The organism is Mycobacterium sp. E3198 (genome assembly GCF_001667015.1).
Lineage (GTDB): Bacteria > Actinomycetota > Actinomycetes > Mycobacteriales > Mycobacteriaceae > Mycobacterium.
The window spans coordinates 1-57400 of record NZ_LZIS01000157.1; the positions used below are offsets into that span (position 1 = coordinate 1).

At 70.7% G+C, this 57400-nt stretch carries 56 protein-coding genes and 2 pseudogenes (1 of these 58 cut by a window edge); 26 read left to right on the forward strand and 32 right to left on the reverse strand.

All coding sequences use genetic code 11. From position 1 onward, the window contains the following. From A5673_RS30645 to rimP, 4 genes are all read right to left on the reverse strand, one after another. On the reverse strand, positions 1–588 hold a 588-nt coding region (locus tag A5673_RS30645), incomplete at its 3' end, for a translation initiation factor IF-2 N-terminal domain-containing protein (RefSeq protein WP_369806494.1). Positions 589–662: 74 nt separating this feature from the next. Next, positions 663–1013 (reverse strand): YlxR family protein, encoded by a 351-nt coding sequence (locus A5673_RS28530; RefSeq protein WP_197518408.1) that lies wholly within the window; start codon positions 1011–1013, stop codon positions 663–665. Positions 1014–1064: 51 nt separating this feature from the next. Next, positions 1065–2108 carry a transcription termination factor NusA gene (gene nusA / locus A5673_RS17275; RefSeq protein WP_068234847.1) on the reverse strand — a complete coding sequence of 348 codons (1044 nt, stop codon included), beginning with the start codon at positions 2106–2108 and terminating at the stop codon, positions 1065–1067. Beyond that, entirely contained in the window at positions 2105–2644 is a 540-nt protein-coding gene (rimP, locus tag A5673_RS17280; protein WP_068234849.1) for a ribosome maturation factor RimP, read from the reverse strand. Before rimP ends, nusA begins: the two co-directional genes overlap by 4 nt. 194 nt (positions 2645–2838) lie before the next feature. On the opposite strand from rimP, the gene A5673_RS17285 reads away from it, so the two are divergent. Both A5673_RS17285 and A5673_RS17290 read left to right on the forward strand, forming a co-directional pair. Next, complete coding sequence (locus A5673_RS17285; protein ID WP_068234851.1) at positions 2839–3375, forward strand: hypothetical protein; 537 nt, start codon at positions 2839–2841, stop codon at positions 3373–3375. 13 nt (positions 3376–3388) lie between these two features. Further along, positions 3389–3835, forward strand: coding sequence for a ferritin-like domain-containing protein (locus tag A5673_RS17290; protein ID WP_068234853.1), 447 nt, complete (start codon positions 3389–3391; stop codon positions 3833–3835). A gap of 4 nt (positions 3836–3839) precedes the next feature. Here the strand turns inward: A5673_RS17290 and A5673_RS17295 are convergent, their stop codons facing one another. The 8 genes from A5673_RS17295 to mqo all read right to left on the reverse strand — a co-directional run bounded on the left by A5673_RS17295 (position 3840) and on the right by mqo (position 14521). Then, complete coding sequence (locus A5673_RS17295; protein ID WP_068234855.1) at positions 3840–5597, reverse strand: proline--tRNA ligase; 1758 nt, start codon at positions 5595–5597, stop codon at positions 3840–3842. Positions 5598–5660: 63 nt separating this feature from the next. Next, on the reverse strand, positions 5661–7253 hold the full coding sequence (locus A5673_RS17300; RefSeq protein WP_068234857.1) for an MFS transporter: 1593 nt from the start codon (positions 7251–7253) through the stop codon (positions 5661–5663). Between the two features lie 33 nt (positions 7254–7286). Continuing rightward, positions 7287–8483, reverse strand: a complete 1197-nt coding sequence (gene cobA / locus A5673_RS17305) for a uroporphyrinogen-III C-methyltransferase (protein ID WP_068234859.1) — start codon at positions 8481–8483, stop codon at positions 7287–7289. An 88-nt stretch (positions 8484–8571) separates the two neighbouring features. Next, entirely contained in the window at positions 8572–9966 is a 1395-nt protein-coding gene (locus A5673_RS17310) for a cobyrinate a,c-diamide synthase (protein ID WP_068234860.1), read from the reverse strand. Between the two features lie 82 nt (positions 9967–10048). Next, positions 10049–10663 carry a cob(I)yrinic acid a,c-diamide adenosyltransferase gene (gene cobO, locus A5673_RS17315; RefSeq protein ID WP_068234862.1) on the reverse strand — a complete coding sequence of 205 codons (615 nt, stop codon included), beginning with the start codon at positions 10661–10663 and terminating at the stop codon, positions 10049–10051. A gap of 11 nt (positions 10664–10674) precedes the next feature. Beyond that, positions 10675–12570 carry a magnesium chelatase subunit D family protein gene (locus A5673_RS17320; RefSeq protein ID WP_068234865.1) on the reverse strand — a complete coding sequence of 632 codons (1896 nt, stop codon included), beginning with the start codon at positions 12568–12570 and terminating at the stop codon, positions 10675–10677. Continuing rightward, positions 12567–13037, reverse strand: a complete 471-nt coding sequence (locus A5673_RS17325) for a GNAT family N-acetyltransferase (RefSeq protein WP_068234867.1) — start codon at positions 13035–13037, stop codon at positions 12567–12569. The genes A5673_RS17320 and A5673_RS17325 overlap by 4 nt, the downstream gene beginning before the upstream one ends. Beyond that, positions 13034–14521, reverse strand: a complete 1488-nt coding sequence (gene mqo / locus A5673_RS17330) for a malate dehydrogenase (quinone) (RefSeq protein ID WP_082958796.1) — start codon at positions 14519–14521, stop codon at positions 13034–13036. Before mqo ends, A5673_RS17325 begins: the two co-directional genes overlap by 4 nt. Before the next feature lie 81 nt (positions 14522–14602). Between mqo and A5673_RS17335 the strand changes: the two genes are divergently transcribed. Both A5673_RS17335 and mtr read left to right on the forward strand, forming a co-directional pair. After that, positions 14603–15610: an alpha/beta hydrolase gene (locus tag A5673_RS17335; RefSeq protein WP_068234869.1), complete on the forward strand. Its 1008-nt coding sequence runs from the start codon at positions 14603–14605 to the stop codon at positions 15608–15610. Positions 15611–15612: 2 nt separating this feature from the next. Continuing rightward, positions 15613–16992, forward strand: a complete 1380-nt coding sequence (gene mtr / locus A5673_RS17340; RefSeq protein ID WP_068234871.1) for a mycothione reductase — start codon at positions 15613–15615, stop codon at positions 16990–16992. Between the two features lie 172 nt (positions 16993–17164). Here the strand turns inward: mtr and A5673_RS17345 are convergent, their stop codons facing one another. Continuing rightward, on the reverse strand, positions 17165–17575 hold the full coding sequence (locus A5673_RS17345; protein WP_369806495.1) for a Fur family transcriptional regulator: 411 nt from the start codon (positions 17573–17575) through the stop codon (positions 17165–17167). Positions 17576–17743: 168 nt separating this feature from the next. Here A5673_RS17345 and A5673_RS17350 point away from each other — a divergent pair, with 168 nt between their 5' ends. From A5673_RS17350 to A5673_RS17450, 21 genes and pseudogenes are all read left to right on the forward strand, one after another. Next, on the forward strand, positions 17744–18853 hold the full coding sequence (locus A5673_RS17350; RefSeq protein WP_068235008.1) for a HoxN/HupN/NixA family nickel/cobalt transporter: 1110 nt from the start codon (positions 17744–17746) through the stop codon (positions 18851–18853). A 43-nt stretch (positions 18854–18896) separates the two neighbouring features. Next, a complete protein-coding gene (locus tag A5673_RS17355; protein WP_068234873.1) occupies positions 18897–19232 on the forward strand; it encodes a hydrogenase maturation nickel metallochaperone HypA in 336 nt (111 codons plus the stop codon). Between the two features lie 28 nt (positions 19233–19260). Then, positions 19261–20031 carry a hydrogenase nickel incorporation protein HypB gene (hypB, locus tag A5673_RS17360; RefSeq protein WP_068235010.1) on the forward strand — a complete coding sequence of 257 codons (771 nt, stop codon included), beginning with the start codon at positions 19261–19263 and terminating at the stop codon, positions 20029–20031. 286 nt (positions 20032–20317) lie between these two features. After that, complete coding sequence (locus A5673_RS17365; RefSeq protein WP_068234875.1) at positions 20318–21373, forward strand: hydrogenase expression protein HypE; 1056 nt, start codon at positions 20318–20320, stop codon at positions 21371–21373. 50 nt (positions 21374–21423) lie between these two features. Continuing rightward, positions 21424–23223: a nickel-dependent hydrogenase large subunit gene (locus tag A5673_RS17370; protein WP_068234878.1), complete on the forward strand. Its 1800-nt coding sequence runs from the start codon at positions 21424–21426 to the stop codon at positions 23221–23223. 3 nt (positions 23224–23226) lie between these two features. Next, positions 23227–24108: a NifU family protein gene (locus A5673_RS17375; protein WP_068234880.1), complete on the forward strand. Its 882-nt coding sequence runs from the start codon at positions 23227–23229 to the stop codon at positions 24106–24108. Beyond that, positions 24105–24743 (forward strand): DUF5947 family protein, encoded by a 639-nt coding sequence (locus A5673_RS17380; protein WP_068234882.1) that lies wholly within the window; start codon positions 24105–24107, stop codon positions 24741–24743. The genes A5673_RS17375 and A5673_RS17380 overlap by 4 nt, the downstream gene beginning before the upstream one ends. After that, the gene (locus tag A5673_RS17385; RefSeq protein WP_068234884.1) at positions 24740–25402 is read left to right on the forward strand and encodes a DUF6084 family protein; all 663 of its coding nucleotides are present in this window, start codon (positions 24740–24742) and stop codon (positions 25400–25402) included. Before A5673_RS17380 ends, A5673_RS17385 begins: the two co-directional genes overlap by 4 nt. Then, positions 25399–26740, forward strand: a pseudogene (locus A5673_RS17390) (hypothetical protein); the annotation flags it as partial. The gene A5673_RS17385 and the pseudogene A5673_RS17390, both read left to right, overlap by 4 nt. 125 nt (positions 26741–26865) lie before the next feature. Then, positions 26866–27351 (forward strand): hydrogenase maturation protease, encoded by a 486-nt coding sequence (locus tag A5673_RS17395; RefSeq protein ID WP_068234889.1) that lies wholly within the window; start codon positions 26866–26868, stop codon positions 27349–27351. Further along, positions 27351–27617: a HypC/HybG/HupF family hydrogenase formation chaperone gene (locus A5673_RS17400; RefSeq protein ID WP_068234891.1), complete on the forward strand. Its 267-nt coding sequence runs from the start codon at positions 27351–27353 to the stop codon at positions 27615–27617. The genes A5673_RS17395 and A5673_RS17400 overlap by 1 nt, the downstream gene beginning before the upstream one ends. 1 nt (position 27618) lies before the next feature. Further along, on the forward strand, positions 27619–29970 hold the full coding sequence (gene hypF, locus A5673_RS17405; protein ID WP_068234893.1) for a carbamoyltransferase HypF: 2352 nt from the start codon (positions 27619–27621) through the stop codon (positions 29968–29970). Beyond that, the gene (locus A5673_RS17410) at positions 29967–30737 is read left to right on the forward strand and encodes a HypC/HybG/HupF family hydrogenase formation chaperone (protein ID WP_068234896.1); all 771 of its coding nucleotides are present in this window, start codon (positions 29967–29969) and stop codon (positions 30735–30737) included. Before hypF ends, A5673_RS17410 begins: the two co-directional genes overlap by 4 nt. Next, positions 30737–31405, forward strand: coding sequence for an SIS domain-containing protein (locus A5673_RS17415; RefSeq protein ID WP_068234899.1), 669 nt, complete (start codon positions 30737–30739; stop codon positions 31403–31405). The genes A5673_RS17410 and A5673_RS17415 overlap by 1 nt, the downstream gene beginning before the upstream one ends. After that, positions 31402–32514 (forward strand): hydrogenase expression/formation protein HypE, encoded by a 1113-nt coding sequence (gene hypE, locus A5673_RS17420; protein ID WP_082958797.1) that lies wholly within the window; start codon positions 31402–31404, stop codon positions 32512–32514. Before A5673_RS17415 ends, hypE begins: the two co-directional genes overlap by 4 nt. Before the next feature lie 12 nt (positions 32515–32526). Next, positions 32527–32799, forward strand: coding sequence for a HypC/HybG/HupF family hydrogenase formation chaperone (locus tag A5673_RS17425; RefSeq protein ID WP_068234901.1), 273 nt, complete (start codon positions 32527–32529; stop codon positions 32797–32799). A 12-nt stretch (positions 32800–32811) separates the two neighbouring features. Further along, positions 32812–33945, forward strand: coding sequence for a hydrogenase formation protein HypD (gene hypD / locus A5673_RS17430; RefSeq protein ID WP_068234903.1), 1134 nt, complete (start codon positions 32812–32814; stop codon positions 33943–33945). A gap of 35 nt (positions 33946–33980) precedes the next feature. Then, the gene (locus A5673_RS17435; protein WP_068234905.1) at positions 33981–34691 is read left to right on the forward strand and encodes a DUF6390 family protein; all 711 of its coding nucleotides are present in this window, start codon (positions 33981–33983) and stop codon (positions 34689–34691) included. A gap of 10 nt (positions 34692–34701) precedes the next feature. Next, on the forward strand, positions 34702–35814 hold the full coding sequence (locus tag A5673_RS17440; RefSeq protein ID WP_068234908.1) for an alkaline phosphatase family protein: 1113 nt from the start codon (positions 34702–34704) through the stop codon (positions 35812–35814). A gap of 583 nt (positions 35815–36397) precedes the next feature. After that, positions 36398–36823 (forward strand): hypothetical protein, encoded by a 426-nt coding sequence (locus A5673_RS17445; protein ID WP_068234910.1) that lies wholly within the window; start codon positions 36398–36400, stop codon positions 36821–36823. Between the two features lie 72 nt (positions 36824–36895). Continuing rightward, complete coding sequence (locus tag A5673_RS17450; protein ID WP_068234912.1) at positions 36896–37753, forward strand: PPE family protein; 858 nt, start codon at positions 36896–36898, stop codon at positions 37751–37753. Here A5673_RS17450 and A5673_RS17455 read toward each other — a convergent pair. From A5673_RS17455 to dxr, 13 genes are all read right to left on the reverse strand, one after another. After that, positions 37740–38516 carry a 3-oxoacyl-ACP reductase gene (locus A5673_RS17455; RefSeq protein WP_197518409.1) on the reverse strand — a complete coding sequence of 259 codons (777 nt, stop codon included), beginning with the start codon at positions 38514–38516 and terminating at the stop codon, positions 37740–37742. The genes A5673_RS17450 and A5673_RS17455 overlap by 14 nt on opposite strands. Then, positions 38513–39880, reverse strand: coding sequence for an aldehyde dehydrogenase (locus tag A5673_RS17460; RefSeq protein WP_068234918.1), 1368 nt, complete (start codon positions 39878–39880; stop codon positions 38513–38515). The genes A5673_RS17455 and A5673_RS17460 overlap by 4 nt, the downstream gene beginning before the upstream one ends. Next, positions 39877–40617, reverse strand: a complete 741-nt coding sequence (locus A5673_RS17465; protein ID WP_082958798.1) for a gamma-glutamyl-gamma-aminobutyrate hydrolase family protein — start codon at positions 40615–40617, stop codon at positions 39877–39879. Before A5673_RS17465 ends, A5673_RS17460 begins: the two co-directional genes overlap by 4 nt. Further along, positions 40598–41950, reverse strand: coding sequence for a glutamine synthetase family protein (locus A5673_RS17470; RefSeq protein ID WP_068234925.1), 1353 nt, complete (start codon positions 41948–41950; stop codon positions 40598–40600). Before A5673_RS17470 ends, A5673_RS17465 begins: the two co-directional genes overlap by 20 nt. Positions 41951–41961: 11 nt before the next feature. Beyond that, entirely contained in the window at positions 41962–42513 is a 552-nt protein-coding gene (locus A5673_RS17475) for an alpha/beta hydrolase (protein ID WP_068234928.1), read from the reverse strand. A gap of 58 nt (positions 42514–42571) precedes the next feature. Further along, positions 42572–44071, reverse strand: a complete 1500-nt coding sequence (locus A5673_RS17480) for a cobyric acid synthase (RefSeq protein WP_068234930.1) — start codon at positions 44069–44071, stop codon at positions 42572–42574. Between the two features lie 70 nt (positions 44072–44141). After that, positions 44142–44999 carry a type I methionyl aminopeptidase gene (map, locus tag A5673_RS17485; RefSeq protein WP_068234933.1) on the reverse strand — a complete coding sequence of 286 codons (858 nt, stop codon included), beginning with the start codon at positions 44997–44999 and terminating at the stop codon, positions 44142–44144. A 111-nt stretch (positions 45000–45110) separates the two neighbouring features. Then, positions 45111–45674, reverse strand: coding sequence for a DUF1707 domain-containing protein (locus tag A5673_RS17490; protein ID WP_068234936.1), 564 nt, complete (start codon positions 45672–45674; stop codon positions 45111–45113). Between the two features lie 58 nt (positions 45675–45732). Then, on the reverse strand, positions 45733–47556 hold the full coding sequence (locus tag A5673_RS17495; RefSeq protein WP_068234939.1) for a penicillin-binding transpeptidase domain-containing protein: 1824 nt from the start codon (positions 47554–47556) through the stop codon (positions 45733–45735). A gap of 84 nt (positions 47557–47640) precedes the next feature. Continuing rightward, positions 47641–48495: a GNAT family N-acetyltransferase gene (locus tag A5673_RS17500; RefSeq protein WP_068234942.1), complete on the reverse strand. Its 855-nt coding sequence runs from the start codon at positions 48493–48495 to the stop codon at positions 47641–47643. A gap of 53 nt (positions 48496–48548) precedes the next feature. Continuing rightward, on the reverse strand, positions 48549–49715 hold the full coding sequence (gene ispG, locus A5673_RS17505) for a flavodoxin-dependent (E)-4-hydroxy-3-methylbut-2-enyl-diphosphate synthase (protein ID WP_068234945.1): 1167 nt from the start codon (positions 49713–49715) through the stop codon (positions 48549–48551). A 16-nt stretch (positions 49716–49731) separates the two neighbouring features. Then, positions 49732–50946: an RIP metalloprotease gene (locus A5673_RS17510; RefSeq protein ID WP_068234948.1), complete on the reverse strand. Its 1215-nt coding sequence runs from the start codon at positions 50944–50946 to the stop codon at positions 49732–49734. Positions 50947–50965: 19 nt separating this feature from the next. Then, positions 50966–52165, reverse strand: a complete 1200-nt coding sequence (gene dxr, locus A5673_RS17515) for a 1-deoxy-D-xylulose-5-phosphate reductoisomerase (protein ID WP_068234951.1) — start codon at positions 52163–52165, stop codon at positions 50966–50968. A 79-nt stretch (positions 52166–52244) separates the two neighbouring features. Here dxr and A5673_RS30085 point away from each other — a divergent pair, with 79 nt between their 5' ends. Next, positions 52245–52499: a DUF2631 domain-containing protein gene (locus A5673_RS30085; RefSeq protein WP_082958801.1), complete on the forward strand. Its 255-nt coding sequence runs from the start codon at positions 52245–52247 to the stop codon at positions 52497–52499. Here the strand turns inward: A5673_RS30085 and A5673_RS17520 are convergent. The 6 genes and pseudogenes from A5673_RS17520 to pyrH form a co-directional block, all read right to left on the reverse strand. After that, positions 52500–53351 (reverse strand): annotated as a pseudogene (locus A5673_RS17520) (cytochrome c biogenesis CcdA family protein); the annotation flags it as partial. It abuts the gene before it with no gap. Between the two features lie 4 nt (positions 53352–53355). Next, positions 53356–53862, reverse strand: a complete 507-nt coding sequence (locus tag A5673_RS17525; protein WP_156748327.1) for a protein disulfide oxidoreductase — start codon at positions 53860–53862, stop codon at positions 53356–53358. 149 nt (positions 53863–54011) lie between these two features. Next, positions 54012–55106, reverse strand: a complete 1095-nt coding sequence (rlmN, locus tag A5673_RS17530) for a 23S rRNA (adenine(2503)-C(2))-methyltransferase RlmN (RefSeq protein ID WP_068234957.1) — start codon at positions 55104–55106, stop codon at positions 54012–54014. A gap of 104 nt (positions 55107–55210) precedes the next feature. Next, complete coding sequence (locus tag A5673_RS17535; RefSeq protein WP_068234959.1) at positions 55211–56134, reverse strand: phosphatidate cytidylyltransferase; 924 nt, start codon at positions 56132–56134, stop codon at positions 55211–55213. 21 nt (positions 56135–56155) lie between these two features. Further along, positions 56156–56713 (reverse strand): ribosome recycling factor, encoded by a 558-nt coding sequence (frr, locus tag A5673_RS17540; protein WP_068234960.1) that lies wholly within the window; start codon positions 56711–56713, stop codon positions 56156–56158. A 15-nt stretch (positions 56714–56728) separates the two neighbouring features. Continuing rightward, positions 56729–57400, reverse strand: the 3' portion of a protein-coding gene (gene pyrH, locus A5673_RS17545; protein ID WP_068234962.1) for a UMP kinase. Its footprint extends 78 nt past the window's final position; 672 of the gene's 750 nt are visible here — the last part of the coding sequence; its start codon lies beyond the right edge, outside the window; it ends in the stop codon at positions 56729–56731.

Below are 57400 nucleotides of genomic sequence, written 5' to 3' on the forward strand. Positions count from 1 at the left end.
CTGCTGGGCAGCGAGATGAACTACGTCGTCCAGGTCGTCAGCCCCGAGGACGAGGACCGCGAGCTGCTGGAATCCGACGCCCGGCCAGGCCCCGCAACCGGGCATGCCGGGTCCGCGTCCCGGCCCGATGCCGAAGCCGGGGGTCCGCACCCCGCGCGTCGGCAACAACCCGTTCTCGTCGGCGCAGCCCGTCGACCGGCCCATCCCGCGTCCGCCGGCGCCCCGCCCCGGGGCGCCACGGCCCGGTGGGCCGCGCCCGGGCGCTTCGCCCGGCACGACGGCCGCCACCCCGCCGGCGGCGGGCTTGGCGGGCGCGGGCGCGGAGGGTGCCGCTTCGCCGTTCCCGGCGGGCTTGCTGATCGCCTTGTCGAGGGCTTTGTCCAGCGACTTGTCCGGACCCTTGGCGGCCTTGGCGGGCGCCGGCTTGCCGCCCCCGAAGGACTCGCGCAGCCGGCGAGCGACCGGCGCCTCTACCGTCGACGATGCGGATTTGACGAATTCGCCCTGTTCATTCAGCCGGGCGAGGACTTCCTTGCTGGTGACACCGAGTTCCTTAGCCAACTCGTGTACGCGGGCCTTACCTGCCACTACATCTCCTGTCTATGAGGCGACAGCAGTGGGCCGCGCCTCGGGTTTAGCTATGACGCATTGTCATCGGGACTTCACGGTGTGCTCATGTTCTTTGCTGCCTCTTCTGTTGCCGGGCGAGTCGTGCACTCAACGTGCTCGACCACCGCGGATGTGTCCAGTGGACCGGTGATGCGCAACGCTTTGGTGAAAGCCCGCCGCCGAATCGCCTGTTGCACGCACTGTGGCACGGGATGCAGCCATGCACCCCGCCCCGGCAGGCTACTCCTGTCGTCAACGATCGCGGCGTATTCGCCGTTCCCCGTCGACACAGCCACCACTCGAAGCAGTTCGGCGGCCAGCTCTCGCTTTCGGCACCCCACACACGTCCGCACCGGACCATCAGTGCTTCTGTGCGCCAAGACCGAAGGCTCGCGCTGGATCACGAGCTAGTCTAGCGTCCCTTGGCCGGAGGTCAGAACCGCCCGAAGCCGCGCCTAGCGGTCGTGCGCCACCGGGTGGGCGGCGCCGTGTTCGGCCTGGCTCTCGGCGTGCCCCGGGGAATCCCCGCGGATGTCGATGCGCCACCCGGTGAGCCGCGCGGCAAGCCGGGCGTTCTGGCCCTCCTTGCCGATGGCCAGCGACAGCTGAAAGTCGGGTACCACCACGCGGGCCGCCCGGCCGGTCTGGTCGATGACCGACACGGAGACCACCTTGGCCGGCGACAGCGCGTTGGCGACGAAGCGGGCCGGGTCCTCGTCGTAGTCGATGATGTCGATCTTCTCCCCGGACAGCTCGCTCATCACGTTGCGGACCCGCTGTCCCATCGGGCCGATGCAGGCGCCCTTGGCGTTCAGCCCGGGAACGTTCGAGCGCACCGCGATCTTGGAGCGGTGGCCGGCCTCGCGGGCCACCGCCACGATCTCCACCGATCCGTCGGCGATCTCGGGGACTTCCAGCGAGAACAGCTTGCGCACCAGGTTGGGGTGGGTGCGCGACAGCGTGATCAGCGGCTCGCGGGCCCCGCGCGTCACGCCGACGACGTAGCAGCGGATCCGGTTGCCGTGCTCGTAGCTTTCGCCGGGGACCTGCTCGGCGGCCGGGATGACGCCCTCGGACGCCTTGGTCTCGGTGCCCATCCGCACCACGACCAGCCCGCGGGCGTTGGCGCGGCTGTCGCGCTGGATGACGCCCGCGACGATCTCGCCCTCCCGGGTGGAGAACTCGCCGTAGGTCCGCTCGTTCTCGGCGTCCCGGAATCGCTGCAGCATGACCTGGCGCGCGGTCGTGGCGGCGATGCGCCCGAAACCCTCGGGGGTGTCATCCCACTCGCTGATGACGTTGCCGTCCTCGTCGGTCTCGCAGGCGATCACGCGCACGACGCCGGTCTTGCGGTCGATCTCGATGCGCGCGTCCATCTGGTGGCCCTGGGTGTGCCGGTACGCGGTCAGCAGCGCGGACTTGATGGTCTCGAGCAGCTCGTTGACCGAGATGCCCCGGTCCACCTCGATCGCGTGCAGCGCGCCCATGTCGATGTTCATGCTCCGGCCTCCGTTCCATCGGGCCGACCCCTGACCGCCCCAGCCAGCTCCAGCTCCGCGGGAGCCGGGGGCGAAAACTCAACTTGCACAACAGCTTTGACGATCTCGGCGAACGGGATGTCGCGCACGGTCCAGTCCCTGCCCGCGCGGAGGACCAGGGCGACCGCGTCGTCGCGGGTCTCGCCGAGGCGGCCGGTCAGCCGCGATCCGTCCGACAACGCGAGCTCGACCTTGCGGCCGCGGGCGCGGCGGAAGTGCTTCGGGCTGGTCAGGGGGCGATCCACACCGGGCGAACTCACCTCGAGCACATAGCGCTCCGCGGTGTTGTCCAGGCCGTCCAGCAAAGCGGAGGCCGAACGCGACAGGGTGGCTACCGTGTCGAGGTCCAGGGGGTCGTCGCCGTCGGCGATCACGGTGATCCGGGGCGGCCGCGCCCGGGTGTCGATGACCACGTCTTCGATTTCGTAACCGGCGCGCGCGAACTCACCGTCGAGTAGCTCGATCACCTGCGTCTGCGAAGGTAGCCCGGTGGTCACGGCGAGCTCCTCATCTTGAGTTGTCCGGTCATTCCTCGGATGTCACCACCCGGGTGGCTTCGGGCGGCTTCCGGTCTTCAGTCAGCTATCCACGATACGCCAGGAATCGCCGATGACGCCGTGATCGCCGCAGGGCCGACGTCCCCGGACCTGCCCTGCGGCATGACCGGGCCCGCCGATGGCAGGATGTTGTCGTGCCTAGCGCAGTACCCGTCACCAACAGGCGGGGCGTGCTCGCCGGTGCCGCGGCCCTTGCTGCGTTCGGGGTGGTCGCAGCCGCCTGCGGCGAGTCCCCGCCCAAGCCGCCCGCCGTCGAGAACCTGCTGGGGCCGCTGGACCAGGCCCGCAAGGACAGCGCGCTCGCCGGTGCCGCCGCCGCGGCCGTCGGCGTCGCGCCTCAGATCGCGGCCGCGCTGACCGTGGTCGCCTCCCAACGCGCCGCGCATGCCCGCGCCCTGTCCACGGAGATCGCGCGGGCCGCCGGCAAGCTCACGTCCTCCTCGAGCGAGACGACCCCGCCGAGCACCGGCTCCAGTCAGGCCGAGCCGGGCCCGCCACCGCCCCCGCCGCCGGTGTCCGACGTGATCGACTCGCTGCGCGCGTCGGCCGAGAGCGCCGGGCGCCTGGTGACCACCGAGTCGGGCTACCGGTCGGGGCTGCTGGCGTCGATCGCCGCGTCGTGCACGGCCTCCTACCAGGTGGCGCTGGTGCCCGGGGGCCCGTCGATATGACGGTCGCCTCGATATGACGTCCGGGAAAGACGCCGACAACGCCGCGCTATGCGACGCGCTGGCCGTCGAACACTCGACGATCTACGGCTACGGCATCGTGTCCGCGCTGACGCCCCCCAGCGTCAACGGCATGGTGGTGGAGGCCCTGCTCCAGCACCGGCAGCGCCGCGACGACACCATCGCGATGCTGGCGGCGCGCAAGGTCAACGCGCCGGTCGCCGCCCCCGGCTATCAGTTGCCGATGGTGGTGGGCAGCGCGGCGGACGCGGCGCGGCTGGCGGCGCGGATGGAGAACGACGGCGCGACGGCGTGGCGCGCCGTCATCGAGCACGCCGAGACCGCCGATGACCGGGCGTTCGCCTCGACGGCCCTGACCCAGAGCGCGGTGATGGCCGCACGGTGGAACCGGGTGCTGGGCGCCTGGCCCATCACGACGGGCTTCCCGGGCGGCAACGAGTAGCGCTCTAGCCGTTGACCGCCGCCGCGAGGTCCGTGGCCAGCGACGCCCCGGCGGAGAGCTCGCGGGTCTGCCCGCCGAAGCGGTCGCGCAGTTCGACCACGCCGTCGGCCCAGCCGCGCCCCACGACGACGATCCACGGGACGCCCAGCAGCTCGGCGTCCTTGAACTTCACCCCGGGCGAGGCCTGCCGGTCGTCGAGCAGCACCTCGACGCCCAACCGGTCCAGGTCGGCGGCCAGCGCGGTCGCCCCGGCGCGGGCCTCGGCGTCCTTGTTGGCGATCACCAGGTGCACTTCGAACGGCGCGACGGCCGAGGGCCAGCGCAGGCCGAGCTCGTCATGGTGCTGCTCGGCGATGACGGCCACCATCCGCGACACCCCGAGCCCGTAGGAGCCCATGGTCAGCCGCACCGGCTTGCCGTCCTCGCCGAGGACGTCGACGGTGAAGGCGTCGGTGTACTTTCGGCCGAGTGAGAAGATGTGGCCGATCTCGATGCCGCGGGCCGACACCAGCGGGCCGGCGCCGTCCGGGGAGGGGTCGCCGTCGCGCACCTCGGCGGCCTCGATGGTGCCGTCGGCCGTGAAATCCCGGCCGGCAACCAGCCCGACGACGTGCCGGCCGGGCTCGTCGGCCCCGGTGATCCAGCTGGTGCCGTCGACCACCCGAGGGTCGACGAGGTAGCGGACACCGTTCTCGCGCAAGGCTTTCGGACCGATATAACCCTTCACCAGGAACGGATGCCTGGCGAAGTCGGCGTCATCGAGCAGCGCGTAGTCGGCCGGCTCCAGCGCCGCACCCAGCCTCTTGTCGTCGACCTCGCGGTCGCCGGGCACCCCGATGGCCAGCAGCTCCCACTCCCCGCCGGGCCGGCGGACCTTGAGCAGGACGTTCTTCAGCGTGTCGGCCGCGGTGACGGTGCGGCCAAGACCAGCCCCGTCGGCCGTGTTCGCCCATTCCACCAGGGTGGCGATCGTCGGGGTGTCGCCGGTGTCGTGGACCACCGCCTCGGGCTGCCCGTCGATGGGCAGCGCCTCCGGGCGCGCGGTGATGACCGCCTCGACGTTGGCCGCGTACCCGGACTCCAGGCAGCGCACGAAGGTGTCCTCGCCCACCTCGCTTTCGGCCAGGAATTCCTCGGACGCGCTGCCGCCCATCGCGCCCGACACCGCGGACACGATGACGTAGCGCACTCGCAGCCGGGAGAAGATGCGCTGATAGGCCTCCCGGTGCGCGTGATAGGCGGCCTTGAGCCCGGCGTCGTCGATGTCGAACGAGTAGGAGTCCTTCATCAGGAACTCCCGGACGCGCAGGATGCCGGCCCGCGGCCGCGCCTCGTCGCGGTACTTGTTCTGGATTTGGAACAGCAGCAGCGGAAAGTCCTTGTACGAGCTGTATTCGCCCTTGACGGTCAGCGCGAAGAGCTCCTCGTGGGTGGGGCCCAGCAGGTAGTCGCTGCCGCGGCGGTCCTGCAGCCGAAACACCCCGTCGCCGTACTCGGTCCACCGGTTGGTGGCTTCGTAGGGGGCGCGCGGCAGCAGGGCCGGGAACAGGATCTCCTGCCCACCGATCGCGGTCATCTCGTCGCGCACGATCCGCTCGATCTTGCGCAGCACCCGCAAGCCCAGGGGCAGCCAGCTGTACAGCCCGGGTGCGATGGGCCGGACGTACCCGGCCCGAATGAGCAGTTTGTGGCTGGGCACTTCGGCGTCGGCGGGGTCGTCGCGCAGGGTGCGCAGGAACAGCTCGGACATCCGGGTGATCACAGCGGGCCAGCCTAATGGCGGGCGGTCGCCGGCCGAAAATCGCTGGGTATTACCGGCCGGGAGCTACAGCTCGCCGGCGTCGATCGCGTCTTTGACCTCTTGCGCGTGGGCCACCTGCTCGGGGGTGTAGCCGATCAGCAGCGCCGCGGCACCGACGATGACGGCCACGCCGGCCACCCACAGCAGGCCGTAGGTGTAGCCGTGGTCCAGCGCGCGCAGTTGCGCGTCGTTCATGAACTTCACCGGGCCGGTGGTGCCGCCCAGGTACAGCGTGCGCGACGTGATCACGGCCTGGATGACGGCCAGCACCAGCGGCCCGCCCAGGCTCTGCAGCATCAGCGCGATGGCCGACACCGGGCCGATCTGGTCGAAACCGACACCTGCGATCGCCGACAGGGTCAATGGCACCACGCAGATGCCGATCCCGATCCCGCCGACGACGATCGGCGCCACCAGGTTCGGGAAGTAGGGCACGCCGCGGTGCATCAAAAACGAGCCGTAGATCATCGCCCAGAACAGCAGCAGCCCGCCGCCGATGGTCAGCACCCGCGGCGAGAACCGCGACACCAGCTGGGACGACACGCCCAGGCCGATCCCCATCGCGATGACGAACGGGATGAAGCCGACCCCGGCGCGCAGCGCGCTGTAGCCGAGGATGTCCTGCACGTACAGGCCGATGCACACGGTCAGGCTGAACATCAGCCCGCCGGCCAAAAAGATCGCGGCGAACGTCACCAGCCGGTTGCGGTCGCGGAACAGGCCGAACGGGACCACGGGGTTCTCGGCGGTGCGCTCGACGATGACGAAGGCCAGCGCGGCGGCCATCGCCACCGCGGCCGAGCCGATGGTGGTGAGCGAGATCCAGCCCTTTTCCGGGCCCATCGAGAAGGCGAACACCGCGGCGGTGCAGGCCAGCGTGGCCAGCAGGGCGCCGGTGGCGTCGAGCTTCATCCGCTCCCTGTTGGTTTCCCGCAGGGCGGTGCGGGCCAGGTAGATCATCACCAGCCCGATCGGCACGTTGACCAAAAACGCCAGCCGCCAAGAGAATTCGGTCAGCGCCCCGCCGACCACCAGGCCCATCACCGAGCCGACGGCGGTCATCGCGGCGAACACCGCCGTCGCGGCGTTGCGCGCCGGCCCCTTCGGGAAGGTGGTCGCCACCAACGCCAGGCCGGTGGGCGACGCGATGGCCGACCCGATGCCCTGCAGCAGCCGGGCGATGACCATGGTCGCCTCGTCCCAGGCGACCGCGCACAGCACGGAGGAGATGGTGAACAGCGCGACGCCGACGATGAACGTGCGCTTGCGCCCGATGGTGTCGCCGAGGCGCCCGCCGAGCAGCATCAGCCCGCCAAAGGTCAGCACGTACGCGGTGATGACCCAGCTCCGGCCGGCGTCGGACAGGCTCAAGTCGTTCTGGATCCTAGGAAGCGCGACGATCGCGACCGTGCTGTCCATGGTCGCCAGCAACTGCATGCCACCGATCGCGATCACGGCCGCGATGAAGCGCCAGGACGGCAGCCACGCGGGGTAATACCTGCTGATCCGTGAGGAGGCGGCCTCCGCCGGCGGCGTTGCGCGCACCGGGGCCGGACGATCGGGGCGTACGGATGCCAAGTTCTGGACCGCGCGCTCTGAGTCGTTGAGAGCCGTCATAATGGGTTACCTTACAGTAATCTTAAGATCCTTTTAAACGCCGAACGCCGCGACGGCCCCGATCACGATGATCGCGGGAGGTCGAATCCCCTCCGCGCGAACCTTCTCCGGCGTGTCGGCGAGGGTGGCCCGCAACGTGTGCTGAGCTGCCGTTGTTCCGTGCTGGACGACCAGGACCGGCGTATTCGCAGGTCGGCCGCCATCCAACAGCACGTCGACGAAAAGCTCGATGCGTTCGACCGCCATCAGCAAAACGATGGTCCCCCTCATCGCGGCCAGCGCATCCCAATTTACTAACGATTCGGGGTGGCCCGGCGCCACATGCCCGCTGACCACCACGAATTCGTGATTTATCGCCCGATGCGTGACCGGGACGCCCGCCAGAGCGGGCACGCCTATGGCACTTGTCACACCCGGCACCACCGTCACCGGGATGCCGGCCTCGGCGCACGCCAGCACCTCCTCATAGCCGCGCGCAAACACGAAGGGGTCGCCGCCCTTGAGGCGCACCACGAAGCTCCCGGACCGGGCCCGCTCGATCATGATGTCGTTGATCGCGTCCTGGGCCATGGCCCGCCCGTACGGAATCTTGGCCGCGTCGATGACCTCCACGTGCGGGGGCAGCTCGGCGAGCAGCTCGGGCGGCGCGAGCCGGTCGGCGACCACGACGTCGGCCTGGGCGAGCAGGCGGCGGCCGCGCACGGTGATCAGCTCGGGGTCACCGGGGCCGCCGCCGACCAGCGCCACCCCGCCGCGCACCACGTCGGAGCTCTCGGCCGTGATGACACCTTGCTGCAACGCCTCGCGGATGGCCGAGCGGATCGCCGCGGACCGCCGGTGCTCGCCCCCGGCCAGCACCCCCACCGACAGGCCGGCGTAGCTGAAAGTCGCCGGGGTCACCGCGGTTCCCTCGACGGCGATGTCGGCCCGGACGCAAAAGGTCTGGCGGCGTTCGGCCTCGGCGACGACGGCCGCGTTCACTTGCGCGTCGTCGGTGGCGGCGATGGCATACCAGGCCCCGTCCAGGTCGCCGTCGCGGTATTCGCGCACGGACAGGGTGATTCCCTCCATCGCCTCGACGGCCGGGGTGGCGGACCGGGAGATGACGTGCACGTCCGCGCCGCTGGCGATCAGCAGCGGCAATCGGCGCTGAGCGACGGTCCCCCCGCCGACCACGACGACCTTCTTGCCGGCCAGCCGCAATCCGGCCAGGTAGGCGTTCTCGGTCACCGGGCAAGCCTAGTGGCGATCGCCAGCGCGGCGGAGCCGGCGCTGGGGGCACCCCCGCGAAGCTGGGGGACGGGTCGACACCGTTGTCCTAGTTGTTGGCCCGTGAGCGCCCTCGCGCCGTCGCGGCGTGGGCGACGAAGCGCGCCACCGCCCCCGGCGTCGCGGCCGGGTGGGTGTGCAGGTACGACGCGTGGACGCCGGCGTGCACGGCGCCGTCCCGAACGGGATTCACGTCACCGCCCCGATACACCCACGCCGGCGGGTAGGTCTCGGCGAAAGCGACCGCGGTGCGGTGGAATTCGTGCCCGACCACGCGCTGGCCAGTCGCGTAGAGCGGCGAATCGGCCACCGCGACGGCGTCGCGATAGGCCAGCGTGAGGTGCGGGGTGAACCACGCCGCGCCGGCGAGCACCCCGCACATCGGGTGGCCGTCGAGTTCGGAGGCCAGGTAGATCAGCCCGGCGCATTCGGCGTGCACGGGCGCGCCGGCGGCGGCCAGTTCGCTGATCTGTGTCCGCACAACGTGATTGGCGGAGAGCTCCGCCGTGAACTGTTCGGGGAAGCCGCCGGGCAGCAGCACGGCGTCGGTGCCGTCGGGCAGCGCGTCGGCGAGCGGGTCGAACTCGGCCACGTCGGCGCCGGCGGCTCGCAGCAGTTCCGCGTGCTCGGCGTAGCCGAAGCTGAAGGCCTTGCCGCCGGCCATGGCGACGGTGACGCGCGCGCCCGACGCCCCGCCCACCGCCGCGGCGGGGTCCCACGGCCGGTCGGCGGTCCCGCACCGGGCGGCCGCCACCACGGCGGGCAGGTCGACGTGGCGCGCGACGAGCGCGGTCATCGCCTCGACCGCGTCCCGGGCGCGCCGCCCGTGCTCCACGGCCGTGATGAGCCCGAGATACCTTGTCGGCAGCTCCAATTCGGCGGTGCGGGGGATGGCGCCCAGCACCGGGACGCCGGCCTGTTCGCAGGCCTGCCGCAGCACCCGCTCGTGCCGGGCCGACCCGACCCGGTTCAGAACGACGCCGCACACCCGGGTCGCGGCGTCGAACGTCGAAAAGCCGTGCAGCAGCGCGGCAATGCTGTGGCTCTGGCCGCGCGCGTCGACCACCAGGATCACCGGGGCGCCCAGCAGGCCGGCGACGTGCGCGGTGGAACCGGTCGCGGGGGCGGTCGATCCGATCCGCCCGTCGAACAGCCCCATCACGCCCTCGATCACGGCGATGTCCGCGCCGCCGGTGCCGTGGGCATAGAGCGGGCCGATGAGCCCCTCCCCCACCAACACCGGGTCGAGGTTTCGGCCGGGCCGCCCGGCGGCCAGGCCGTGGTAGCCGGGGTCGATGAAGTCGGGGCCGACCTTGAACGGCGCGACGCGGTGGCCCGCCGCGCGCAGCGCGCCGATCAATCCCGTTGCGACGGTGGTCTTTCCGCTGCCCGACGCGGGTGCGGCGATGACGACCGCGGGAACGCCGGTCACGGCCCCACCCATCCCCGCGAGCGTGCGTGTCTGCACGGCGACACGCCGCGTAGCGTGTCATTCTGCGCACCCTCGCGGGGGGAGGCGGGGACGCTCACCACTCGATGCCCTTCTGTCCCTTGCGTCCGGCGTCCATCGGGTGCTTGATCTTGGTCATCTCGGTGACCAGGTCGGCGGCCCCGACCAGCCGCGGCGGGGCGTCGCGCCCGGTGATCACCACGTGCTGCTGGCCGGGCCGGGCCAGCAGCGCGTCCACCACCTCGTCGACGTCGACCCAGCCCCACTTCAGCGGGTAGGTGAACTCGTCCAGCACGTAGAAGTCGTGGCGCTGCGCGGCCAGCCGGCGCGCGATCTCGGCCCAGCCGTCGGCCGCCGCCGCGGCGTGATCGACGTCGCTGCCGGCCTTGCGGCTCCACGACCAGCCCGCACCCATCTTGTGCCACTCGACCTCTCCGCCGATCCCGTCCCGGTCGTGCAGATCGCCGAGCCGGGCGAACACCGCCTCCTCGCCCACCTTCCACTTCGCGCTCTTGACGAACTGGAAGACGGCCACCCGCAGGCCGGCGTTCCACGCCCGCAACGCCATTCCGAACGCCGCCGTCGACTTGCCCTTGCCCGGGCCCGTGTGCACCGCCAGCACGGGCGTGTTGCGCCGCGCGCGGGTGGTCAGGCCGTCATCGGGCACTTCGAGCGGTTGTCCTTGCGGCATCGATGCTTACCTCAGGCCACGCTGCGCACAGCTTGCGTCAAGTGGTCGGCGCGCAACTGCTCCAGCCGCACCGCCGGGGCGCCGAGCTCGTCGGCGAGCCGGCGCGCCAAACCCAGCCGCACATACGACGTCTCGCAGTCGACGACCACCGCGGCGGCCCCCTCGGCGAGCAGGCGCGCGGCCGCGATCCGGGTGCGCCCCAACGGGTCCGGCCCGGCGGTGGCCCGGCCGTCGGTGAGGACCACGACCAGGGGTCGGCGCGCGCGGTCGCGGGCCCTTTCCCGGACGATCAGCTCGCGCGCGGCCAGCAGGCCCTCCGCCAGCGGGGTCTTGCCGCCGGTGTCGAAGCGGGCCAATCGCCGCCCGGCGATGTGCGCCGACGACGTCGGCGGGAGCAGCAGCCGCGCGCCGTGGCCGCGGAACGTGATGACCGCGACCTTGTCGCGGCGCTGATAGGCGTCGCGCAGCAGCGACAGGGTGGCGCCGTTCACCGCGGCCATGCGGTCCCGCGCGGCCATCGAGCCCGACGCGTCGACGACGAAGATCACCAGATTGCCTTCGCGCCCTTCGCGGATGGCCCGGCGCACGTCCCCCGGCTCCGGCCGCAACGGCCCGGCCCCGGCGCGCTCGGCGGCCGACAGCAGCGTAGCGAACAGGTGCAGCCCGTGCGCGCCGACGCTCGTGTCGCCCGCGTCGGCGGCCGCCACCACGCTGCCGGAGGCGTTGCGGGCCCGCGACCGCCGGCCCGGCGCGCCCTCACCGATCCCGGGCACGGTCAGCGCCCGGGTGCGGAACGTGGCGGACGGCGGCGCGCTGGGCTTCGTCGACGATCGCAAGCGCGGCGAAGCCGGGCGCAGCGGGTCGTCGCCATCCGAGTGCGGCGGCTGTGGCCTCGACGCCGGCTGTGAATTGGTTTGCTGCTCAACCCCATCCGCGGCCTGTCCGCCGCCGGGCGGGTCGGGGTCGGGGTCGGGTGGCGGGTCGTCGCCGGCACCGGCCCGGGCCAGGGCCTCGTCCAGCTGCTCACGGTCGATGCCGGGGTCGTCGAACGGGTCGCGGCGGCGGCGGTGCGGCAACGCCAATTCGGCCGCCACCCTGATGTCCTGCTCCTCGACGAGCGTGGCGCCGCGCCACGCGGCGTGCGCGACGGCGGTGCGGGCCACCACCAAATCGGCCCGCATGCCGTCGACGTCGAACGCCGCGCACAGCGCCGCGATGCGGCGCAATTCGTTGTCGGGCAACGACACGTCGTCGACGAGGCCGCGGGCCGCGCCGATCCGGCGGGCCAGTTCGGCGTCGGCGTCGGCGTACCGCAGCGCGAACGCGTCGGGGTCGGCCTCGTAGGCCATGCGCTGCCGGACGACCTGCATCCGGACGTCGACGTCGCGCGACGCGTGCACGTCGACGGTCAGGCCGAACCGGTCCAGCAGCTGCGGGCGCAGCTCGCCCTCTTCGGGATTCATCGTGCCGATCAACACGAACCGCGACTCGTGCGAATGCGAGATGCCGTCGCGCTCGATGTGGACGCGGCCCATCGCCGCCGCGTCGAGCAGCACGTCGACCAGGTGATCGTGCAGCAGGTTGACCTCGTCGACGTAGAGGACCCCGCCGTGCGCGCGCGCCAGCAGCCCCGGGGAGAACGCATGCTCGCCGTCGCGCAGCACCCGCTGCAGGTCCAGCGAGCCGATCACCCGGTCTTCGGTTGCGCCCAAGGGCATTTCGACCAGCGCGCCCTCCCCGGTGGCGGCCGACAGCAGCGCGGCCAGCCCGCGCACGGCCGTCGACTTGGCGGTGCCCTTCTCGCCCCGGATCAGCGCCCCGCCGATCTCGGGGCGCACGGCGCACAGCAGCAGGGCGAGCCGCAGCTGGTCCTGCCCGACGATCGCGCTGAACGGATACGGCCTCACGGCTGCTGCGCCAATCCGGAGCCCGGCCGCAGCATCGGCACATGGGGCACGCCGTCGTCGACGAAATCGTCGCCGTCGCGGACGAATCCGTGTTGGGCGTACATGTCCGCCAGGTACGTCTGCGCGTCGATGCGGCACGGGTAGTCGCCCACCTCGGCCAGCGCGGCGCGCAGCAGCCGGGTGGTGTGGCCCTGGCCGCGGGCGCTGCGCTTGGTGCACAGCCGGCCGATGCGGAAGGCCTTCTCGCCCCCGGCGTGCTCCTCCATCAGCCGCAGCGTACAGATCACCTCGCCGTCGGGCGTCTCCAGCCAGAAGTGCCGGGTTTCGGCGAGCAGGTCGCGACCGTCGAGCTCCGGGTAGGGGCAGGCCTGCTCGACGACGAACACCTCCACCCGCAGCTTGAGCAGCTCGTAAAGGGTTGGGACGTCCAGGTCTTTGGACCAGGCGCGGCGCAGCGATTCGCTCATGAGGCCTCCAGCGCCAGCGCCTTGGTGCCCCACGACCACACCTCGTCGAACAGCGCGGGCTCCCGGGACAGCTGCACCCCCAACGACGGCACCATCTCCTTGAGCGCGGGCAGCCACGAGTCGTAGCGGTCGGCGAAGCACCGCTGCAACACGTCGAGCATGGCCGGCACGGCGGTCGACGCCCCCGGGGAGCCGCCCAGCAGCCCGGCGATGCTGCCGTCGGCGGCGCTGAGCAGGGTGGTGTTGAAGTCGAGCGCCCCGCCTTTGCGCTTGTCGCGGCGGATCACCTGGACGCGTTGGCCGGCCACCGTCAGCTCCCAGTCGGAATCGACTGCGCTGGGCACGAATTCGCGCAGCATCCGCACGCGGTCGGGCTCGGAGAGGCGCAGTTGGCCGATCAGGTAGTTGAGCAGTGTCAGCTGGGTGATCCCGACACCGAGCATCGATACCAGGTTGTCCGGCCGGATCGAGCGGGGCAGGTCGGTGAAGTGCCCGTGCTTCAAGAACTTTGGCGACCAGCCGGCGTACGGCCCGAACACCAGCCACGACTTGCCGTTGACGAACCGAAGATCCAGGTGCAGCGCGCCGAGTGGCGGGGCGCCCGGCGCCGGCGCCCCGTACACCTTGGCGCGGTGCGCGGCGGTGAGAGCCGGGTGGTCGGCGCGCAGGAACCGGCCGCCGATCGGGAAGCCGGCGAAGCCCCTGACCTCGCCGATGCCCGACCGCTGCAACAGCGGCAACGCGTCCCCACCGGCGCCGACGAAGACGAACTTGGCGTGCAGGCGGCGCTTTTCGCGGGTGCGGCGGTTGCGGACCAGCAGCTCCCAGCGGCCGTCGGATTGGCGCGTCAGGCCGCGGACCTCGTGCCCGAACAGCGCGGTGGTGCCGCCGCGCACGCAGAAGGCGATGAGTTGGCGCGCCAGCGCACCGAAGTCGACGTCGGTGCCGTCGGCGGCCCAGTTGAGGGCGATCGGCTCGGAGAAGTCGCGCCCCGCGGCCATCAACGGCAGCCGGCGCGCGAACTCACCGGCGTCGTCGATCAGCTCCGTGCGCGCGAAGAGGGGGTTGTCGGCCAGCGCGCGCCGGCGCCGGCGCAGGTAGTCGACGCCCCGCGCGCCGCGCACGAAGCTGGCGTGCGGGATCGGGTTGACGAACCCGCGATCGGTCAGGATGCCGTTCTCGGCCGCGTAGGCCCAGAATTGGCGGGTCACCTGGAACTGCTCGTTGATGCGGACCGCCTTGGTGATGTCGATCGAGCCGTCGGGGTGCTGCGGGGTGTAATTCAGCTCGCACAGCGCCGAGTGGCCGGTGCCGGCGTTGTTCCAGGGGCTGCTGCTTTCGGCGGCGACGGCGTCCAGCCGCTCGACAAGGGTGATCGACCAGTCCGGCTCCAGCCGCCGCAGCAACGCACCCAGCGTCGCGCTCATGATGCCGGCGCCCACCAGCACGACATCGGTCGGTGCGGTTCTGGCCTGCCCTGACACCGTCCCAGGTTATCCCGACGCGATCCGGGCACTCGCGACGTGCGGCCCACCCGTCGCCAGCAAAACCTCTAAGCTGGCCTCGTGACTGGCTGGGTGCCCGACGTGCTGCCCGGCTACTGGCAGCGCACCATCCCGCTCGGCGCGGATCCCGCCGGCGAGGGCGACATCGTGGCCACCCTGATCCGGCGCGGTGAACCGACCGGCGCCGACCACCACGCGGTGCTGGCGGTGCACGGCTATACCGACTACTTCTTCAACACGGCGCTGGCCGATCACTTCGCGGACCGTGGCTTTGCCTTCTATGCGCTGGACCTCCAGAAGTGCGGCCGGTCCCGCCGCGACGGCCAGACCCCGCACTTCATCACCGACCTCGCCCACTACGACGCCGAACTCGAACACGCCCTGTCGGCCATCCGCGAGCAGGCCCCCGCCGGCCGGCCCGCCGAGGTCCTGGTGTACGGCCACTCCTCGGGCGGGCTGATCGTGTCGCTGTGGCTGGACCGCCTGCGCCGCCGGGATCCCGACGCCCATGCCGTCATCCGCGGCCTGGTGCTCAACAGCCCGTTTTTGGATCTGCACGGCCCGGCGCTGCTGCGGCTGTCGCTGACGTCGGCGCTGATCGCCGGCCTGTCCCGGGTGCGCTCCAAGGGGGTGGTCCGGGCCCCCACCGAGGGCGGCTACGGCACCACGCTGCACCGCGACTACCACGGCGAGTTCGACTACGACCTGCAGTGGAAGCCGGTCGGCGGCTTCCCCATCACGTTCGGCTGGCTGCACGCCATCCGCCGCGGCCACGCGCGGCTGCATCGGGGGCTCGAGGTCGGCGTGCCGAACCTGATCCTGCGGTCGGATCACAGCGTGGCCGAATCCGACGACGCCGACGCCATGCACCGCGGCGACGCGGTGCTCGACGTCACCCAGATCGCGCGGTGGGCCGGCTGCATCGGCAACCGCACCACCGTCGTCCCGGTGGCCGACGCCAAACACGACGTGTTCTTGTCGTTGCCGGAGCCGCGCGAGGTTGCTTATCGCCGGCTGGACCTGTGGCTGAACGACTACCTCGGCATCGCGGAGGGGGTAAGCGGCTGAGCATGGAAACCTACGACATCGCCATCATCGGAACCGGTTCCGGCAACACCATTCTCGACGAACGCTACGCGGGCAAGCGGGTGGCCATCTGCGAGCACGGCACGTTCGGCGGCACCTGCCTCAACGTCGGGTGCATCCCGACGAAGATGTTCGTCTATGCCGCCGACGTCGCCGCCGGCGTCCGGGGCGCCGCCCGCTATGGCGTCGACGCGCACATCGACGGGGTGCGCTGGGACGAGATCGTCTCGCGCGTCTTCGGACGCATCGACCCGATCTCGATGAGCGGCGAGGAATACCGCCGCTCGCTGCCCAATGTCGACCTGTACGAACGGCACACCCGGTTCCGACCGGTCCAATCCGACGGGCGATACCTGTTGCGCACCGATGCGGGCGAAGAATTCACCGCCGATCAGGTGGTGGTCGCGGCGGGCTCGCGGCCGATCATCCCCTCGACCATCCTCGCGTCGGACGTGCATTACCACACCAGCGACACCATCATGCGCATCCCCGAGCTGCCCGAGCACCTGGTGATCATCGGAAGCGGCTTTGTGGCAACGGAATTCGCGCACGTCTTCTCCGCGCTCGGGGCGCGGGTCACGATGGTCGTCCGGGGCTCCACGCTGCTGCGGCACTTCGACGACACCATCTGCAAACGGTTCACCCGCATCGCCTCGCGCAAATGGGAGCTGCGCACCCACCGGATGGTCGCGCGCGCCGCCAACCGCGGCTCCGGCGTCGCCCTCGAGCTCGACGACGGTTCCACCCTGAACGCCGACGTGCTGCTGGTGGCGACCGGCCGGTTGCCCAACGGCGACCTGCTGGACGCCGAACAGGCCGGCATCGAGGTCGAGAACGGCCGGGTGGTGGTCGACCAGTACCAACGCACCTCGGCGCGTGGCGTTTTCGCGCTCGGCGACGTCTCGTCGCCGTATCAGCTCAAGCACGTCGCCAACCACGAGGCCCGCGTCGTGCAGCACAACCTGCTGGGCGACTGGGACGACACCGACTCGATGGCCGAGACCGACCACCGGTTCGTGCCGTCGGCGGTGTTCACCGATCCCCAGCTGGCGACCGTCGGCCTCACCGAAAACCAGGCCATCGCGCGCGGATTCGACATCTCGGTCGCGGTGCAGGACTATGCCGACGTCGCCTACGGCTGGGCGATGGAGGACACCACCGGCGTCGTCAAACTCATCGCCGAGCGCAACAGCGGGTGCCTGTTGGGGGCGCACATCATGGGCCACCAGGCGTCGTCGATCATCCAGCCGCTGATCCAGGCGATGAGTTTCGGGCTGACCGCCGCGGAGATGGCGCGCGGCCAGTACTGGATTCATCCGGCGCTGCCCGAGGTGGTCGAGAACGCCCTACTGGGCCTGCGCTAGCGGCGTTTAGCCGACAGGCCGCGGGTGAACTGACGGCCTTGGGTGTGAACTGGCGGCTATCAGTGTGCGGGTAGGGCGGGATTCGGGCCGGTTTCCCGCCCGGGATTCACAACGAAAGCCCTCGATTCACACTCTGCGTAGTGGCGCCTTTGTCAGCCGTTGTCGGCCGTTGTCAGCCGCTTTGGCACTGCGGGCACAGGCCGCGCAGCGTCAGGCCGGCCGCCTCCGACAGCGCGAACGAACTGCCCGCCATCGCGTGCTCGAGCGCCGAGCTGAGCTGGCGGGCGGGCACCTCGATCATCGAGCCGCATTGCGTGCACACCGCGTGGTGGTGCGGCGCGGTGGCCAGCCCGTACGTGGCGACGCCGCCGTCGAGGGTCAGCGCGTGCAACACCCCCTGGTCGACCAGCGTGGTCACCGTGCGGTAGATGGTCGCGACGTCGGGCGGCTGGCTGCCCGGCGGCAGGCATTCGCGCACCCGCTGGTGGATCTCCGCCACCGGCAGGTGCCCGTTGACCGGCTCGAGGACCGCCAGCACCTGGATCCGCGACGCCATCCGCCGCAGCCCGCGGGCCCGAAGCATGTCACCGATCCGTTCGGCGACGGCCGGGTCCAGCACCGGCGCGTGGGAACTCACCCGTTCAGTGTCGCGCCCGATACCCGCGATCGCCAGTTTTCGGCCCAACTCGGGCCGGGGCGGTTCCTGCAATCGACTTGCATATGGCGCGCGGCGGCCCCTAATGTCGTGCCAGTGGCCAGTACGGAGTTGGACTGGCGGCCATCACGACTGACCCGGCTTCGGGGCGCGCTCGCGCCGGCCGAGTGGTGGCGGCTGGGATCGATGGTGGCGGTGATCGCCGCCCTGCACCTCGTCGGCTGGATCACCCTGGTGCTGATCGTCGGTCCGGAGCGATTCAGCCTCGGCGGCAAGGCGTTTGGCGTCGGCGTCGGGCTGACGGCGTACACCCTGGGCATGCGGCACGCCTTCGACGCCGACCACATCGCCGCCATCGACAACACCACCCGCAAGCTGATGAGCGACGGGCAGCGCCCGCTGGCCGTCGGTTTCTTCTTCTCGCTGGGCCACTCCACCGTCGTCTTCGCGCTGGCGCTGCTGCTCGCGACCGGGGTGAGGGCCGTCGCCGGGCCGGTCGAGGACGACTCCTCGGCGCTGCATCACTACACCGGCCTCATCGGCACCAGCGTCTCCGGGGTGTTCCTGTATCTCATCGCCATCCTCAACGTCATCGTTTTGGTGGGCATCCTGCGCGTGTTCTGGCGGCTGCGTCGCGGCGAATACGACGAAACCGAACTCGAACGGCAATTGCAGAACCGCGGCCTGGTCAACCGATTCCTCGGTCGGTTCACCACGTCGATCACCAAGTCCTGGCACCTGTATCCGGTCGGGCTGCTGTTCGGGCTGGGGTTCGACACCGCCACCGAGATCGCGCTGCTGGTCCTGGCGGGCACCAGCGCCGCGGCCGGCCTGCCGTGGTACGCCATCCTGTGTCTGCCGGTGCTGTTCACCGCCGGCATGTGCCTGCTGGACACCATCGACGGGTCGTTCGTGAACTTCGCCTACGGCTGGGCCTTCGCCAGCCCGGTGCGCAAGATCTACTACAACATCACCATCACCGGGCTCTCGGTGGCCGTCGCCCTGCTGATCGGGACCGTCGAACTCCTCGGCCTGTTCGCCGACCAACTGGGCTGGCGCGGTCCGTTCTGGCGCTGGCTGGGGGGCCTCGACCTCAACACCGTCGGGTTCGTCATCGTCGGCATGTTCGCCGCGACCTGGGCGGTCGCCCTGCTCGTCTGGCGCTACGCCCGCATCGAGGAAAAGTGGAGTTCGGCCCCGAGCTGACGGGCGAATCGGTGGAGACGCCATCAAGGTGTAGAACAGTGCCATGCACGAGCTGTCCTTGTGCGAGGCGATCGCCGGCCTGGTCAAAACGCACGCCGACGGGCGGCACGTCGACGTCGTGCGGGTGCGGATCGGGGCGCTGCGCCAGGTGGTGCCGGAATCGCTGTCGTTCTGCTGGACGCTGGTCCGCGACTCCGAAGACATGCCGGACGCCGAGCTGGAGCTCGAGTGCGTCGCCGCCGAGGTGCGCTGCCGTTCGTGCGGCCGCCAATCCGAGATCACGTCGGCCTGGTCGATCTGGTGCCCGCGGTGCGAAAGCCCCGACGTCGAGGTGCTGCGCGGCAACGAATTCCTGGTGACGTCGTTGGACGTCTCGTGACAAGCGCTCCGTGGGAATGGACTTGATCATGGGTAGATTTCATCGCCACGACGACGGCACCGTGCACACCCACGAGCACGATCACCCCGACCACGAGCACGGCGACCACAGCTCCTACCGGACGGGCAGGCAGCGCATCGACGTGCTCGAGGCGATCTTCGCCGAAAACGACGTTCTCGCCGACGCCAACCGGGCGGCCTTCGAGAGCAACGGGATCCGCACACTCAATCTGATGAGTTCACCGGGATCGGGGAAGACCACCATCCTGGCGGCAACGCTCGACGAGCTCGCCGGCGAATTCGCGATCGGCGTGATCGAGGGGGACATCGCCACGGACCTGGATGCGGCCAAGCTCAGCGGTCGAGGCGCGCAGGTGTCACTGCTGAACACCAGCAACGGGTTTGGCGGCGAATGCCACCTCGACGCGCCGATGGTCAATCGCGCGCTGCCGGGCCTCGACCTGCCCGATCTCGACCTGGTGATCATCGAAAACGTCGGCAACCTGGTCTGCCCGGCGGAGTTCGACGTCGGCGAGCACGCCAAGGCCATGGTCTACTCGGTGACCGAGGGCGAGGACAAGCCGCTGAAGTACCCGGTGATGTTCCGCTCGGTGGATGTGGTGCTGCTCAACAAGATTGATCTGGTTCCCCACCTCGACGTCGACGTCGACTCCTACATCGCGCACGTGCGCGAGGTCAATGCCACCGCGGAGATACTCCCGGTCAGCGCGCGCACCGGGGCCGGCATGGGAGCCTGGTTCGGCTGGCTGCGGCGATTCGCCACCGGCTCCGACGAGTGACCGGGCTCCTGCGAGTCACTCGCATGACGGTTCGAGGTTTTCCGGCCCTTCGTTAGGCTCGCTCACGGGTTCGCTGAGAACGCCGCCGACCGCCGTACTCCGTTGTCGGCCAACGGCAATCGCCGCCGGACCCACCCTATGGGACATATGTGCATTTGCCGGCAAACTGACGACCGTTGACAACCGTGTGCGGCGGGAGTAGACCCAAAATCAGCGCTGCGCAAGTGGGCCGACGGTCGACTCCGGCGGCGTAGGAGCATCCAGCCCGGCTCCGGAAAGCTGCGTCATGCCAACTGAAGCGGCAGTCAAAGCAGAAGAAACATTGATCCATGTTCTATGGATCAATGCGGGGCTCAGTTGCGACGGTGATTCGGTGGCGTTGACTGCCGCCACCCAGCCCAGCGTCGAGGAGATAGCCCTCGGCGCGCTTCCGGGCTTGCCGAAGGTCGCCGTGCACTGGCCGCTGATCGATTTCGAATGTGGACCCAACGGGGGGGCGGATGACTTCCTCGAGTGGTTCTTCAGAGCCGATCGCGGCGAGCTCGAGCCCTTCGTGCTCGTCGTCGAGGGATCCATTCCCAACGAGAAGATCAAGGACGAAGGCTACTGGTGCGGGTTCGGCAACAACCCGGCCACCGGCCAGCCGATGACCACCAGCGAGTGGCTCGACCGGCTGGCGCCCAAGGCCACCGCCGTCGTCGCGGTCGGGACCTGCGCCACCTACGGCGGCATCCACGCGATGGCCGGCAATCCGACCGGGGCGATGGGGGTTCCCGACTACCTCGGTTGGGAGTGGAAGAGCAAGGCGGGCATCCCGATCGTCTGCGTGCCGGGGTGCCCGATCCACCCGGACAACCTGTCGGAGACGCTGACCTACCTGCTCTACATGGCGACCGGTCAGGCACCGATGATCCCGCTCGACGACGCGCTGCGCCCCAAGTGGTTGTTCGGCAACACCGTGCACGAAGGGTGTGACCGCGCGGGCTACTACGAGCAGGGCGATTTCGCCACCGAGTACGGGTCGCCCAAATGCATTGTCAAACTTGGCTGCTGGGGACCGGTCGTGAAATGCAACGTGCCCAAGCGCGGGTGGATCAACGGTGTCGGTGGCTGCCCGAACGTCGGCGGCATCTGCATCGGATGCACCATGCCGGGCTTCCCGGACAAGTTCATGCCGTTCATGGACGAGCCGCCGGGCGGCAAGGTTTCCACCACCGCCTCGGGCCTCTACGGGTCGGTGATCCGCAACCTGAGGGGCGTCACGGCGCGCACGGTGGACAAGGAGCCGCGCTGGCGCCACAACGGCGACAAACTCACCTCCGGAGCCCGCCGCACCTGGTAGTTCGCTGCCAGGTCGGCGCGCTTCTCCTCACTTCAGACGGAGACACTGCGATGACAACTATCGTCCCCGAGCCGACCACCGCGAAGCGCGAGCCCGGCCAACTCGTCGACATGGCGTGGGACCCGATCACCCGGATCGTGGGCAGCCTCGGCATCTACACCAAGATCGACTTCGAGAACAAGGAGGTCGTCGAGTGCCACAGCACCTCGTCGATCTTCCGCGGCTACTCGATCTTCATGAAGGGCAAGGATCCTCGCGACGCGCACTTCATCACCAGCCGCATCTGCGGCATCTGCGGCGACAACCACGCCACCTGCTCGTGCTACGCGCAGAACATGGCGTACGGCGTCAAGCCGCCGCACCTCGGTGAGTGGATCGTCAACCTCGGCGAGGCCGCGGAATACATGTTCGACCACAACATCTTCCAGGAGAACCTGGTCGGCGTGGACTTCTGCGAAAAGATGGTCTCGGAGACCAACCCCAGCGTGCTCGCGCTGGCGGAGAAAACGCCGGCGCCGCAGGCCGGCGCGCACGGCTATCGGACGATCGCGGACATCATGCGCTCGCTCAACCCCTTCAGCGGCGAGTTCTACCGCGAGGCGCTGGCGGTCAGCCGCTGGACGCGAGAGATGTTCTGCCTCATGGAGGGCCGCCACGTGCACCCGTCGACGCTGTACCCCGGCGGGGTCGGCACCGTCGCCACCATCCAGCTGATGACCGACTACATGACGCGGCTGATGCGCTACGTCGAGTTCATGAAGAAGGTCGTGCCGATGCACGACGACCTGTTCGACTTCTTCTACACCGCACTGCCCGGCTACGAGAAGGTCGGGCTGCGCCGGACCCTGCTCGGCTGCTGGGGCTCCTTCCAGGACCCCGAGGTGTGCAACTTCGCCTACAAGGACATGGAGCGCTGGGGTAACGCGATGTTCGTCACCCCGGGCGTGGTGGTCGACGGCAAGCTGGTCACCCACTCGCTGGTGGACATCAACCTCGGCATCCGGATCCTGTTGGGCAGTTCGTATTACGACGACTGGACCGATCAGGAGATGTTCGTCAAGACCGATCCGCTGGGCAACGCGGTGGACCGGCGGCACCCGTGGAACCAGCACACCAACCCCCACCCGCAGAAGCGGGATTTGGAGGGCGGCAAGTACAGCTGGGTGATGTCGCCGCGCTGGTTCGACGGCCAGGACCACCTGGCGCTGGACACCGGCGGCGGCCCGCTGGCGCGGCTGTGGGCCACCGCGCTTGCCGGGCTGGTCGACATCGGCTACGTCAAGGCCACCGGCAACAGCGTCAAGATCAACCTCCCGAAGACCGCGCTCAAACCCCCGGTGGAGTTGGAGTGGAAGGTGCCCCAGTACGGCAGCAACACGATCGAACGCGACCGGGCGCGCACCTACTTCCAGGCCTACGCGGCGGCGTGCGCGCTGCACTTCGCCGAGAAGGCGCTCGAGGAGATCCGCGCCGGGCGCACCAAGACGTGGGAGCGCTTCGAGGTGCCCGACGAGGCCATCGGTTGCGGCTTCACCGAGGCGGTGCGCGGCGTGCTCAGCCACCACCTGGTGATCCGGGACGGCAAGATCGCCAACTACCACCCCTACCCGCCCACCCCGTGGAACGCGAACCCGCGCGACAGCTACGGCACGCCGGGCCCCTACGAGGACGCGGTGCAGGGCCAGCCGATCTTCGAGGAGAACGGCCGGGACAACTTCAAGGGCATCGACGTCATGCGCACGGTCCGCAGTTTCGACCCGTGCCTGCCGTGCGGCGTGCACATGTACCTGGGGAAGGGCAAGACCCTGGACAGACTGCACACGCCGACCCAGTCACCCGTCGGGGAGTAAGGCATGGCCGATCGCCCGAACAGCCCCGAGAACGACACGCAATGGCGCACGGCGGGCGATCGAATCCAGACACTGCTGGATTCCTGCGCCGCGAGTGGGACCGCCGCGTATGAGCGCGCCCACCAGCTGGTCCGCGAGGTGGTCGGGCTCTACGGGGCCGGGCTGGAACGGATCCTGCGGGCGGGTGACGCCGGTCTGGCCGAGCGGCTGGCCGCCGACGACCTGGTGGCCAGCCTGCTCCTGGTCCACGGGCTGCACCCGCACGACATGCACCGGCGGGTCTCCGACGCGCTGGACCGGGTGCGGCCCTACCTCGGCTCGCACGGCGGCGACGTCGACCTGCTGGAGATCGACGGCGACACCGCAAGATTGGCGTTCACCGGCAGCTGCAAGAGCTGCCCGTCGTCGGCGGTGACGCTCGAGCTGGCGGTCGAGGACGCCGTCCGGGCGGCCGCGCCGGAGATCTCGTCGATCGAGGTGGTCACCGCCCGCGCCGAGCAGGCCGCCGGCGTGATCCCGGCCGAGTCGCTGATGGCGCACGTGAAATCGAACGGGCACGCCGCGGGCTGGCATCCCGTCCCCGAGGTGGGCGACCTCGCCCCCGGCGACGTGGCGGGGTTCCTGGTTTCGGGCACCCCGCTGCTGGTGTGCCGGGTCGGCGACCTGCCGCTGGCCTACCGCGACCGCTGTCCGGTGTGCGACGACACGTTGGCGGGGGCGCAACTGCGCGAGGCGCTGCTGGGCTGCCCGCGCTGCGGCACGCAATTCGACGTCACGCACGCGGGCGCCGGCCCCGACGGGGCGCACCTCGAGCCCCTGCCCCTGCTGCTCCGCGACGGGGTGCCGTCGGTGGCACTTGCCGAACCGATGGGGGCCCCGGCATGACCACTCCCTTCGACGTGCTCAACCGGATCCGCAGCAACCGGACGGCCCCGGAGCCGGCGGGCGAACGGTGTGAAATGTGCTCCGAGCTCATCGCCGACGAGCACCAGCACGTGGTGAACGTGGCCGCGCGCCAGTTGATGTGCGTCTGCCGGGCCTGTTATCTGCTGTTCACCGATGCGGCGGCCGAGCTGCGCTATCGCGCGGTGCCGGACCGCTATCTGGCGTTCCCGGCCTTCGCGCTGGACCGCCGCGCGTGGGAGGCGCTGCAGATCCCGGTCGGCGTCGCCTTTTTCTTCACCAACTCCGAGCTGGGTCGCACGGTGGCCTTCTACCCCGGCCCGGCCGGCGCGACCGAATCGGAACTCGACCTGGACTCGTGGAACGCCGTCGGCGGCGCCGACCCCCGGGCAGCGCTGATGGCCGACGACGTCGAGGCGCTGCTGGTGCGGGTCCCCGAGAACGAAGCCGAGAACGCCGAGCCGGAAAGCTATCTCGTCCCGATCGACGCCTGCTACGAGTTCGTCGGGCGACTGCGCATGATGTGGCGGGGGTTCGACGGGGGCCAGGAGGCGCGGGCCTTCATCGACGGCTTCTTCGCCGACATCAAGGCCCGCGCGGTTGAGACACCGCCATGACGACAGAGCACATGGACGTGAACTTCGCGGTGCTCGACGTGGCGCCCGAACCGTACTCGGTGAGCCCGGTGCTGACCGCGCGGGTCAGCGTCGCCGCCGGCGGCCCTGATTTCACGGACCCGGTGCACGCGATCGCCCTGCGCTGCCAGGTCCGGATCGAGCCGCTGCGCCGTTCCTACTCGGAGGCGGAGGCGGCCGGCCTGCTCGACCTGTTCGGGCCCCGCGAACGCTGGGCCGCCACCCAGCGCACCTTCCTGTGGCAGCACGCCACCGCGATGGTGCCGGGCTTCGCCGGAAACACCACGGTCGCGTTGCCGCTGGACTGCACCTACGACTTCGAGGTCGCCGCCGCCAAGTACCTGCACGCGCTGCGCGACGGTGCGCTTCCCCTCCAGTTCCTCTTCAGCGGAACCATTTTCGTCAAGTCCGAACGGGGCTTCTCGGTCCAGCAGGTGCCGTGGGACTGCGAGTACCGCTACGACATGCCGGTCACGGTGTGGCGGGACCTGATCGCGCAGCACTATCCGAACACCGGCTGGGTGCGGCTGAGCCACGAAACCATCGCGGCGCTGGCCTCGTTCAAGTCGGCGCGGGGCATGCTCGACCTCGACCACGCGGTCACCTCGCTGCTGGGCACCGACCGGGAGGAGGCCCGGTGACCTCCGGGTGGGACCGGGCCCGCGCCGTCGCCGACGCGGTGCTGTACGAGGGCTATCTGCTCTACCCGTACCGCGGGACGTCGAGCAAGAACCAGTCGCGTTGGCAGTTTGGCGTTTTGGGCCCACCCGGGGCCGCGGCGGCTGGCCTGGGCGAGGACGACAGCATGGCGGCGGATTTCCTGGTCGAGGGCGCCCGGGCGCTGACGCTGGTGGTGCGGTTTTTGCAGTTGCAGCGCCGCCGGGCGGAACGCGAGTTCGCCCATGGCGAGTTCGAGCCGGTCGACGAGCTGACCACCCCCGCCGGGTCGTGGCTGACCTGGGACGAGGCGGTCGAATGCGAGGTGTCGTTCGGGCCGCTCGCCCTCGACGACGAGCCGTGCACGCTGCCGGTGACGGCCGCGGAGGGCACGGAGGTCGAGCTGCTGGCCGGCGGACGGCTGGTGCGCCACCGGCGGGAGGTGCTCGGCGTGCTGACGGTCGCCAGCCGGCCCGACGGCGACCTGCGCCGGGTGTCGATCCGGGTCGGCAACGTCGGCGACGCGGCCCGCGACAAACACGACGCCATCGCCCGGTCCATGATCGGCACTCACGTCATCGCCGAAGTCGTTGGCGGCGAGTTCGTCTCGCTGCTCGAGCCGCCGCCGGGCGCGGCCGCCGCGGTATCGCGGTGCGGCCGGCACCGGTGCTTCCCCGTGCTGGCGGGGCCCGCCGGCACCCGCGACATCCTGCTGATCTCGCCGATCATCCTCTACGACCACCCCGAGGTCGCCGAACAGAGCAACACCGCCCTGTACGACTGCACGGAAATCGACGAGATCCTCACGCTGCGCGTGATGACGATGACCGACGAGGAGAAGTCCCAGGCGCGGGCCACCGATCCGAGGGCGGCGCGGATCATCGACCAGTGCGACGCCATGTCGCCCGAGTCGATGGCGCGCCTGCACGGGGTGCTGCGCGATCCCCACGCGATCTCGGGCCTCGTCCCGGAAATCCCCGACGGGATCGATTGGTGGGATCCGCTGGCCGACAACGCCGTTCGCCCCGAGGTCGACGCGGTCCTGGTGAACGGAATCCGGGTCGCGCGGGGCAGCCGGGTCCGGTTGCGGCCGCGGCGCAACGCCGACGCCCAGGACATCTTCGTCGCCGGCAAGACCGCCCGCGTCACGTCGGTGCATGAGGACGTCGAGGGCAACAAGCACGTCGCGGTCGTCGTCGACGACGACCTCGCCGCCGAGCTGCACGACTGGTACGGACGCTATCTCTACTTCTCCCCCGACGAAGTGGAGCCACTCGAAGCCTCGCAACCCGCGACGTGAAAGGAGTTCGAAATGGAAGTCCTGGGTTGGATATTCATCGCCATCATCGCGTTGGTGGTCGCGATCGGATTCGTGCTCGGGCTGGTGTCGATCCCCGATGCCCGCCGCTACCTGAAATTGAGGCGGATGTAGCCGCCCGGCGAGAAGATGACGGCGCGCATCCTGGTGGCCGGGATCGGCAACATCTTCCTGGGGGACGACGGATTCGGCTCGGAAGTGGTCCGCAACGCCGAGATCCCGCAGGGTGATTCCTGGGTCCGGGTCACCGACTACGGCATCCGGGGCATGCACCTGGCGTACGACCTGCTCGAGGACTGGGACTCCCTGGTCCTCGTCGACGCCGTGCCCAGCCGCGGCAACCCCGGCACGCTGCACGTCTTCCAGGCCGACCACGAATCCGATCGCGGCGCGATCGGGCTCGACGGTCACACCATGGATCCGGCCGCGGTGTTCGCCAGCCTGCGGGCCCTGGGCGGCAGCCCGCCCTACACCGTCGTCGTCGGGTGCGAGGCGGGCAGCGTCGAGGAGGGCATCGGCCTGACCGAGCCCGTCGCCCGGGCCGTCCCCCGGGCCGCGCGGGCCGTGGCGGAGATCGTCGCGGCGCTGCAGACGTCGACGCGGGAGGACCGCTGATGTGCCTGGGGATACCGGGTCAGGTGATCCGGATGCTGGACGGCTACGAGGGCCAGCTCGCGCTGGTCGACGTCACCGGCGAGCAGCGCAGGGTCAACGTCGGCATGCTGCCGGAGGAGACGTTCGCGCCCGGCGACTGGATAATCATCCACATGGGCTTCGCCGTCGAGAAGACCGACCGCGCGGGAGCGGAGCAGGCGATGGCCGGCCTCGAGCTGATGGGCAGGGGCCGCACGGATCCGACCGCCAGCCCGGAGGGCGGCTGAGATGACCCAATCCCCCCTGATGCTGCGGACCGGCCCGCCCGATGCTCCAGTCCGGCGGCGCTTCACCGTGACCGGTGTCGTCCAGGGGGTTGGCTTCCGTCCGTTCGTCCACCGGATCGCCGGCGAACTCGGCCTGGCCGGCTTCGTCGGCAACGATTCGGGCGCCGTTTTCGTCGAGGTGCAGGGCGGTCGCGCCCGCGTCGGCGAGTTCGCCCGCCGGTTGCGCGCCGAGGCGCCGCCGCTGGCCCGGATCGGCGCCGTCGCGGTCACCGATCTCGCCGCCGACGCCACCCCCGGATGCGGGTTCCGGATCGTGCCGAGCCGGCCGATCGCCGGCGAGGCGACGCCGATTCCACCCGACATCGCAGTGTGCGACGACTGCCTCCGCGAGCTGTTCGACCCGCGCGACCGCCGCTACCGGCACCCGTTCGTGACGTGCACCAACTGTGGGCCGCGGTTCACCATCATCCGCGAGTTGCCCTACGACCGTCCGGCCACCACCATGTCGGGCTTCGCGATGTGCGACCGGTGCGCCGCCGAATACCGCGATCCGGCCGATCGCCGGTTCCACGCGCAGCCGATCGCCTGCCCCGATTGCGGCCCGTCGCTGCGGTTTTCGTCGTCGGCCGGGTCCGTCACCGGCTCGGACGCCGCGCTGGCCGCCACCCAACGCGAGCTGGCCGCGGGTGCCGTGGTCGCCGTCAAGGGTATCGGCGGGTACCACCTGGCCTGCGCCGTCGACGATGAGGCGGCGGTCGCCGCGCTGCGGGCGCGAAAGGCGCGGGGCGCCAAGCCGTTCGCCGTGCTGGTCCGGGACCTCGACGTCGCCCGCCGGTACGCGCACGTCGACGCCGACGAGGCGGCGGTGCTGTCGGGCCCCGCGCGGCCGATCGTGTTGCTGAGGCGGCGATCGGGCGCGCCGGTCGCCGAGGCCGTCGCGCCCGGCAGCCCGCTGCTCGGGTTGATGCTGCCGTACTCGCCCCTGCACCACCTGCTGCTGGCGCCCGTGCCGGCCGCCGCCGCGCCGGTGCCCGACGCCCTGGTGTGCACCAGCGCGAACCGCTCCGACGAGCCGATCTGCTTCACCGATCACGACGCCGCGCAGCGGCTTTCGGCGCTGTGCGACGCGGTCCTCGACCACGATCGCCCGATCCACGTGCCGTGCGACGACTCGGTCGTTCGCGTGATCGACGGCCGGGAGCTGCCGATCCGCCGATCCCGCGGCTTTGCGCCGTTGCCGGTCGATCTCGGTCTTGCGGGCCCGGCCGTGCTCGCCGTGGGCGGGGAACTGAAAAACACCTTCTGCCTCACCGACGGTTCCCGCGCCTACCTGTCCGGCCACATCGGCGACATGGGCAGCTGGGAGACGCTGCGGGCGTTCGAGCGCGCGGTGGATCAGCTCACCGTCATGCGCGGCGCGCCGGCGCGCGTGGCCGCCGATTTGCATCCCGGCTACCACACGCGCGACTGGGCCGAGCGGCACGTCGGCGGGCGGCCACTGGATCTCGCCCAGCACCACCACGCGCACGTCGTGTCGCTGCTGGCCGAGCACGGGCGCCTCGGTACGCCCGTCATCGGCGTCTCGTTCGACGGAACCGGCTACGGCTGCGACGAAACCATCTGGGGCGGCGAAATTCTCGCGCTGGGGACCGACAGCCACCGATTCGTGCGCGCCGGCCACCTGTTGCCGGTCCCGCTGCCCGGCGGGGACGCCGCGGTGCGCAACCCCTGGCGGATGGCCCTGTCGCACCTGTGGACGGCCGGCATCGACTGGACCCCGGATCTGGCGCCGGTCGCGGCCGCCACCCCGGACGAATTGCGCCTCACCCGTTCGCAATTGGAGAGCGGCACCGGGTGCGTGCCGTGTTCCAGCATGGGCCGGCTGTTCGACGCCGTCGCCTCGCTGCTCGGGGTGCGGCACCGGATCGACTACGAGGGGCAGGCCGCCATCGAACTGGAGGCGCTCGCGGAGACGGCGCTCGACGATCCCGGCCCGTCGCTGCCGCTGCTGGTGCGCCCCGACGGCGTGATCGATCCCACCACCATGGTGCAGACGATGGTGGCGGCCAGCTATGCCGGCACCCGGCCGGCCCTGCTGGCCGCCGCGTTTCACGAGGCGGTCGCGGACGCCGTCGCCAAGGTGGTCGCCCAGGTGGCCGGCGAGGTCCGGCTGGTGGGCCTCACCGGCGGGGTTTTCCAGAACGTCCTGTTGCTGCGCGCCTGCCGTAAGCGGTTGCAGCGCAGGGGGTTCGAGGTGCTGACTCACCACACCGTCCCGCCGAACGACGGTGGCCTGGCGCTGGGTCAGGCCGCGATCTCCATGCTGAGGGGGATGGAGGACACTGAATCATGACCACCACCGCCATCGATCGCGGGCTGGGCGCCGAATTGGCCGAGGATCTGGCCGCCACCGCGTTCACGCTGGCCAAGCGGTTCGCCGCGGGTGCGACCATGTGGTCCATCGCGCCGTCGTGGGAACCGCACGCGCTGCACATCGCGGTGGAGTTCGTGCACCCGGTGATCATGGGCAAGCGGGCGCTGCCCGCGGTGGCGCTGACCGGACCAGAGCTGGTCGACCTGGTGCGGGTGTCGGTGCGGCCCGGCGACATCGTGGTGGCGGTCGCCGGCGCCGACGACCCGCAGGTGCGCTCCGTGATGCGCCGCAGCCCGGCCTGGGGCGCCACGACGATCTGGATCGGCAGCGGCGAGCGGCCGGCGGCCGGGATGGCCGATCACGTGCTGTGGCTCGACGACCCCGACCCGCTGGTGCCCGCGACCGGCGGCTTCGTGCTGTTCTATCACCTGCTGTGGGAGCTCACCCACGTGTGCTTCGAGCACGCGGGCCTGCTCAAAGACGAGTGCTCCGAAGGGTCTTGCGTGACGTGCAGCGACGAGGGGCGCCTGGGCGAGGTGGTGACGGCGTCGCCCGCGGGGATGGCCACCGTGCGCACCGCGCAGGGCACCGAGGACGTGGTCACCACGCTCGTCGACCCGGTCGCCGCCGGCGACCTGGTCCTCGTGCACGCCGGCACGGCGATCAGCCGCGTCGGCGACGCAGATGCCGGCAGGGCCGGGATCGGAGGAGCGGCGCCATCGAATCGAGTGGAGGAGGACTGCTGATGAGTCACGACGAACCCACCAACTTCCTGTACCCATTCATCGACGCACAGGAGGACGACCCCCGCTCTCTGCTGGCCGACCTGGCCGCCTCGGCGCAGGCGAAGGCCGCCGAGAGCCTGGCGCTGCGCCGCGCCACGCTGGAGGCCAACGCCGGGCTGCTGGAGGCGGCGGCCACCGAGATGGCGCGCCGCTTCGCGGCCGGCGGGCGGTTGTTCACCTTCGGAAACGGCGGCAGCTGCACCGATTCCACGACCCTGGCGCGGCTGTTCGCCCGGCCGCCCCTCGGCACGCCGCTGCCCGCGTGGCCGTTGACCGCCGACCAGGCGGTGATGACCGCGCTGGGCAACGACGTCGGGTTCGAGCTGGTGTTCGCGCGCCAGCTGATCGCCCGGGCGACGGCCGGCGACATCGCGATCGCCATGTCGACCAGTGGGGGCTCGCCGAATCTGCTCGCGGCGCTCGCCGAGGCCCGCCGGCGCGGCCTGTACACCGTCGGGTTCGCCGGCTACGACGGCGGCGCCTTCGCCGACAACCCGGACGTGGACGCCTGTTTCGTCGTTCGCTCGCAGAGCGTGCACCGCATCCAGGAATCGCAGGCGCTGCTGGGCTATCAGTTGTGGTTGAGCGTGCATCAGCAGCTCGGTGACCGGGGTCTGGGGGCGGCATGAACAAGCCGGCGGGTGAATACCTCTCCTCCGGGCCGCGGTTCGCCGAGGGCGAGGTGATCGAGCGGATCGAGTCGTTCCGCAGGCGCCGCCCCCGGTTGCTCGACGACCACGTGACCCTGGCCCACGGCGCCGGCGGCAAGGCCTCGGCGGCGCTGGTGGACGCGGTGTTCGTGGAGGCCTTCCGCAATCCGCTGCTTCAGGCGCTGGGCGACGGCGCCGTGCTCACGTTGCCCGGCGGCGAGCGCGTCGCGATGTCGACAGACTCGTTCGTGGTGCAGCCCAGGCGTTTTCCCGGCGGCTCGGTCGGCGAACTCGCCGTCCACGGCACCTGCAACGACCTCGCGATGGCCGGCGCCGTGCCGTCGTGGCTCTCGGCGGCGTTCGTGATCGAGGAAGGCTTCGGAATCGCCGAGCTGAAGGAGATCGTCGCCGACATGGCGGCCGCGGCCGCGGCCGCGGGTGTCCAGATCGTCACCGGCGACACCAAGGTGGTGCCCAAAGGCGCGGCCGACGGGCTGTTCGTCACCACCACCGGGGCCGGCGTCATCCCGGCCGGGCGCACGCTGTCGGCGTCCTCGGTGCGCACCGGCGACAAGGTGCTGTTGAGTGGATCGATGGGCGATCACGGCATGGCCGTCATGCTCGCCCGCGGTGACCTGGCCATCGAGGCCGACATCGTTTCCGACACCGCCTGCCTCAGCCCGCTGGTGGAGCTGCTGATGGCGGCCGCCCCGTCCACCCGGTGGATGCGCGACGCGACCCGCGGCGGGGTCGGCACCGTCTGCAACGAACTCGCCCAGGCCTGCGGCCTCGGGGTGCTGCTGGACGAGGAGCGCCTCCCCGTGCGGCCCATGGTCAACGGCGCGTGCGAGTTGCTCGGCATCGACCCCCTGTACGTCGCCAACGAGGGCAAGTTCGTCGCCGTGGTCGCGCCCGGGGAGGCCGACGCCGGGCTGGCCGCGCTGCGGTCGCACCCCCTGGGCACCGAGGCGGCCGAGGTCGGGGAAATCGTTTCCGAACCGGCCGATGCCGTGGTGCTGCGCACCGGTTTCGGCGGCACCCGGATCGTCGACATGCTCGTCGGGGACCCGCTGCCACGGATCTGTTAGGAGGCTACGCGCATGTGTCTGGGTATTCCGGGCCAGATCGTCGAGATCACCGATCCCGCCAACTATCTGGCGAAGATCGACGTCAGCGGCGTCCAGCGCACCATCAGCGTGCGGCTGCTCGAAGACGACATGCCCGGGCCCGACGACTGGGTCCTGGTGCACGTCGGGTTCGCCATGGCCAAGATCGACGAGACGGAGGCGTTGCTCACCCTGGCCGCCATCAAGAAACTCGGCGAGGCCTACGCCACCGAGATGGAAGCCTTCGACTCGTCGTCCATCGTCTAAAGGGGGCGCACAATGAAATTCGTTGACGAGTTCCGCGATCCGGCCGCGGCACGCAAGCTGCTGGGCGCCATCGAGCGCCTGGCCGGAACCGGCGGCCAGGAGCAGTTCAAGTTCATGGAGGTGTGCGGCGGGCATACCCACACGATCTACCGGCACGGCATCGAGCACCTGCTGCCCGACAACGTGGAGTTGGTGCACGGCCCGGGCTGCCCGGTCTGCGTGATCCCGATGGGCCGCATCGACGACGCGATGTGGCTGGCCGGTCAGCCCGACGTGATCTTCACCTGTTTCGGCGACATGATGCGGGTGCCCGGGTCGGCCGGCAGCCTGCTGGACGCCAAGGCCCGGGGTGCGGACGTGCGGTTCGTCTACTCCCCGCTGGACGCGCTCAAGATCGCTGTCGACAACCCCGGCAAGCACGTGGTGTTCTTCGCCATCGGCTTCGAGACCACCGCGCCCTCGACGGCGGTGACGCTGGTACGGGCCCGCGACCTGGGCCTGCCCAACTTCAGCGTCTTCTGCAACCACGTCACGATCGTGCCGCCGATCAAGGCCATCCTGGAGTCACCCGACCTGCGGCTGTCGGGCTTCATCGGCCCCGGGCACGTGTCGACGGTGGTGGGCAACCGGCCCTATCGGTTCGTGCCCGACGTGTACCGAAAGCCGTTGGTGGTGGCCGGTTTCGAACCGCTCGACATCCTCGCGGCGGTCGCGATGCTGCTCACCCAGATCCGCGAGGGCCGCTGCGAGGTGGAGAACCAGTACAAGCGCGTGGTCCCCGACCACGGCAACCCCGCCGCCCTGGCGCTGATGGGCAAGGTGTTCGCGTTGCGGCCCCACTTCGAATGGCGCGGGCTGGGATTCATCTCGCAGAGCGCGCTGCGCCTGCACGACGATTTCGCGGAGTTCGACGCCGAGCTGCGGTTCGCGATGCCCGGCGTGCGGGTCGCCGACCCCAAGGCCTGCCAGTGCGGTGAGGTGCTCAAGGGCGTGCTGAAGCCCTGGGAATGCAAGGTTTTCGGCACCGCATGCACCCCGGAGACGCCGATCGGCACGTGCATGGTGTCCCCCGAGGGGGCGTGCGCCGCCTACTACAACTTCGGCCGCATGCATCGCGATGCGGTCAAGCTGGTGGGGCGCACTTGACGCCCGAGCCGCGGGGCTCGGAAAAGGGTGCAGCGATGTTCGCCCGGTACGCGTACGCCCCCAACGCCCTGGGCTACTGCGGGCCACCACTGGGGGCGACCCTGCGCGACGGTTCCGTCGAGGAGGTGCGGCGCGCGGCGACCGGGTTCTCCGGGGCCTGGCCGTACCTGCGGGTGCTCTCCGAGCTGACCGGCATCGCCGACCCGCTGGACTACCGGCTCGTCGAATCCTATTGGCTCGGTGGCGGCGTCGGCGCCGGCCTGGACCCGCAGGACTTCCTCGACGCGCTGCTGGGCATCATCGGCCCGCAGGCCGGCCGCTACTGGTCGCACCTGACGGGCGATCTCGCCCACGAGGCCGCCGCCAACCATGGCTTTCACGTCTTCGGCGTGTACCCCTGGACGCGGTTTCTCGGCCGCGGCATGGACGAGCACCCGCTGGGCGTGCTCGACAATTGCCGAATCACCTGGGGCACAGTCGTTTCCCGCGCCGCCGATGCTGTCGAGGTCATGTGTCGGCGGCTCGTGTGGGACGGTCGGGCGCTGAGGCTGTCCGAGCCCTCGGTCCGCCCGCTCGACGTCTGGGCCGACGGCTACAGCGCCGTGCCCGACGTGGCGCTCGGCGACGAGGTCGCGGTGCACTGGGGCCGGCTGTGCGGCCGGCTCTCGCCGGAGCAGGTGGGCGCTCTCGCCGACAGCACCGACCGCCAGCTGCGGGTGACCAGTCAACGGCTCGCGCCCGTCTAGTCTTGGCCCCGTGCCCCATTCGATCTGCGACGTGCTGCCCGCCGCGGCAGCCGTGCTCGGGGCCCCGGGCGCGGTGGACCGCCTGGGCCTGACGGAGTCGGTCGGCGCCAAAGACCGCGTCGCGGTCGTGCTGGTCGACGGGCTGGGCTGGCACCTGCTACCGCAGCTGGCCGGGAGTGCGCCCCTGCTGGCCTCGGTGCTCGCCGGCGACACCGGGCGGCTCACCGAACTCGCCAGCACCTTCCCGTCGACCACGCCGAGCAGCCTGGTGTCGCTCGGCACCGGGGCGCGACCCGGCGAGCACGGCATCCTGGGTTTCACGCTCAACGTGCCCGGCACCGACCGGGTGCTCACCCACATCGTGTGGCGCGACGACCCGCCGCACGCCGAATGGCAGCCGCTGCCCACCTGGTTCGGGCGGCTGGAGCGGGCCGGCATCGCCGCGCGCGCCGTGCTGCCCGCGGCGTTCATGGGCAGCGGGCTGACCGATGCGGCCTATCGCGGCGCCCGGTTTCGCCCGACACACCCGGCGGACGGCTACGCCGCGGAGCTGATCGCCGAGCTGAACGCGGCGCCCGGGCTGGTCTACGGCTACGCCGCCGACCTGGACACCGCGGCCCACCTGTTCGGCATCGGTTCGCAGCAGTGGCACGAGGCGGCCGCCCGGGTCGACGGCCTGCTCACCCGGCTGGTCGAGGTCCTGCCGCCCGACGCGGCGTTGTTGGTGACCGCCGACCACGGCGGCCTCAACGTCGCGCCCGACGCCCGCGTCGACCTCGACGCCGAGCCCCGGCTGGGCGAGGGGGTGCGGGTGGTCGCCGGCGAGGCTCGGGTGCGCTACCTGCACACCGAACCGGGGGCCGCCGCGGACGTGCAGGCCGCCTGGAGCGAGTCGCTGCACGGCCGGGCGCAGGTGTACAGCCGCGAGCAGGCGGCGGCAACCGGGATGTTCGGGCCGGTCGACCCCGCGCACCTGGCGCGGATCGGCGACGTCGTGGTCGTCTGCACCGGCGACACCGCCGTGCTGGCGACCAGCCACGAGCCCCCGGAAATGGCTCGCCTCATCGGTTTTCACGGCGGGCCCACGCCGGCCGAGATGGCCATCCCGTTGATCGTTTTCTGAGCCGCCCGGCTGCCCCGGCGCGTCACCACCAGGCCATGCGGAACCGGGCTATCTCCCTCAGCCGGACGAGCGCATGCCGCACGCGCGTCCGGATCGTCGCGGGGACAAGCGACCCGCGGGCATGTCGGCGCCGACGGCCGTCCCGGCCATGTTGGGGTGCGGAGTCGGCGGTGCTGACACCCGCGAGCCACCGGGGCGCCCCTGCCAACGGGGAAGGCATCGGTTCGTGCAACGTCGGGGGCCGGCCCCCGCTGCCCGACTTTCGGCAATAGAAGCCGTTGCGATCACGTTCCAGGGAGCCGTCCCGGGGAATCCACACCCCCGACGGGTGCTGGACAATTTGCCTGCCACAGTGGCGGCAGGTGGCCGCGTACAACTTTCGCCCCCCGTACTATTCGCTGACAGGTCTGCGGCCCCCCGACTGCATTCTGTTATGTCAACCTTACGTCGCAGACGCCACACAATGAAAGCGCGTGTTTTCAGCACCGCGGCCGGTGCCGATCGCTTGAGGGCACCGATTGCGAGCGTTTTCACAGCTCACTCCGATCGTCCGCCAGGTTCCGCGTTGTAAGTTCGGGCCACTGTGAGGTTCCGAGCCGGCGGTGCGACTCCACGGTGGCGGTCGGCCATCGCGGTCGTCGCCGCGCTCGGCGCCTTCGCCGCACTCGTCGCGGGATCTTCCCTGCGGCCCCAGTTCGCCGCGGCGGCGCTGCCCGAGCCGGCGACCTGGTCGTCGGTCGTCCCCGTCGTCGGCGCGCAGGCCGGCCACGGGCAACCGCGGGCATCGCGGCCCTGGGCGCCGACCGGCAAGAAGCCGTTCCACAGCACGTGGATGACGAAAGACCGCCCACCGACGCCCGGCCGCGTGTCGCCGCCATCCGTGGGATCACCGCTACCAGTCTCGTTCACCGCGTTGGGGTTCCAGCCCCGCGGCGCCCGGCCCCGCGCACCCGCGGCCGTCCGGGCGGACCCGGATATCCTGACGCGGTTCTGCATAGCTCGTCGCTGATCGGTCGCCGAACCGACCGTGTAACCCCTGCGTCTATCTCAGGGGAGAGTCCATGTCAAAGCAGAGGTTGTAATGGATTTCGCGACGCTGGCACCCGAGATCAGCTCCGGGCTGATGTTTTCCGGTCCCGGCGCGGGACCGATGATCCGGGCCGCCACGGCCTGGGACCGGCTGGCCGTGCGGCTGAGCACCGCGGCGGCCGACTATCGCTCGGTCCTGGCAAAACTGGGCGCCGGAGGCGGCATGGCGCCCTACCTGGGCTGGCTCGACACCGTTGCCGCGCACGCTCACCAAGCCGCCACCCAGCTCGCGGCGGCGGCCGGCGCACATCAGTCGGCGCGCACGGCGATGGTGCCCGCGCCGGCGATCACCGATAACCGCGCGCGGCGGCGCTCGCTGGCGGCCGCGAACCGCCTGGGGCAGAACGGCCCGGCCATAGCGGACGCCGACGCCGAATACGAGCGGATGTGGGCCCGCGACGCCGGCGCCATGTATGCGTACGCCCGCGCCTCGGCCAAGGCGGCGGCGGTGACGCCGTTCTCTTCGCCGCCGGGTAACCACGGCGCGAAGACCTGGGCCCTGGCGTCGGCGCCGGACGTCGTATCGGCCGGCGCCCGCGTGATGGCAGCTATTCCCGAAGCGCTGCAGGCGCTTTCGGTGTCGCCGTCGACATCGCTGGACGCGTCGCTCGCGTCGGCGACGCCCGCGCTGTCGAGGCTGAGTTCGCTGTCGGCACCGACGGACCTCGCGATCAGCCACCTGAACTCGCGCAACAAGCGGGCGGCGCTGAGCGCATTGTTCCCCAAGCCCGCACGCCCCGAGTCGATCCCGGGTTTCGGTCGCGCCACGTCGATCGGCCGGTTGTCCGCGCCACAGGCCTGGGCGACGGCCACGGCGCGGAACCGCGACCCGGCGGTCAGAGCGGGGTGACGTAGGCCGAGCTGATGCCGCCGTCGACCAGGAACGTCGACGCCGTGATGAAGGACGCGTCGTCGCTGGCCAGAAAGGCCACCGCGGCGGCGATCTCGTCGGGCTCGGCGAAGCGGCCCAGCGGCACGTGCACCAGGCGGCGAGCGGCCCGCTCGGGATCCTTGGCGAAAAGCTCTTGCAGCAGCGGGGTGTTGACCGGCCCCGGGCACAGCGCGTTGACGCGGATGCCCTGCCGGGCGAACTGCACACCCAGCTCCCGCGACATGGCCAGCACGCCGCCCTTGGAGGCGGTGTAGGAGATCTGCGAGGTGGCCGAGCCCAGCACCGCGACGAACGACGCCGTGTTGATGATCGATCCCCTGCCGAAAGGCACCATGTGCCGCAGCGCCGCCCGGCAACACAGGTACACCGAGGTGAGGTTGACGTCCTGGACCCGTTGCCACGCCGCGAGCTCGGTGTTCTCGATCAGGTCGTCCTCGGGTGGTGAGATGCCGGCGTTGTTGAACGCGATGTCGACCCAGCCGTAGGCCTCGGCCGCGGCGTCGAACAGCGCGTTGACGGCGTCCTCGTCCGAGACATCGGTGGGCACGAACACACCGGACAGCTCCTCGGCCACCGCCGCACCGGCGTCGCGGTCGACGTCGCCGACGACGATGCTCGCGCCTTCCGCCCGCATCCGCCGGGCCGCGGCCAACCCGATGCCGCCGGCGCCCCCGGTGATGACCGCGACCCGGCCGGCCAGCCGTTGCGTCAGGTCCATCACGAATCCTCCTTGACGGCGATGAACACGTTCTTGGTCTCGGTGAACTGCAGTGGCGCGTCGGGGCCGAGCTCGCGGCCCAGGCCGGACTGCTTGAAACCACCAAACGGCGTGTGGTAGCGCACCGACGAGTGCGAGTTCACCGACAGGTTGCCGGACTCGATCGCCCGCGACACCCGCAGTGCGCGGGACAGGTCGTCGGTCCAGATCGACCCCGACAGGCCGTAGACGGTGTCGTTGGCCAGCGCGATGGCGTCGGCCTCGTCATCGAACGGCAACACGGTGACGACCGGGCCGAAGATCTCCTCGGTGACGCTGCGGTCGGTGCGCCGCGGCGTGAGGACCGTTGGGGGGAACCAGAATCCGGGGCCCGACGGCGCCGTGCCGCGGAAGGCGACGGGCGCGTCGTCGGGCACGTACGCGGCCACCCGGGCGCGGTGCTCCCGAGAAACCAACGGACCCATCTCGGTGTCGCGCGAGGCGGGGTCCCCGACGGCGACGGCCCGCACCGCGGGCTCGAGCAACTCCATGAACCGGTCATACACGTTGCGCTGCACCAGGATCCGGCTGCGCGCGCAGCAGTCCTGCCCGGCGTTGTCGAACACCCCGGCGGGCGCGGTCGCCGCCGCGCGCTGAAGGTCGCAATCGCCGAAGACGATGTTGGCGCTCTTGCCGCCCAATTCCAGCGTCACGCGCTTGACGTTGGCCGCCGCGCCGGCCATCACCCGCTTGCCCACCTCGGTGGAGCCGGTGAACACGACCTTGCGCACCCCCGGGTGGGTGACGAACCGCTCCCCCACCACCGCGCCCCTGCCGGGCAGCACCTGCAGCAGGTCCGCGTCGAGCCCGGCCCGCACCGCCAGCTCGCCGAGCCGGATCGTGGTCAGCGGCGTCCACTCGGCGGGCTTGACCAGGACCGCGTTGCCGGCGGCGAGCGCGGGGCCGATGCTCCAGGACGCGATCGGCATCGGGAAGTTCCACGGCGTGATCACGCCGATGACACCCAGCGGCTCGTTGAAGGTGATGTCGAGCCCGCCGGCGACCGGAATCTGCCTGCCGGACAGGCGCTCCGGGCTGCCGGCGTAGAACGTCAGCACGTCGCGGACGTGGCCGGCCTCCCATTCGGCCGAGGCGATCGGGTGCCCGGAGTTGGCCACCTCGAGTGCGGCCAGTTCGTCGGTGTGGGCGTCGACGGCGGCCGCGAAGGCGCGCAGGCCTTCCGCGCGCCCTGCCGGGGACAACCGGGCCCAGCGCCGCTGGGCCGCCGCGGCGCGGGCCACGGCGTCGTCGACCGCGGCGGCGTCGACGAGGTCGACCGACGTCAGCACCTCCTCGGTCGCGGGGTTGACCAGTTGCGTTGCGGTCATCGGCTTTCCGCGTACGATCGCGCGGCCTGCACCACCGCCTTGAATAGCCGTAGGTCGTCGAGCGACTTCTCCGGATGCCACTGCACCGCAAGGACGAACGCCTCGCCGGGCAGCTCTACCGCCTCGACCACGCCGTCGGCGTCCCGCGCGCTGACCACCAGGGGATCGCCGACCGTGTCGATGGCCTGGTGGTGGTAGCAGGGCGCATCGGCGGATTCGCCGAGCAGCGCGGCCAGCCGGGTGCCGGCCACGGTGCGGACCGGCAACCTGGTGAACACCCCGTTGCCCGCGCGATGGCCGTTGTGGCCCAGCACCTCTGGGAGATGCTGGTGCAGCGTGCCGCCGAACGCGACGTTGAGGACCTGGGCGCCGCGACAGATGCCCAGCACCGGTAGCCCGCGGTCCAGCGCGCCGCGCAGCAGCGTCAGCTCGAGGCCGTCGCGGTCGGTGCGGGGCGCGTCGGTGGCCGGATGCGGCTCCTGGCCGTAGTGGGCGGGGTTCACGTCATAGCCCCCGGTGATCACCAGCGCGTCCAGGCTGTCCAGCAGCACAGCGGCCGTCTCGGCGTCCATCGGCTGCGGCGGCAGCAGTGTGGCGATGCCGCCGGCCATGACGATGCCCTCGAAGTAATCGGCGGGCAGGTACCCCGCGGCAATGTCCCAGATCCCCGTTCGTATTTGCTCGAGATAACAGGTCAGGCCGATCACGGGCCTCGCCCTACAGGCGTTCAAACCCACGCATCCTCTCCCAGTCGGTGACCGCCGCGTTGAAGGCCGCCAACTCCACGCGGGCGTTGTTCAGGTAGTGCGCGACGACGTCGTCGCCGAACGCCTCCCGCGCCAGCGCCGACGCCCCGAACGCCGCGGCCGCATCCGCCAACGTGGTGGGCAGCCGCTCGAGATCGGTTGCCTGGTAGGCGTTGCCGACGTAGGGGGCGGGGGGTTCGAGGCCCCGCTCGATACCATACAGCCCCCCGGCGATCAGGGCGGCCACCGCGAGGTAGGGGTTGACGTCGCCGCCGGGGACCCGGCACTCGACGCGGATGTTGCGCCCGTGCCCGACCACCCGCAGCGCGCAGGTGCGGTTGTCCAGGCCCCAGGCCACCGCCGTCGGCGCAAAACTGCCGTCGGCAAAACGCTTGTAGGAGTTGATGTTCGGCGCGTAGAACAGGGTCAACTCGCGCACGGTGGCGAGCAGGCCGGCGAGGAAACTGCCGAACGTCGCCGACATGCCGTGCGGGCGGCCGCCGTCGTCGAACACGGCGGCGCCGTCCCCGTCGCGCAGCGACAGATGGATGTGGCAACTGTTGCCTTCGGCCTCATCGTATTTCGCCATGAACGTCAGGCTCTTGCCGTGCCGGTCGGCGATCTCCTTGGCGCCGTTCTTGTAGATGGCGTGGTTGTCGCAGGTGACCATCGCCTCGTCGTAGCGGAAGCCGATTTCCTGCTGGCCCCTGTTGCATTCGCCCTTGACGGCCTCGAAGCGCAGGCCCGCCCCCTCCATGCCCAGCCGGATGTCGCGCAGCAGCGGCTCCATCCGCGCCGACGCCAGCATCGCGTAGTCGATGTTGTAGTCGCTGGCCGGTGTCAGCCCGCGATAGCCGCCGGCCCAGGCCGCGCGGTATGACTCGTCGAACACGATGAACTCCAGCTCGGTGGCGACGTCGGCGATCAGCCCGCGCGCGCCCAGCCGCTCGAGCTGGCGGCGCAGGATCGCCCGGGGCGCCACGGCGACCTCGCCGCCGCCGGCCCAGCCGAGGTCGGCGATCACCAGCGCGGTCGCGTGCAGCCACGGGGTGAGCCGCAGCGTGGACAGATCCGGCGTCATCACCATGTCGCCGTAACCGGTCTCCCAGCCCGACATCGCATAGCCGGGCACGGTGTTCATCTCGACATCGACCGCCAGCAGGTAGCTGCAGCACTCGGCCCCGTGCGCGGCCACCTCCTCGACGAACAGCCCGGCCGCCATGCGCTTGCCGACCAGCCGGCCCTGCATGTCGGCGAACGCCACGATGACGGTGTCCACCGCGCCGCGTTGCACCAGCTGTTCCAGCGCGGCCAGCGACAGCATCGCGGACGGCGCTACCACGTGCTGGTGCGCAAGACGATCTCGGCGGCCAACTGCGCCGTCGACTCCTGCGCGGTGCGCCGGCCCAAATCCACCACGCGGTACTCGGCGTAGACGTACCGCTGGCTGGCGGTGGCCGCCGCCCGGGCGGCGGGGGAGCTGACCAGCACCGTGGTGCCGATTTCCACTGGCGGGCAGTGCTCGTCGAGAACCACTCCCTTGGGGTCGGGCACCCGCGGATGCCCGCGGTCGATCACGATCAGGCCCACGAACCGGCCCAGCCGGGTCGCCGCCAGCTCCCAGGCCAGCTCGCCGCCGGCGCGGTCGCCGAACACCACGGCCCAGCGAATCCCCAGCGCATCGAGGATGCCGACGACCGATTTGGCGGTCAGCCGCTGATCGAGGCCGATGACGACGGTCCGCAGGGAGGCGGTGTGCAGGCGCTCGCATACCGCGTCGTACGCGACGGGCGCGCGCGCCTGGTCGCCGAGGATGACGACGACGACGCCCTTTTCCGGACCTGCCACGGCCACCGGGACCGGAAATCCGTCGAGCGTGTTCATCATCGAGTGCACTCACGCAAACTACAGCCAACAGGCCAGCTCGCGCGAGGTTTCTTGTCGCTCACGGCCGCAGCCGGCTCGCGACGTGGGGCCGCGGGGGCGGCGGCCCGTCGAGCAGGTCCAGGACAGCGTCGACATCGAGGTGGGCGGCGAGTAGGTCCGCGATCGCGTCCAGCTGGGCGTCGCGCCGCGCGGCGACGTCGGTGGCGGCCGGGACAAACCCGCTCCGGCCGGCCGCAGCGGCGACGAGGGCCAGCCACGCCCGGCGAAAGTCGTCGTTGTCGAGCAGGCCGTGCCAGTGGGTGCCGAAGACCGCGCCGCGCGCGATGCCGTGCGGTCGCGCGTCGACGGTGAACCACGCGTCCTCGGCGCAGCGGGAGAGCCGCCCATGGTGGATTTCGTACCCGCTCAGGGGGCGCTGCCAGCGCCGCAACACCTTGGCCCGCTCGAAGGCGATGTCGGCGTCCAGCAGCCCCAGGCCGTCGACTGCCCCGGCATGCGATTCCACGGTGTCCTCGATGCGCCGGCACAGCATCTGGAACCCGCCGCAGATGCCCAGCACCGGCTTGCCGGCCCGGGCGTGGCCGACGATCGCGCCGGCCAGGCCGCGATCGTGCAGCCAGGACAGGTCCGCCACGGTGGCCTTGCTCCCGGGCAGCACGATCAGGTCGGTGTCGGCCAGGTCGGCGGGGTCGGTGACCCAGCGCACCAGCACGCCCGGCTCGCAGGCCAGCGCCTCGACGTCGGTGGAGTTGGAGATCCGGGGCAGCCGGACCGCGGCCACCCGCAGCCAGTCGTCGCCGCGCGGCGGGACCGGCGTGCCGACGACGCGGTGCGCGAGGACCGACAGCGAGTCCTCGGCGTCCAGCCAGAACTCCTCGGCGTAGGGCAGCACGCCGTAGGTCGGGCGGCCGGTCAGGGCGCGCAGCTGGCCTAACCCGGGTTCCAGCAGCGCGGGGTCCCCGCGGAATTTGTTGACGACGAAGCCGGCGATCAGCGCCTGGTCGTCGGGCTCGAGCACGGCGAGAGTCCCGAACAGGTGGGCGAGCAGCCCGCCGCGGTCGATGTCACCGACCAGGATCACCGGCAGGTTCGCGGCCCGGGCCAACCCCATGTTCGCCAAGTCCGTGGCCCGCAGGTTGATCTCGGCGGGCGATCCGGCGCCCTCGCAGATCACCGCGTCGAATTCCTCACGCAGGCAAGATAATTCGTCGAAGACGATGCGGGCGAGCCGGTCTCGATACTGCACGTAATCGGCCGCGGAGACCGACCCGGCGACCTGACCGCGGATCACCAGCTGCGAGGTGCGGTCGCTGCCCGGTTTGAGCAGGATCGGGTTGAATCGCACGCTGGGCTCCAGCCCCGCCGCCCGCGCCTGGATCGCCTGGGCGCGGCCGATCTCGCCGCCGTCGGCGGTGACCATCGAATTGTTGGACATGTTCTGCGCCTTGAACGGCGCCACCCGGATGCCCTTGCGCGCCAGCAGCCGGCACAGGCCCGCCACCACCACCGATTTCCCGGCGTCGGAGCTGGTGCCGGCGACCAGCAGCGCCCCGCTCATCCGCTATGTGCCGAACAGACGCAAGATCGCACGATCCGGCCCCTGGAAATGCGATTTCGCGGGGGAAAGGTCACGGCAAGGTGAGGATTTCGGCGCCGGTGTCGGTGACCAGCAGGGTGTGCTCGAACTGCGCGGTCCACTTGCGGTCCTTGGTGACCACCGTCCAGCCGTCGCCCCAGATCTCGTAGTCCAGCGCGCCGAGGTTGATCATCGGCTCGATGGTGAACGTCATGCCCGGCTGGATGATGGTGGTCACGGACGGCTGGTCGTAGTGCAGCACGACCAGCCCGTTATGAAACGTGGTGCCGATGCCGTGGCCGGTGAAGTCGCGAACCACGTTGTACCCGAACCGATTTGCGTACGACTCGATGACACGCCCGACGACCGAGAGCGCCCGGCCCGGTTTGACGGCGTTGATGGCCCGCATCGTGGCCTCGTGCGTCCGCTCCACGAGGAGCCGGTGCTCCTCGGAAACGTCGCCGGCCAGAAACGTCGCGTTGGTGTCGCCGTGCACCCCGTCGAGGTAGGCGGTGACGTCGATGTTGACGATGTCGCCGTCCTCGATCACCGTCGAGTCGGGGATGCCGTGGCAGATCACCTCGTTGAGCGAGGTGCAGCACGACTTCGGGAATCCCTTGTAGCCCAGCGTCGACGGGTAGGCCCCGTTGTCGACCATGTACTCGTGGGCGATCCGGTCCAGTTCGTCGGTCGTCACCCCCGGCGCGACCGCCTTGCCCGCCTCGGCCAGTGCGCCGGCCGCGATCCGGCCGGCGACGCGCATCTTCTCGATGACCTCGGGCGTCTGGACCCACGGCTCGCTGCCCTCCCGGGCGGTCGCCTTGCCGACGTATTCCGGACGCGGGATGCGGCCGGGCACCGGCAGAGTCGGCGATAACACTCCAGGGGAAAGCGCGGTCCGAGCAGGCATGGAGCCAGCTTAGCGACGCTCGCTGCGCGGCGCCTTCAACGAGACTCGCCCAGCCTGTAATTTCGCAGGCCCCTACCCGCACTTCTGCTGCAGATTTTCAGGCTCGGCGAGTCAGGCCTTGCCGCGGCGCAGAAACGAGCGGCGCGGCCCTCGGACGATCACCGATCCGCACACCACCCGGCCCGTCAGCACGACGTGCGGCGTCCCCTCGCCCCGGGCGTCCCTGCGGCGGTCGCTGGCGCTGCCCACGTAGACCTCGACGTCGTCGATGGAGGCGCTGGCGCCGTCGGGCAGCCGGACCTCCACCGAGCCGAACCTCATGTCGAGTTCGATGACCACCACCGGACCCGCGAATCGGGCCTTGGTGAGGTCGAGTTCGACCGAGCCCAGCCGACGCACCAGAGCCAGCCGGGTCGGCACGGTCCATTCGCCGTGGCGCTTGAGCGAGCCGGCCCACCCGCGCAGTTCGACCCGGTCGGCCGCGGACGTGACGATCGCACCCGGCCCGGGCAGGTCGCCGACCAGCCCGTCCAGCTCGCCCCGGGTGCGCGCGTAGGACACCTGCGACGAACGCTGCTCGAACTCGTCGATGTCGATCAGCCCGAGCGCGACGGCGTTGTGCAGCCGCCGCATCGTGCCGTTCCGGTCGGCGTCGGAGACCCGCAGCGCCACCATGTCCCCGCCGGATGTTTCGCCCACGCTTGCAATTTACCGCCGCGACGGGGCGGGAGCCCTACGCCAAATAGTCCCGCGGCAGCGACTCGAACATCACCTTGGTCATCCGCACCGCGTATTCCGAGCTGCCGCCCCCGACGATCAGCGCCGCGAAGGCGAGGTCGCCGCGGTATCCGGCGAACCACGAGTGCGATCCGCCCGGGAACTCGGCCTCGCCGGTCTTCCCGTAGATCTCGCCGCAGCAGCCGGCGATCTCCTTGGCAGTCCCGTTCGTCACCACCAGCCGCATCATCGGCCGCAGCGCGTCGACCATCTTCGGCGAAATCGGCGTGTCGTCGCCCTCGACCGTCGTCGGCCGCCCGGCGATCAGCTGGGGCACCGGCGTTTTGCCGGCGTCGACGGTGGCGGCGACCAGGGCCATGCCGAAGGGGCTGGCCAGCACCTTGCCCTGGCCGAAGCCGTCCTCGGTGCGCTCGGCCAGGTCGACCGTCGGTGGCACCGACCCCGTCACGGTGGTGATGCCGTCGACCGTGTAGTCCAGGCCGATGCCGTAGCGGTTGGCCGCCTGGGTCAGGCCGCGCGGCGGCATCCTGCTGCTCAACTCGGCGAACGTGGTGTTGCACGAACTGGCGAACGCCCGCGACATCGGCACCACGCCCAGGTCGAAGCCGCCGTAGTTGGGGATGGTGCGGTGCCCGATGTCGATGCGGCCCGGGCAGCCCAGCATCGTGTTGGGCGTGGCCATGTCGCGCTCGACGGCGGCGCCGGCGGTGACCATCTTGAAGGTCGACCCCGGCGGGAACAGGCCGTTGGTGGCCGGCAGGCCGTCGGCGTCGGCGCCCTGGTTCTGCGCGATCGCCAGGATCTCCCCGGTCGACGGCTTGATCACCACGATCATCGCCTTGCCGCCCCGGGTGTCCACCGCGTGCTGCGCGGCGTTCTGCACGGCGCGGTCCAGGGTGATCGACACCGACGGCGCCGGGGTGCCCTCGACCTCGTGCAACACGGCCACGTCGACGCCGTTCTGGTTGACGCTGACCACCCGCCAGCCGGGCTCGCCGTCGAGTTGGTCCGCCACCGCCTTCTTCACCTCGCTGAGCACGGCCGGCGCGAAATGCGGGTCCGTCGGCAGCATCTCGGGCTGCGGCGTGACCACGATGCCGGGCAGCCTGCCGATGGCGGGGAAAACCTTGTCGTTGTCGTCGGGGTGCAGCGTGACGCCCAAATCCAGCGGCTGCGTCGTCGAGCTGGCCTGCTCGGCCAGCAGCTGCGGGTCGGCGAGCGTGTTGTTGAACGGCCGCAGCACGTCGACGATGGTGTGGGTGGTGAAGCTCAGCGACTGCGGCGGCCCGGCCTGCGTGGCGTCCAGCGTGTAGTGGTACAGGTAGCCCGGCGCGAGCACATCGCTGCCGCCGAGCTCGTTCACCGAGGCCCGCCGCGGTTGGTCGGCGCGCAGCGCGAACGTCTGATGCTCGCCCAGCTTGGGGTGCAGCCCGGTGGTGGCCCACCGGACCTGCCAGCGCCCCTCGTTACGGGCCATCTGCAGCTGGCCGTCGTAGCTCCAGGTCCGGTTCTTGGGCAGGTGCCAGGTGAAGCGGTAGTCGACCGTGCCGGTGTCCTCGGCGTACTTGGCGGTGAGCACTTGCGCGTCCAGGTGGGTGGCCTGCAGCCCGGCCCAGGCGGCGTTCAGCGCTTCGCGGGCGTCGTTGGGGCTGTCGCTGAGCCTGGCGGCCGTCGCGGTGTCCCCGACCGCCAGGGCGCGGAAGAACTTCTCGGCGGCCGGGCCGGGGCCGTCGGGCCGGGGCGTGCAGCCGGACAGGGCGATCACCGCGACGAGCAGCAGGCCCGCCGCCGCTGATACCAGTGGGGTTTTTGTGACCATCGGTGCTGATGTTAAGAACTGAGGTCGCCACACCGGCGCCGACACACCGAGACCTGACCGTTATGCCGTCGGGCGGGCCGCCGATCAGTCCAGCAGGACCGTCGCGAAGGTGCCGACCTCGGCGAAGCCCACGCGCGCGTACGCGGCGCGGGCGACCGTGTTGAAGTTGTTCACGTACAGGCTGGCGATCCGCCCGGTGGCGACGATCACGGCGGCCACCGTCGCGGTGCCCGCGGTGCCCAGGCCCTGGCCGCGCCACTCCGGGTGCACCCAGACCCCCTGGATCTGACCGACGCCGGGCGACTGCGAGCCCACCTCGGCCTTGAAGACGACCTGGCCGTGCTCGAAGCGCGCCCACGCCCGCCCCGCCGCGATCAGGCTGGCCACCCGGCGGCGGTAGCCGCGCCCGCCGTCGCCCACCCGCGGGTCGACGCCGACTTCGCCGATGAACATGTCCACGGCGGCCACCAGGTAGGCGTCCAGCTCGTCCGGCCGGACCTGGCGCACGCCGACGTCGATGGCGCAGTTGGGGTGGCTGGTCAGGGCCATCAGCGGCTGGTCGTCGCGCACGTCGCGCGCCGGGCCCCAGGCCGACTCGAGCCGCTCCCACATCGGCATCACCAAATGCGCCCTGCCGACCAGCGAGGAACAGCGCCGCGTCCCGCTCATCGCCTCGTCGGCGAAGGCGTTCAGGTCGGCCGGCGCGCCGCGCAGCGGGATGAGGTTGGCGCCGGCGAAGCACAGCGACTCGTCCGGGCCGCGACGGGTCCACAGCTCCCCGCCGATCGAATTCGGGTCGATGCCGTGGTCGGCGACCCGGGCCGCGACCATGCACGAGCCGACCGGGTCGTCGTCGAGCACCCGCCAGACGGCGGCGGCGTCACGCACCACGGACACCCGCCGCTCGCCGACAAGGCGCATGATGGGCGGAGCCGACATCTACGGAACTCTCTGTGGTGCTAAGGCGATCGGTGCGGGGGCACAGGCCCCTATCAGCTTACGGTCACAATCGGCGAACCGCTCGCTTCTGTTTGAGGACCGTGACCGGTCCCCATCTCGGCGGCCAGGCGCATGGCCTCCTCGATGAGCGTCTCGACGATCTGGGCTTCCGGCACGGTCTTGATCACCTCGCCCCGAACGAAGATCTGCCCCTTGCCGTTTCCCGACGCGACGCCCAGGTCGGCCTCGCGGGCCTCCCCCGGGCCGTTGACGACGCAGCCCATCACGGCCACCCGCAACGGTACGTCGAGCCCGTCCAGCCCGGCGGTGACCTCGTTGGCCAGGGTGTAGACGTCGACCTGCGCGCGACCGCACGACGGGCAGGACACGATCTCCAGCCCGCGCGGCCGCAGGTTGAGCGACTCGAGGATCTGGATGCCGACCTTGACCTCCTCGACGGGCGGGGCCGACAGCGACACCCGGATGGTGTCGCCGATGCCGCGCGACAGCAACGCCCCGAACGCGACCGCCGACTTGATGGTCCCCTGGAAGGCCGGCCCGGCCTCGGTGACGCCCAGGTGCAGCGGGTAGTCGCACTGGGCGGCCAGCTGCTCGTAGGCGGCGACCATCACGACGGGGTCGTTGTGCTTGACGCTGATCTTGATGTCGCCGAAGCCGTGCTCGGAGAACAGCGAGGCCTCCCACAGCGCCGACTCGACCAGCGCCTCGGGCGTGGCCTTGCCGTACTTCTCCAGGAATCGCTTGTCCAGCGAGCCGGCGTTGACGCCGATGCGGATCGGGATGCCGGCCGCCGCGGCGGCCTTGGCGACCTCCCCGACGCGGCCGTCGAATTCCTTGATGTTGCCCGGGTTTACCCGCACCGCGGCGCACCCGGCGTCGATCGCGGCGAAGATGTACTTGGGCTGGAAGTGGATGTCGGCGATGACCGGGATCTGGCTCTTGGTGGCGATCGCGGCCAGCGCGTCGGCGTCCTCCTGGCGCGGGCAGGCCACCCGGACGATGTCGCAGCCGGCGGCGGTCAGTTCGGCGATCTGTTGCAGCGTCGCGTTGATGTCGTGCGTCTTGGTGGTGCACATCGACTGCACCGAAATCGGGTGGTCGCTGCCGACCCCGACGTCGCGGACCATCAATTGCCGCGTGGTGCGCCGGGGGGCCAGCGTGGGCGCCGGGGTGTCCGGCATGCCCAGGCCAACAGACACGTGTTTCCTTCTTTCGTTACTGGAAAAGCCTGATCGGGTTGACCAGATCAGCGGTCACGGTCAGCAGCATGTAGCCGACCACGAATACCAGCACCACGTAGGTGGCGGGCATCAGCTTGAGGTAGTTCACCGGCGCGGCCGCGACCATGCCGCGGGCCGACCGGATCAGGTTGCGGACCTTTTCGAACACGGCGATGGCGATGTGCCCGCCGTCGAACGGCAGCAGCGGCACCAGGTTGATGGCGCCCAGGATGAGGTTCAGCTGGGCCAGGAAGAACCAGAACGCCACCCACAGCCCGTGGTCGACGGTGTCGCCGCCGATGATGCTGGCCCCGACCACGCTCATCGGGGTCTGCGGGTCGCGCTGCCCGCCGCCGATGGCGTGCACCAGCGCCCCGACCTTCGTCGGGATCGTGACCAGCGCCTTGCCCACCTCGACGGTCAGGTCCCCGGCGAAGGCGAAGGTGGCCGGTATCGCCGAGAAGACGCCGTAGTGCGTGGGCGTCACCCTGACGGCGCCGACGCCGATGGCGCCGACGGTGGCGGCCTCGGGCTTGGCGCCCTGCGCCTTCGAGATGTAGCGCTGGGTGGGCGTCACGTCGACGTGGGTGGTGATGGTGGCGCCGTCGCGCTCGACGACGACGGGAACGTTGCCGTGCAGCTTGCGCACCGCGGCGGCCATGTCCTCGAAGCTGGACACCGGGGTGTCGCCGACCTTGACGACGACGTCGCCGGGGCGAATCCCGGCCAGCGCCGCCGGACCGGGCCCGGCGCAGTCGCCGACCTTGCCCGGGCTGACTTCCGGTGCGACACAGGCGGTCTCGCCGACGATGGCCTTGGTGGGCGGGTGCAGGTTGGGCAGGCCCCAGACCAGGGCGATGCCGTAGATCAGCACCAGGCAGATGACGAAGTTCATGCCGGGGCCCGCGAACAGCGTCGCGACCCGCTTCCAGGTCGCCTGCTTGTACATCGCGCGGTCGGTCTCGTCGGGCGCCAGGTCCTCGACCGGCGTCATGCCGGCGATGTCGCAGAAGCCGCCCAGCGGAATGGCCTTGACCCCGTATTCGATCTCACCGCGCCGGGTCGACCACAGCGTGGGCCCGAAGCCGACGAAATAGCGCCGCACCTTCATGCCGGTGCCGCGGGCGACCCACATGTGGCCGCACTCGTGCAGGGCCACCGAGATCAGGATGGCGAGCGCGAACAGCACAATGCCGATAGCGAACATCATCAGGCTGCCAGGACCTTTCTCACACCATTCCGGAGATCTTGTGGGCACTCGCGGTGGCGACCGCGCGCTGCGCCCTTTCCCGCGCCCAGCGCTGCGCGTCGAGTACCTCATCCACGTTAGCCGGTACTTCTCCAAATTTGGGCGCCCATTGGTCGGCGGCGTGCAGCACGTCGGCGATGGTTTTGACGATGGCGGGGAACGCGATGCGGCCGGCCAGGAAGGCCCCGGCGGCTTCCTCGTTGGCCGCGTTGTACACGGCGGTCATGCAGCCGCCGGTCACCCCGGCGTGGCGGGCCAGCTCGACGGCGGGGAAAACCTCGCTGTCCAGCGGCTCGAATTCCCAGCTAGCGGCGGTGGTGAAGTCGCAGGGGGCCGCCGCCCCGGCCACCCGGTGGGGCCACCCGAGGGCCAACGAGATGGGCAGCTTCATGTCCGGCGGGCTGGCCTGGGCGATGGTCGAGCCGTCGATGAAGGTGACCATCGAGTGAACAATCGACTGGGGGTGCACGACGACCTCGATGCGGTCGTAGTCGATGCCGAACAACAGATGGGTTTCGATGAGCTCGAGCCCCTTGTTGACCAGCGTCGCCGAGTTCAGCGTGTTCATCGGGCCCATCGACCAGGTGGGGTGGGCGCCGGCCTGCTCGGGCGTGACGCCCTCGAGGTCCGCGGCGGCCCAGCCGCGGAACGGGCCGCCGGAGGCCGTCAGCACCAGCTTGGCGACCTCGTCGGGGCTGCCGCCGCGCAGGCACTGGGCCAGCGCGGAGTGCTCGGAGTCGACGGGCACGATCTGGCCCGGCCGCGCCGCCCGCAACACCAGCGGGCCGCCGGCGATCAGCGATTCCTTGTTGGCCAGGGCCAGCCGGGCCCCGGAGTCCAGGGCGGCCAGCGTCGGTCGCAGGCCCAGGGCGCCGACCAGCGCGTTGAGGACGACGTCGGCGTCGGTCTCCTGGACCAGCCGGGTCACCGCCTCGGGGCCGCTGTAGGGGACGTCGCCGACCTGCCGCGCCGCGCGCTCGTCGGCGACGGCGATGTTGGTGACCCCGGTCTCGGCGCGCTGCCGCGCCACGGTCTCGGGGTTGGCGCCCCCGGCGGCCAGCCCGACCACCTCGAATCGGTCCGGGTTGGCCGCGATGACCTCCAGCGCCTGGGTGCCGATCGAGCCGGTGCTGCCCAGCACCAGCACCCGCAGGCGGCCCTCGGTAGTCGAGTTGGTCACTCACTCATTGTGCCCGCTGCGCCCCGCGGCGGATGTGCCAGAATCTTCCCTACCAAGCCGATCACGAAAGGGATTCGCCGTGGCCAGTACCGAGGTGGAGCACTTCAACGGCGTCGACGTCGCCGAGGTGCCGTCGGCAGCGTGGGGGTGGAGCAGGATCAATTACCGCACCTGGCACGCCACCGGGCTGTTCATCGTGATCTTTCTGCTGGCCATGCTGCGCGGAAACCACGTCGGCCACATCGAGAACTGGTTCCTGGTCGTGTTCGCCGCGCTCACGCTGTTCGTCCTGGTGCGCGACCTGTGGGGCCGCCACCGCGGCTGGCTCAGGTAGCCGCCGCACCCGGCGGTACCAGGCCGCCGCGACCGCCCCGGACACCAGCACGAGCAGGGCCACCGCCCAGGGCGCGACGCCGTGTCGGTGCACCCAGCCGGCCAGCGCGCCCTGCAGCCGGCCGGCCGAGGCGATCACCGCGTCGTGCGGGCCCGCGTTGCCGTTGAAGAGGCGCAACTCGTAGACGCCGTAGTAGCCGACGTAGAGCCCGACCAGCGCCAGCAGCGCCCCGCTGATCCGGTTGACGAAGGGCAGCACGCGGCGCAGCCGTTCAGCCAGCGCCGAGCCCGCCGAGGCCGCGCCGAAGGCCAGGACCCCCACGACCAGCGTCAGGCCGCCGACGTAGGCGAGGTAGACCGACACGCCCGTGACCACCGATCCCTTCACCCCGGCGGCGGTGACCGCCAAAAACGGGCCGACGGTGCACGACAGCGAGGCGATGGCGTAGCCGACGCCGTACGAATACATGGAGCCCAGCCGCACCGTCGGGGCCCAGTGCGGGCCGAGCGGGCGGGGTGTCAGCGCCGTCAGGTCGCGACCCGACAGCAGCCACATCCCAAGCGCGACAAGCACAATCCCGATCACCACGGTCCCGTAGGGCAGGTAGCGCTGCACGGTGCTGGCCGCCGAAATCGTCAGCGCGCCGAACGACCCGAAGACCGTCAAAAAGCCCAGCGCCATCCCCAGGGTGGCCGCCAGCGCGCGGCCGAGCGGGACCAGGCCCCGACGCTTGCCCGACCGCGGGCCGCGCACCACGAGGATCAGGTACGCGGGCAGCATGGCAAACCCGCAGGGGTTGAGGGCCGCGACCAGTCCGGCGGCGAAGGCCAGGCCGACCAGAGCTCGGTCCATCCGATCAGCGCAGCGCGGCCACGCGGCCGGCCAGCTCGTTCTGGGGCATGGCCGCGGTGGGGTTGTTGACGAACGTCGAGCTCCCGTCCGCCCGGTAGAACACGTAGGCCGGCTGCCACGGGACGTTGTAGCGGGCCCAGATCGAGCCGTCGGCGTCGTTGAGGTTGGTGAAGTTCAGGTTGTACTTGGAGACGAAGTTCTGCATGGCCGCGACGTCCGAGTGCGCCGCGACGCCGACGAAGGTGACGCCGGGATTGGCGGCCGCCACCTGGCTGACGCCGGGAGCCTCGGCGTTGCAGAACGGGCACCACGGCGTCCAGAACCACAGCACCGCGGGCTTGCCCTGCAGGCTGGCGCCGTTGAACGGCGCGCCGCCGAGCGTGGTCCCGGTGAATTGCAGGCGGTCGTCGGCGGCCGCCGAGCGCGGTGCTTCGGCCAGGCCGAAGATCAGGGCGGCGGCGAAAACGGCCGCGGCAAACACCTTGAGCGGAGATAACAAGCGAACCATCACGGCACCACCTCGTTTGCTGGGTTATGCCCTAAAGACGTATTCGCAGCCGCCGAGGTTCAGCCCCCGGCTCATCCGACCATCGCCCGCCGAGCGTGAAACCAGCGCGAAAATGTCGCGAAAAACTCGCAACAGCTTCACGTTCGGCGCGGCTACCCGCCTTCGGCGGCCAGCTGCCCGCACGCGGCACTGATCTCGCGCCCCCGCGTGTCCCGCACCGTGCAGGACACCCCGGCGGCCCGCACCCGCCGCACGAATTCCCGCTCCACCGGCTTGGGGCTGGCATCCCAGTCGCTGCCGGGGGTCGGGTTGAGCGGGATCAGGTTCACGTGCACCAGCGGGCCGAGCGCGCGATGCAGCCGCTTGCCCAGCAGGTCGGCCCGCCAGGGCTGGTCGTTGACGTCGCGGATCAGGGCGTACTCGACCGACACCCGCCGGCCGGTCACGTCGGCGTAATACCGCGCCGCCTCCAGCGCCTCGGCGATCTTCCACCGGTTGTTGACGGGGACCAGCGTGTCGCGCAGTTCGTCGTCGGGCGCGTGCAACGACAGCGCCAGTGTCACCGCGAGGCGCTCGTCGGCGAGTTTGCGGATCGCCGGGGCCAGGCCCACCGTGGACACCGTCACCGAGCGGGCCGAAATGCCGAAGCCCTGCGGCGGCGCCTCGGTGATGCGCCGCACCGCGGCCAGCACCCTGGCGTAGTTGGCCAGCGGCTCCCCCATCCCCATGAAGACGACGTTGGACAGCCGGTCGCCGAAGTCGTCGCGCAGCGCCGCCGCGCCGGCCCGCACCTGTTCGAGGATCTCGGCGGTGGACAGGTTCCGGGTCAGCCCGCCCTGGCCCGTGGCGCAGAACGGGCAGGCCATGCCGCACCCGGCCTGCGATGAGATGCACACCGTGTTGCGGTCCGGGTAGCGCATCAGCACCGACTCGACGGTGGCGCCATCGATGGCCCGCCACAACTTCTTTCGCGTCTGCCCCGCATCGCAGGTGACCTCGGCCGCCGCGGTGAGCAGCGTCGGGAACATCGCGCCCGCGATCGCGTCGCGCACGGCAGCGGGCAGGTCGGTCATCTGTTGCGGGTCGGCGATCAGCCGGCCGTAGTACTGGTGGGCGAGCTGTTTGGCGCGAAACGCCGGCAGGCCCAGCTCGGCGACGGCCGCCGCGCGGTGCGCCGCGTCGAGGTCGGCAAGGTGCCGCGGCGGCCTGCTCGGGCGCGATTCGGTGAAGACCAGTTGTTGGACCATGACCCGTCCAGTATCGGCCACACCTGGCCGATGGTGGCGACCCGTCCCCCAGCTCCGCGGGGGTGCCCCCAGCGCCCGGCTACGCCGCCCTTGCGATCGCCACCTCAGCGCACGAGCGTCAGCACCGTCCACGCCGCGACCGCCGACGGGAGCACACCGTCGAGCCGGTCCATCAGGCCGCCGTGCCCGGGCAGCAGCCGGCCCATGTCCTTGATGCCCAGGTCGCGCTTGATCTGCGACTCCACCAGGTCACCCAGCGTGCACGTCAAGACCAGGACCACGCCGAGCAACGCGCCAACCCAGAGCGGTTTGTGGGCCAGCAGCGTCGCGGTCAGGATCGCGGCGGTGATCCCGAAGACCAGCGAACCGGCGAACCCCTCCCACGACTTCTTCGGGCTGATCGCCGGGACCATCGGATGCTTGCCCAGCAGCACCCCCACGGCGTACCCGCCCACGTCCGACGCGACGACGGTGATCATCAGGCAGAACACCCGTCCGGCGCCGTCCTTGGGATAGACCAGCATCGCGGCGAACGAGGCGAACAGCGGGACCCAGGCGGCCAGGAAAACGGTGGCCGACGCGTCGCGCAGGTAGTTCGCCGAGGGCGAACCGGCGAACGGCTCCGGCCGCTTGCTGTTGTCCTGCTGGAAGAGCCGCCACACCATGCAGGCCACGACGGTGGCCCCGAAGCCGGCCAGCGCGCCCGCGGAGCGGTACGGCCAGGTCAGCCAGACGGTGACCTGCCCGCCGATCAGCAACGGGATGACCGGGATGACGTAGCCGGCCTCGCGCAGCCGGCGCACCACCTCGTGGGTGGCGACCAGGATGGCCCCCGCGCACAGCAGCACCCAGAAGCGTGGGGCGAACACCAGCGTCGCGACGAGAACGGCGCCAATGCTGACGCCCACCGCGATGGCGGCCCGCAGGTCGCGCCCGGCCCGCGAGGTCTTCTTGGCCGGCTGTTGCGTCGCTTCCCCGGGCCCACGCCGCGGCTCGTCGGACGGGGCGCCTGCGCCGGTAGTCACCACGGATACGTTGCTGAGCGGCCGCTAGACCTCCAGCAGCTCGCCTTCTTTGTGCTTGACCAACTCGTCGATCTGGGTGACGTACTGATGGGTGGTCTTGTCCAAATCCTTTTCCGCCCGGCCGACCTCGTCCTCGCCGGCTTCCCCGTCCTTGCGGATGCGGTGCAGCTCCTCCATGGCCTTGCGACGAATGTTGCGCACCGACACTCGCGCCTCCTCCCCCTTGTGCTTGGCCTGCTTGACCAGCTCGCGGCGCCGCTCCTCGGTCAGCTGCGGCACCGCCACCCGGATCAAAGTGCCGTCGTTGGTGGGGTTCACGCCCAGGTCGGAGTTGCGAATGGCGGTCTCGATGGCGTGCAGCTGACTGGCCTCGTAGGGCTTGATCACGACGAGCCGCGCCTCGGGAACGTTGATGCTGGCCAGCTGCGTGATCGGCGTGTTGGTGCCGTAGTAGTCGATCACGATCCGGTTGAACATGCCCGGATTGGCGCGCCCGGTGCGGATGGTGGACAGATCGTCGCGGGCCACGGATACGGCCTTTTCCATCTTCTCTTCCGCGTCGAAGAGAGCCTCGTCAATCATTTCCGCGTCTTCCCCTCAGGTGGTGACCAGCGTCCCGATCTTCTCACCAGCGACCGCCCGGGCGATATTCCCGTTGGTCAGCAGGTTGAACACCAGGATCGGCATGCCATTGTCCATGCACAGGCTGAACGCGGTGGCATCGGCCACGCGCAGCCCGCGGTCGATGACCTCGCGATGGCTGATCGCGGTGATCAGCTCGGCCTCGGGGTTGATCCGCGGGTCCGCGGAGAACACCCCGTCGACCGCCTTGGCCATCAGGACCACCTCGGCACCGATCTCCAGCGCCCGCTGCGCGGCCGTGGTGTCCGTGGAGAAGTACGGCAGGCCCATGCCGGCCCCGAAGATGACCACCCGGCCCTTCTCCAGGTGGCGGACGGCCCGCAGCGGCAGGTAGGGCTCGGCCACCTGTCCCATCGTGATCGCGGTCTGGACGCGGGTGACGATGCCCTCCTTCTCCAGGAAGTCCTGCAGGGCGAGGCTGTTCATGACGGTGCCGAGCATGCCCATGTAGTCCGAGCGGGTGCGCTCCATGCCGCGCTGCTGCAGCTGCGCACCCCGGAAGAAGTTGCCGCCGCCGATCACCACCGCGACCTGCACACCGCCACGGACCACCTCCGCGATCTGGCGGGCCACCTGGGCGACGACGTCGGGGTCCAGCCCGACCTGGCCGCCGCCGAACATCTCGCC

What these genes read in the sequence shown, in the direction of transcription:
- nusA (WP_068234847.1), bottom strand. Translation starts at nt 2,108, where the DNA reads ATGAACATCGACATGGGCGCGCTGCACGCGATCGAGGTGGACCGGGGC.
- A5673_RS17290 (WP_068234853.1), top strand. Translation starts at nt 3,389, where the DNA reads ATGACGTCCGGGAAAGACGCCGACAACGCCGCGCTATGCGACGCGCTG.
- A5673_RS17300 (WP_068234857.1), bottom strand. Translation starts at nt 7,253, where the DNA reads ATGACGGCTCTCAACGACTCAGAGCGCGCGGTCCAGAACTTGGCATCC.
- A5673_RS17310 (WP_068234860.1), bottom strand. Translation starts at nt 9,966, where the DNA reads ATGGGTGGGGCCGTGACCGGCGTTCCCGCGGTCGTCATCGCCGCACCC.
- cobO (WP_068234862.1), bottom strand. Translation starts at nt 10,663, where the DNA reads ATGCCGCAAGGACAACCGCTCGAAGTGCCCGATGACGGCCTGACCACC.
- A5673_RS17325 (WP_068234867.1), bottom strand. Translation starts at nt 13,037, where the DNA reads ATGAGCGAATCGCTGCGCCGCGCCTGGTCCAAAGACCTGGACGTCCCA.
- mtr (WP_068234871.1), top strand. Translation starts at nt 15,613, where the DNA reads ATGGAAACCTACGACATCGCCATCATCGGAACCGGTTCCGGCAACACC.
- A5673_RS17345 (WP_369806495.1), bottom strand. Translation starts at nt 17,575, where the DNA reads ATGCTTCGGGCCCGCGGGCTGCGGCGGATGGCGTCGCGGATCCAGGTG.
- A5673_RS17355 (WP_068234873.1), top strand. Translation starts at nt 18,897, where the DNA reads ATGCACGAGCTGTCCTTGTGCGAGGCGATCGCCGGCCTGGTCAAAACG.
- hypB (WP_068235010.1), top strand. Translation starts at nt 19,261, where the DNA reads ATGGGTAGATTTCATCGCCACGACGACGGCACCGTGCACACCCACGAG.
- A5673_RS17365 (WP_068234875.1), top strand. Translation starts at nt 20,318, where the DNA reads ATGCCAACTGAAGCGGCAGTCAAAGCAGAAGAAACATTGATCCATGTT.
- A5673_RS17370 (WP_068234878.1), top strand. Translation starts at nt 21,424, where the DNA reads ATGACAACTATCGTCCCCGAGCCGACCACCGCGAAGCGCGAGCCCGGC.
- A5673_RS17375 (WP_068234880.1), top strand. Translation starts at nt 23,227, where the DNA reads ATGGCCGATCGCCCGAACAGCCCCGAGAACGACACGCAATGGCGCACG.
- A5673_RS17380 (WP_068234882.1), top strand. Translation starts at nt 24,105, where the DNA reads ATGACCACTCCCTTCGACGTGCTCAACCGGATCCGCAGCAACCGGACG.
- A5673_RS17385 (WP_068234884.1), top strand. Translation starts at nt 24,740, where the DNA reads ATGACGACAGAGCACATGGACGTGAACTTCGCGGTGCTCGACGTGGCG.
- A5673_RS17395 (WP_068234889.1), top strand. Translation starts at nt 26,866, where the DNA reads ATGACGGCGCGCATCCTGGTGGCCGGGATCGGCAACATCTTCCTGGGG.
- A5673_RS17400 (WP_068234891.1), top strand. Translation starts at nt 27,351, where the DNA reads ATGTGCCTGGGGATACCGGGTCAGGTGATCCGGATGCTGGACGGCTAC.
- hypF (WP_068234893.1), top strand. Translation starts at nt 27,619, where the DNA reads ATGACCCAATCCCCCCTGATGCTGCGGACCGGCCCGCCCGATGCTCCA.
- A5673_RS17410 (WP_068234896.1), top strand. Translation starts at nt 29,967, where the DNA reads ATGACCACCACCGCCATCGATCGCGGGCTGGGCGCCGAATTGGCCGAG.
- A5673_RS17415 (WP_068234899.1), top strand. Translation starts at nt 30,737, where the DNA reads ATGAGTCACGACGAACCCACCAACTTCCTGTACCCATTCATCGACGCA.
- hypE (WP_082958797.1), top strand. Translation starts at nt 31,402, where the DNA reads ATGAACAAGCCGGCGGGTGAATACCTCTCCTCCGGGCCGCGGTTCGCC.
- A5673_RS17425 (WP_068234901.1), top strand. Translation starts at nt 32,527, where the DNA reads ATGTGTCTGGGTATTCCGGGCCAGATCGTCGAGATCACCGATCCCGCC.
- hypD (WP_068234903.1), top strand. Translation starts at nt 32,812, where the DNA reads ATGAAATTCGTTGACGAGTTCCGCGATCCGGCCGCGGCACGCAAGCTG.
- A5673_RS17435 (WP_068234905.1), top strand. Translation starts at nt 33,981, where the DNA reads ATGTTCGCCCGGTACGCGTACGCCCCCAACGCCCTGGGCTACTGCGGG.
- A5673_RS17450 (WP_068234912.1), top strand. Translation starts at nt 36,896, where the DNA reads ATGGATTTCGCGACGCTGGCACCCGAGATCAGCTCCGGGCTGATGTTT.
- A5673_RS17460 (WP_068234918.1), bottom strand. Translation starts at nt 39,880, where the DNA reads ATGACCGCAACGCAACTGGTCAACCCCGCGACCGAGGAGGTGCTGACG.
- A5673_RS17470 (WP_068234925.1), bottom strand. Translation starts at nt 41,950, where the DNA reads ATGCTGTCGCTGGCCGCGCTGGAACAGCTGGTGCAACGCGGCGCGGTG.
- A5673_RS17475 (WP_068234928.1), bottom strand. Translation starts at nt 42,513, where the DNA reads ATGATGAACACGCTCGACGGATTTCCGGTCCCGGTGGCCGTGGCAGGT.
- A5673_RS17480 (WP_068234930.1), bottom strand. Translation starts at nt 44,071, where the DNA reads ATGAGCGGGGCGCTGCTGGTCGCCGGCACCAGCTCCGACGCCGGGAAA.
- map (WP_068234933.1), bottom strand. Translation starts at nt 44,999, where the DNA reads ATGCCTGCTCGGACCGCGCTTTCCCCTGGAGTGTTATCGCCGACTCTG.
- A5673_RS17490 (WP_068234936.1), bottom strand. Translation starts at nt 45,674, where the DNA reads ATGGTGGCGCTGCGGGTCTCCGACGCCGACCGGAACGGCACGATGCGG.
- A5673_RS17495 (WP_068234939.1), bottom strand. Translation starts at nt 47,556, where the DNA reads ATGGTCACAAAAACCCCACTGGTATCAGCGGCGGCGGGCCTGCTGCTC.
- A5673_RS17500 (WP_068234942.1), bottom strand. Translation starts at nt 48,495, where the DNA reads ATGTCGGCTCCGCCCATCATGCGCCTTGTCGGCGAGCGGCGGGTGTCC.
- A5673_RS17510 (WP_068234948.1), bottom strand. Translation starts at nt 50,946, where the DNA reads ATGATGTTCGCTATCGGCATTGTGCTGTTCGCGCTCGCCATCCTGATC.
- rlmN (WP_068234957.1), bottom strand. Translation starts at nt 55,106, where the DNA reads ATGGTCCAACAACTGGTCTTCACCGAATCGCGCCCGAGCAGGCCGCCG.
- frr (WP_068234960.1), bottom strand. Translation starts at nt 56,713, where the DNA reads ATGATTGACGAGGCTCTCTTCGACGCGGAAGAGAAGATGGAAAAGGCC.